Origin of the sequence: Brevibacillus nitrificans, assembly GCF_003710965.1 — a bacterium.
Classification (GTDB): domain Bacteria; phylum Bacillota; class Bacilli; order Brevibacillales; family Brevibacillaceae; genus Brevibacillus; species Brevibacillus centrosporus.
Window position 1 is genome coordinate 1 of record NZ_RHHU01000026.1, and the last position, 50034, is coordinate 50034.

Below are 50034 nucleotides of genomic sequence, written 5' to 3' on the forward strand. Positions count from 1 at the left end.
GTGTCTCAGTCCCAGTGTGGCCGGTCACCCTCTCAGGTCGGCTACGCATCGTCGCCTTGGTAGGCCATTACCCCACCAACTAGCTAATGCGCCGCAGGCCCATCTCCCAGTGACAGCTTAAAGCCGCCTTTTCTTTTCGGATCATGCGACCCAAAAACCTATCCGGTATTAGCATAAGTTTCCCTATGTTATCCCAGTCTGAGAGGCAGGTTGCCTACGTGTTACTCACCCGTCCGCCGCTAGCCTCCGAAGAGACTCGCTCGACTTGCATGTATTAGGCACGCCGCCAGCGTTCGTCCTGAGCCAGGATCAAACTCTCCAATAAAGTTTGAAAGCAATCTGACTTCAAGTAAAACACAAGCTTTTTTACACAGATTCATTCTATCCGGTTTTCAAGGAACATCATTTATTTATCAATCGCATCGTGTGCTTCAAGCAGAGGCGACGTTTTTTAATATAGCATAGGCTAAAATGGATTGCAACAGGAAATTATAATTAAGTTAGGAGTTTTTTTGGCTAATCACTCTCCCCCTGCAAATGCCGGGTATTAAAATATAACAAAAACAACTAGCTATAATCAACTGGAAAAATCGTCCATACTATAGATAAAAACCTACGTCACAACTCGAGGAACGAACATGCTCCGTGCCGTCAGCTACAACATTCACAGTGGTCGAGATCTCTTTTGGCGCAAACGCCTAGAACAAATGGTACAGGCGTTAAGAGAAATACAGCCCGATGCCATAGCTTTGCAGGAGGTTCACCAAAACCCAAAATACGGGTATCAAGCGGATTACATAGCCGAGCAATTGGATTACCAGGTTGTCTTTGCTCCGTCAATCGCACTGGCTGGAGGACATTACGGGAATGCCTTTCTGACTCGCCTCCCCATTCACGATACGAAAGTCATTTCGCTCCCTGCAAAACGTGAGAAACGCACATTATTAGACGTGTCCGTCTCATGGGAGGGGCGGGATATCTCCATTTGGAATACCCACTGCAGCTTGAACAAAGCAAGCCGCTTTTATCAGCTGCAGCTACTAATGAATCTGACAAGTCAACAGCTTGATCTGCCACGCCTCGTACTTGGGGATTTCAATGCGTCCTCGATCTCTTTTTCACCTTATTACATTGACTGCGCCATGGCACATGGAAAAGAAAAATTGCACACACTCCCCGCATTTCGCAGACGACTAGACTACATCTTCGTCTCGCAGCATTGGGATGTATGCCGCTACGACTTGTACCCGATAGCCTGGTCAGATCATTTGCCCGTGATCGTAGACCTACGCTTGCACGACGCCTAATTCCTGCAAGATAAACCCTTTGACATCCACTAATCGGGCAGGTGTCCGAAACTTGCGCGAAGAACCTGCAATGAGCAGCGGAATGATGGAATCCTGCTTGTGCAACGATCCATGGCTTCCCCCGCCCAAATGAGTCGGGGCACACTCCGACAAAAACTCATAGCTCTCCGCAGCACTCATTACGACTACGGGACCAGTCTGTGAAAAAATAGAGCCATACAAGCGCGAAAAGGCATCCGGGAACTTGTCAAACAGTAGTACCTCCCCTTCTATGCGCGCATCAATAACGCCGAGATCACCCTCGACACCCCAGGTTCCCCCGTATATATCGCGATTTGGCCCATTCTTCCAGAAGCGCATAGTTTGATCCGTACCGCCACGTCGTACCACGATTTTTTCGTTTTCCCGCCACGCGATCAGGTCAATGCGCTCATCTACAGAAACCGCATCGACGATCGGCAGCAGCTTGGATTCCTCAGTCGGATACAGGAACGTCATTCTTTCGTTATTGCAGATGACCACATCCATTTGCGGAGTGACCTTCGCCCCTAACGGATGGATGGTAAAACGAGAGAGGAGCCGATCCAAAGAAATGTTATGATCTTCGCTCTCCCCAATGATCGTCTGTCCATGATCACTGATCAGAATGCAAACGTTGCGCTCCAGCATCTGCTCCCAGGAGTCAAAGCTGTCCAGAAAGCGAACCAGATGCTTATCCACGTCCGCCAGATGTTGAATCGCATCCAACGGAGATTTGTGCAGCTTATGATCATTTTCAGGCAAATACACAAGTGTAAAGTGCGGCTGTTTCCCGCTACGGATCACTTCGATCAAAACATCGATGGCATAGGTATCGTTGATGCCATAGCCTTCTGTAAGGGTCTGCGCCAAATTCCACGTGATCGGACGGAAAATCTCTGGTCGCACCAGCGTGCCCATACTCATGATCGTCGGCCCACTCACCTTTTCACGCAGTTGAAAGGAAGTAAGGGCATCCAGGAGGGGAGGAACATGCACCTGATGCTTTTTGTGCCCGCGGTGGGCGATTACGTTGATAGAGCCGGATACGAGTTGATTTTCCTCGAGCTCCTCATGTATGGTCTTTACTTCTTTGCTCAGATGTCGTTCGTTCAGGTCAAACAGCACATTGGTCGCACAGTGCGTTAACCCAATTTTTTTGACGGGAATCGCCCCGTTGATATAGTTGTGCATTTTTCCTTTTTCAGGTTCGTACCAGACCAATCCAGGAACCTTGTGCTGATCAGGATACACGCCTGTGATTAGTGAGCAGTCAATAGAAGCCGTCATCGTAGGAAAGACAGTGACGCAATCCGGAATATACTGCCCTCGCTCCATCAAAAACTGCATGCCCGGCGCTTTTTTTGCAGCAATGCATCTCTCCAGGATATCTGGCATCATGGAGTCGATCAGGAATAAAATAACCTTTTTCATCCGTCTGCCATCCTTCGTCTGTCATGTCGTCGTACATGGTAGTTTTTGATTCCCACACTCCCCCTATTCGCCCGAATTGAAAAAGCCTACCTGCGCGATAGCTCGGCAGATAGGCTTGGGTACGATCCTTTTTAATGCGTCTGATAGCGGAGTGTGTGCACGCCATTTTGACTTTGCAGCTGTAAGGAGGGATGACTTTTCAAATAGGGAGCAAGAGAGACGTAATCCTTCTCCCCCATTGATTTGTCGCCCAGCAGGTGGGAAAGAACGGCCGCTTTGATCTGCAAACCATCAGAGGCCTGCTTGAAAAGAGGATCTACCGTCGGAAAAGGAACCCCATTTACTACGGTATCTCCATTTTCGTCGCTCAGCTCCCAGTTTGTCACGTTCAGGGAATGCAGCGCTTCTACAACTTGCGCCCCGTAATCCTCAACCTGCATGTCCGGCTCCAGACCGACGTGGTTGACCACCGTATGCTTGGGGGTAAAGTACTCGTTCAGGGTCAGCTTCAGGGCATCTCCTTCCGAGAGCGGAATCACTTGCTGTGCACTGCCTTTTCCATATGTTTTGGTTCCAACAAGCTTGGCAATTCCATGGTCGCGCAGGGCACCGGATAAAAGCTCCGACGCCGAGGCTGTCCCCCCGTTCACCAAGATGCGAACCGGAATACCGATATCCCGGCCGTTGCGGACCCATGTCTCCACTTCCACGCCATTGCGGTTCGTTGTGTACATCAGCAAGCCTTCCTCCATAAAGAGACTGGCGATGTCACGGGCAGTCGAAAGATACCCCCCACCGTTGTCGCGCAGGTCCAAAACAAGCCCTTTCATCGGCTGCCCGGAACGAGCAAACTCCGCAAGCTTGTCTCTCATCTGAATGGCCCCATCCGATCCGAACGTTTCCAGACTGATATATCCGATGCCGCCTTTGGTGAACAGCTGCCCTTCTGCCTCCGGCAACGAAAGCGAAGCACGCTGGAGCTTCACTTGAAACTCGCGGTTCTCTGACGCTCGATAAATAGTCAGAACGGCTTCAGTTCCCGCTTCTCCTTTTAAATAGGCATATGCCTCTTCAAAGCTCTTGCCCACCAGCGAAATATCGCCTACCTTTTTCACCTGGTCGCCCCGCTTCAATACCTTAGAGGCTGCCGCCGGTGAACCCGGAACGATTTCGCGCAAAATCAGCTCGTTGTTTTGCATCCGCATGCGGAAACCAAAGCCGACGAATTGATTTTCCACATCGGATTGGAACAAACGCAGCTCATCCGAAGTGAAAAAGACACTGTGCGGATCATTTAAGGTAGAGAGCATCCCGTCAATCGCCCACGTATTGATGGTGGAGGAATCCCATTTTCCTTTGGCTTGCCATTCCGCCATACGCTGCTCCATCTCCCCCAGCGTATCGTCCTCCGCGGAGACTGGCAGCTTCAGTTGCTGCTTCTCATCGGCATGATCGCTAATGGATTGCAGCGCGCCCTTTACCAATTGTTTGACTTCCGGCTTGCTCAAGTGACTTTCCATGACGTGATAAAAAACTTCTTCTGTCTCCATATAGGGTCTTTCTGCTGCATGTGCTGGTATCGCAGTGGTCAAAAGCAAAACAGCTAAAGCCCATTGACTCAACCGTTTCATGGTGTCACCTCTTTCCGAACCTCATCGGGGATGGAAACCTTCACGTTAGACGACAAATCGTACTGATCCGTCCCCGAATAGGCCACATACTCCCTGTTCTCATAAATTTCTTCATACCGCCATACATGCTTGACCAGCTCGTCACTTTCGCGGTCAATATAGTATTTATTCATATAGAGGGAAACGTTCTTAATCTTCCCTCTGCTAAACGAAAGGCTTTTTGCTTTTTCCGTAAGAGCGGCACCCGGAATCCACTCTGTGATGATGTCATATCGACCAAATGATTGCTTGTAGTAGCGGGCATGCAAATTGTTCATCCGATCTTGGATGCTTTGTGTCCCTACCCATTCATGCACGAAATCCAGCTTGTCTGTTGGATGCTGCTCCCAGCTCTGTTTCTTCGTGTCATACGAATACTGGACCTTTTTCTGACCGTCTGTATACGTCTCGAGCTTGTCCGAAACCAACTGCTGGGGAGACTGGTAAAAGCCCAGCGTATGACTGGAATTGCGCGTAGCGTCTACATCTTGCGTGTATTTGAAGGAAAAACCGCTCAAAAACGCTTCCCCTTTTACCTGATAAGACGAGACTCGATCCAGATGGTTCAACGTATAGGTCAGATCAGTTGCAATTGAGGGCTGCTGCTTGAGAGAGGCAAGCTCCTGTCCCAAGAGCTTAACCAGCTGCGTCATCCGCTCATCCGAGGGCTTTGGCTTCTGCTTTGCGAGCAAAGACTCCGCTTCTTGGATCCGCCCTTCCTGAACGAGGTAATAAGCGGAATTCAAAAGCGCTTCTGCATGCCTGGAAGCAAACGTTTCATACCGAGCCAGGGCTTTGTCTGTCAGCCCAGCTTTGATCTCCAAGGCTCCCAGATAAATCGCCAAGGATTCCCATTCCTCTGTATCCTGCTTGAGCTTCGACTCATACGCTGCCAAACGCTTCAATACTTTTTCATACTCCGCCGAATCATTCGCTCCCATCTGCAAAGCGATATCATACACGTTGGCACTCAGCAGGCGCAAAGTATCTGGCAAAATGATCTTATCCTGAAAATACGCATCAATAGAACGGAATGCTTCTTCCAAATTGTCCGTCAAGGGTGTCGAAGGGTTCCAGCTCAAATAGAAATGGACGCCGATCTGATTGGAAAACGAGTTGCTCGCCAGCTTCTCCAGATCTAGGTAGGTATCATCTGTATCCTCATGATTGCGAATGGCTTCCACTGCGTTCACATACATCTTCTCGTCTGACGTTTTGGAATCCGTATACGTTACAAACAAAGGGAAAAGCTCCTGAATCTCGGGAACCATCGGAAATTTCGAGCCATCGTAATCGAGCAAGGGCAGAATCGTATCCTGCAGCAGGTAGGTCATCAATCGATCCGCTGCAGCGGCTGCCTCTCCTCTTTTCAAAAGGTCTGTGCTCTCACCCTCGAGCCATCCCCAGCTCTTCACTTCCTCCCATGCCTTTTGGCTGTCACCAGTCATGGTAAACATTTGCATGAGCTTAGCTGCTTCTTCGTGGGTGATCGCTTGATTCGGCTTCATTTGCTCCCCAGGAAACACTTGAGCAATCGCATTTGGACCATACAAACGATCCAAGATATACGAGACACGCAGCGTAGGCGTGTACATCCAAGTCAGGCGGTCGACGTCCTTGTAGGGCAAATACGGCTCTTCAAAGCCCTCGCCCCTATTCCATTCCGCGTGCTCCGACAAAAATGTCAGGGGGTACAGCTGATACTGCCCTCCGTTGTACAAGCGATCGATTAAAGCCACAAACTCTGCTCGGGTCATATCGCGATTTGGGTAAAAAAGCGGTGCGCTGCTGCCTGCTGCAAAAAGCCCCGCCTGAACTCCGCGGATAATGGAGGACTTTGCCCAATGGTTGCTAATGTCCCCGTAAGGCATAAAGCCCCCAGCCGCAGAGGCAAAGCCGGGGGTAAGCAGAGTAGCTGCGAGAAGAACACAGGAAAACGTTCGTATGAATTTTTGCACGTGAATCCCTCCTACACTTCAACTGGCAGGCCATGAACCGACTGGCCAATACGCCTGGTCTCCTATACAAATTGGAACGGATCCGTGTGCATAGTCGATGCAATCACTTCTGTCTGATAGCCGTTTGCTTTAAGTAGTTCATTTAGGTAATCAGCCAGCTTTTGCTTCATGATTTTTTCGATATTGTGGCCAGCATCAATAATCGAAAGACCCTCTGCCTGTGCGTCGTGTGCGGTGTGGTAGCCAATATCGCCCGTCAAGTAGGCATCCGCTCCTTTAAATATCGCTTTGGAAACAAAGGAGCTTCCGTCGCCTCCCACCACAGCCACTTTTTTCACTTGGCCGTCCAAATCACCAACAACGCGCAAGCCTTGCAATGAGAAGCGCTCTTTTACCAGCTCAGCCAGCTGTCGCAGTGTTATTGGCTGTGACAATACGCCAATTCGGCCGATGCCATAGCCTGTTCCAGCCTGCTCGAGTGGGATGATGTCATAGGCGACTTCTTCATAGGGGTGAGCAGCGAGCATGGCTTTTACAACCGCAGACTGTCGAGAAGCCGGCACAACCATCTCCAGCTTGACTTCTTCGACCTTTTCCAGCTTGCCTGTGGTCCCGATAAACGGATTCGTGCCTTCCCCTGGCTTGAAGGTCCCTGTCCCTTCTGTCTGGAATGAGCAGTGGCTGTAGTTTCCGACAAAGCCTGCTCCAGCTTCTGAGATCGCTTGAAAAACAGCATCTCGATGCGAGGCGGGTACGAAGACCGCGAGCTTTTTCCAGCTGTCGCGGTGGATGACATCCAGTACCTCCACCTTGTTCAAGCCGATCACTTCCGCCAGCCAATCGTTCATGCCACCGACCGCGACATCGAGATTTGTATGAGCCGTATAGACGGCAATATCATGCTTAATCAGCTTTTCGAAGACACGGCCTGCTGCCAGATCCGTGCGAATGTTTTTAAGCGGGCGATAGATGACCGCATGGTGCGCAACAATCAAATCCACGCCTTCTGCAATCGCCTCATCTACGACGGATTCCAGAACGTCCAGGGCGACCATCACCTTTTTCACCTGTTTTTGCAAGGTGCCTACGTGAAGTCCAATCTTGTCTCCTTCATACGCCAACGATTTGGGAGCCAAACGCTCCACGTATTGAATCACAGTCTGTCCGTGCGCAAACATGCAATCACCTCATCGATCCATTCAACTTCTGCCGTAATTTCCTGTACCCGAGCTGCTGCTTCCGGTTTTTCCGAGCGGCTTAGCTGCCCAAGTACCTTCGCCCATTTTTCTCGTTCATGGAGCCATTTTTGTACGAGAGCAGGCTGTTTTTGCTCCCAGAGGAACGGACCGATTCGCAGCAATTCTTCCTTGGTTCGGTCCTTGTTTTCATAAGGAAGCTCCACATTTCCACGCTCTGCCACTAAAATTTCATATACGATCCCGTCTTCTTCCAGAATCGTTTCAGCGATCAACTCCCAGCCACGCTCCAAGAACCAGCGGCGGACGATTTCCTCCCCCACATTTGGCTGTAGAATCAATCGTTTCACACCATCCAGCTTGTCCACGCCGGCTTCGAGGATGGAAGCGATAAGCTGTCCGCCCATCCCCGCGATACAGACCACATCTACTTCGCCGGGAGTGAGTACGGCCAAACCGTCTCCTTTTCGTACAGATGCGCGGTCCCGTAGCTGCAGCGTATGTATTTGTTTAAGCGCTGCCTGATAAGGTCCTTCGTTTACTTCGCCTGCGATTACATGCGATGCGATTCCCGAAAGAAGCAAATAAGAAGCCAACAACGCATGATCCGACCCGATGTCGGCGACGCGGGCTCCTTGGGGGCAATAGCGAGCAATCGTTTCCAGACGCTTGGAAATTGTTACAAATGTCATGTGTCTCTTCACCTTCCGTTCCCTCTATTCTACCCTATTTGGGAGCGATTGCCCAATGCTAAATACCTGACAAAGAGCGCGCAAAGAACGACAAAAACCCCGCTGACGATCGCAGCGAGGCTCTCTTCAAAGCATGATTTAGCAGCCAATTTCACGAGCAATGACATTGCGCAGAATCTCGGATGTCCCTTCCCCGATCTCCAGTAGTCTGGCATCACGGAAAAAGCGCTCTACCTGATATTCGCGCATGTAACCGTACCCTCCATGGATTTGAATCGCCTGATGAGTGGCGGACATGGCAACCTCGGAAGCATACAGCTTTGCCATGGCGGCTTCTTTTGTGAAGCGACGACCGTTGTCCTTCAGCCATGCAGCTTTGTACACCATGTTTCGCGCCAGCTCGATTTGCATCGCCATGTCTGCCAGCTTGTGCTGGATCGCCTGGAATTGGCTGAGCGAATTTCCAAAAGCGGTTCTTTGCTTGGCGTACTGCAGAGCTTTATCATAGGCAGCCTGCGCAATTCCTACAGCCATCGCTCCAATTCCGATCCGTCCTCCGTCTAGCGTAATCAGGAACTGCTTGAAGCCCTCTCCCTGTTTGCCCAGCACATTCTCTTCCGGAACGCGCACGTTCTCCAAAACCAGCTCTGTCGTATTGGAGCTATGCAAGCCGAGCTTCTCGTAATTGGCCAACACGGTAAAGCCAGGCGAATCCGTGGGCACGATAAAAGCAGTGATTCCGCGCGCCCCTTTCTCTTTATCCGTAACAGCTGTCAAGGCGAGGAAGGATGCATAGGAAGCATTGGTAATAAAGCATTTCGATCCATTGATTAGCCAACCGTGTTCATCGAGCACGGCAGACGTTTTCGTGCCTCCTGCATCCGATCCCGCATTCGGCTCCGTCAAGCCAAATGCCCCAAAGCTTTCTCCTGAGCAAATTTTGGACAGATACGTACGTTTTTGTTCCTCTGTTCCAAATAAGGAAAGGGGAGCACCTCCCAGGGATATATGCGCCGAGTACGTAATTCCCGTCGAACCACAAGCTCGGCTGAGCTCTTCCGTTACGATCGCAAAGCTCGTGGTATCGGCTCCTGCACCGCCATAATCTTCTGAAAAAGGCAGTCCCATCAAGTTCAATTCCGCCATTTGCTTAAATACCTCAACAGGAAACTGCTTCGTCTTGTCACGCTCATCTGCACCAGGCGCGACAACCTCATCCGCAAACTCCCGAATCATTTTTTTCAACATAAGCTGTTCCTGGGTCAAATCATAGTTCATTTTTGAAGCCCCCTTGAAAGCGCTTTAGTATAGTGGTAAAAAGGATTTCGGTATTTTGACTGAGCGTTTGTTCAGAATTCTCTTACCATTATACACCATAGCTCCTCTCCTGTGGAGTTACATTTATAATCTCATTTCACACAAAAAAGCACGCCTTATTTTTGGCGTGCTCCCACTACAATAGCCCCGATAAAAGACAGTGCTCCCAATATGTACCCTATACTATAGGTCTTGTAGCCTATAAGCTGAGCAGCCGTTTCCCCTCCAAGAAAAATGACGGCGAGCAAAATTCCGATCAAAACTTTCCACTTGTTGTCCACTCTATCACTTCAACTCCTCATCCCCACCCATTGTAGCAAAAAGCAAACCGCCGTGGCGGGCAAATCCAAAGACATCCTCTCTACAGACGCAGCCAGGAAAACCAATAACCACGCGTAAAGAAAAACAAGGCAGAAGCCAGAAAAACCTTTAGAAATAGCAGCAGCTGGATCACGTCACGTTTCGCTTCCGGTATATAGAGCGCCTGCACCTCGGCTCCGAAAAAGGCAGCCAGTCCGCAGAAGGCAAAGACTCCGGCCCATTTGGGATTGCCGCTGTTCATAAGAAAGCCCAGTCCTGTCCATACACAAGCCAACGGGACCCAGTACAGCTCCGAACGCCACCATGAATACTCTTGACTGATTCGGCCCATGGTGGCAAATCCATATAAAACGGCCAAGCCCAGCATGCCGCCATAAAGCAGGTAGGTAAACCCAAACAGAAACGCACTCACGCACAGCAGAACACATATCAGACCCAAGTAAAACAGGATCATCGGGGTCGAGCCACCCATTTGGATAATGCTGTATATCCCACCTGCGATCAAGACGATGAAGGAGAGAATTAAAAAAAGATGGGTGAGCGGCGGTGCCGTGCGGCGAAACACTAGTCCCATAATATAGAAAACAAGTGCGAAACAGGCAAAGATGGTAATTTGCATTGGGGTTTGAAAACGGTTAAAATGAAAAGCAAGTAAGATCAAACCTGCAATAACAAAGGCACCTAGGAGCCATGCCATTACCATTTTACCGGTTATAGGAGACGAGTAGGAAGCAGGTGTCTTGTAAATGACCTCCGATTTCTTCCTTTCGCTTTTGGCTACGGCTGGTGAAGAAGCCTGAGGCCGGTCTCCTTCCGTATACAGATTTAACAGGAAAATGCAGTAATGTTCAGGCAGCAAATGATTTCTCCGCCAGTTTTCAATCTCTGCAATAATGATACGTTTGCGCTGGTCGTCCAACGCGGCCCCTCCTTACTATCGACGGCAAAGGTCTGATTGGTGGAAAAAGAAAAGCCTACGTAGGCTGTACGTAGGCCACATATTACTATATCGGTTATTCCAAGAAATCTTTTAAGCGCTTGCTTCTGCTTGGATGACGAAGTTTGCGCAGGGCCTTTGCCTCGATTTGACGAATCCGCTCACGCGTCACGCCAAATACTTTCCCCACTTCCTCCAGTGTACGAGTGCGTCCATCGTCGAGACCAAATCGCAGGCGCAATACGTTTTCTTCTCTATCCGTCAACGTGTCCAGCACGTCTTCCAACTGTTCCTTTAACAGCTCATAAGCCGCGGCATCAGATGGCTCTAGTGCATCCTGATCCTCGATAAAATCACCCAGATGGGAATCGTCCTCTTCCCCGATCGGCGTCTCCAGAGATACCGGCTCTTGGGCAATTTTCATGATTTCCCTCACCTTTTCCGGTGTGAGATCCATTTTTTCCGCGATTTCTTCTGGCATTGGCTCGCGGCCCAGCTCTTGCAGCAGCTGACGAGATACACGTATCAGCTTGTTAATGGTTTCCACCATATGCACAGGAATCCGAATCGTACGCGCCTGGTCAGCAATCGCGCGGGTGATAGCCTGACGGATCCACCATGTTGCATACGTACTGAACTTGTAGCCTTTGCGGTAATCAAATTTTTCCACCGCTTTGATCAAACCCATGTTTCCTTCTTGAATCAAATCGAGGAACAGCATGCCGCGACCTACATAACGCTTCGCAATGGAAACCACCAGACGAAGGTTGGCTTCAGCCAATCGGCGCTTCGCTTCCTCATCCCCTTGTTCGATACGCTGAGCCAATTTAATCTCCTCTTCAGCGGAAAGCAGAGGCACACGACCGATTTCTTTCAGGTACATTCTTACAGGGTCATTGATCTTGATTCCAGGTGGAACAGAGAGATCGTCAAAATCGAATTCTTCGTTGTCCTCGTCCTTCATGATCATTCGATCGACTTCTTCATCGTCGTCTTCGTTCTCATTGTTGTTTATTTCAATGCCTTGATCACCCAGGTACTCAAAAAACTCATCGATTTGATCAGAATCCTGCTCAAAACCAGAGAGGCGATCTGTAATTTCCTTGTAAGACAACGCACCACGCTTTTTACCCAATTCGACCAATTGTTCCTTCACTTGTTCGATGGACATAGCTTCCATGTCAGAAGTGATGTTTTGTTTGTTCATCTACTATCCCTCCTTCCCCGGGAATGATCTGATGCTACCCTTCTTTTAAAGCATTTTCCAATTCAAGAATCTTCATCCCTATGATGGCTGCTTGAATTTCCAGTTGTTTGCGCGCATCCTCGCTGTCCGCTGCGGCCGCTTGGAGGTGTAAGCTCCGCTGCTCTTCGCGCAATCGTTCCAACTCGGCACGCTTCGGGTAGTTATTCACTTGTTTGATGTAGTCGCCGATCTCTAAATCAGATACGTCTTCCTTATACTCCATCATGGCCAATCCCGAGGCTAATTGCTTTAACGATTCGTCTTGCACGTAATGTATAAACTTTCCAGGGTCTTCCGTGTTTCCCTCTGCGTAGTAAGCATACAGGTAGGCTGAAAGCGCATCATGTTCGTCCACTTGAAAGTGCGCGTTGCATTCCTGCTGAACGCGAAAGGCAAGTTCTGCATTTCGCATCATGTAAAACAGCAGTTTGCGCTCAGCCGTGTGATAAGCGGGTGGCAGTGTTTTCGCGAGCGTAACTTTGCCATTATTTATACTATTATTCCATGCTGGCGACACTTTATCCCTTTGGCGCTCACTTTTTTGCTGTTTATACGCGCGTTTTGACTCCCATTTTAAATCGCCGAGAGTCAGGGAGTATTCTTCTGCCAATTGCCGCTGATACAAGTCCCGTTCTACCGGGCTGTCCAGTTCGTTGATGATTTCTACCGCCTTTGCAATCAGGCGCGTTTTATCTGTCTCATCATTTATTACGTACTGGCTCCGCAAATGTTTCAGTCGGAACGCTGTCACTGGCATTGCCTGCAACAAAACTTGCTGAGAAAACGCTTCGGCCCCATGCTGGCGAATGTAATCATCCGGGTCTACCCCCTGTGGGAGCGGAGCCACCCTTACGATCAAACCCGCCTGCTGCAAAACATGAATCGCCTTGCTTGTTGCTTCCTGACCTGCTGCATCTCCGTCATAGCAGAGTACCACCGATTCCACATTCCGCCGTAGGATTCGGGCCTGCTGCTCGGTCAGTGCTGTTCCTAACGTGGCGACACCTTGCATAAAGCCCGCCTGCCACGCTGACACCACATCCACATACCCTTCAAAAAGCAATGCCTGCTTTCGCTTGCGCATAGTCGAGCGAGCCCGATGAAGATTGAAGAGGGTGGCGCTTTTGTTAAACAGGAGGCTTTCCGGACTATTCAAATACTTGGGTTGCGACGACTTGGGGTGTGTGTTGTCCAATAGTCTTCCACCAAATCCGATGACATGTCCCTGTGAATCATGAATGGGAAACATGACCCGCCCACGGAAGCGGTCGAACACTTTTCCGGCCTCACTTTTCGCCAACAAGCCTGCTTCTACCATCAAATCCTGGGAGAAGCTACGTTTCTTTAAAAACTGTGTCACGAAATCCCACGAATCCGGGGCAAACCCAATTTGATACTCGGTTAACGTCTGCCTGGACATCCCTCGTTTGGTGAGGTATTTCATCGCTTCCACACCGTAGGGAGTCTCCGTCAGTACGTAGTGGTAAAGCTTTGAAACAAGCTCATGAGCTTCTAGCATCGCTTGCTTCGCCCGTTTTTCTGGAGATGCCTCTTCCTGTGGCGGCTTGGGCACATCGATTCCGGCACGTTCTGCCAGTTTGTGAAGTGCCTCCGGGAACGTCAGCTGCTCCAATTTCATCAGAAAGGAGAAGACATCCCCACCTGCTCCACAGCCAAAGCAATGAAAAAACTGTCGCTCCGCATTCACGTTAAAGGAAGGACTCTTCTCAGAGTGAAATGGACATAGACCGAGAAAGGCACGACCGCTTTTTCTCAGCTGTACATACTCTCCTACAACGTCTACGATGTCGACAGCGGCACGCACTTGGTTAACAAACTCATCAGAAGTGTGACCAGCCATCACTATCCACCTTTTCAGGAGAATCGAACGACGAGATTATTTAGTTCGTCAAAATTCGTCATTTTCCTTCTTGTGATCGCACTTCTTTTCTTCTTTTCTACTTTTCCACATTTCCGCATGCAATAAACGCTCGTCACAAGGCAAGTTCGTGATTCCTGCCCTACTCGTTTTCTACAAAAACCGTCATTTTCCTTCTTTTGGCCTATTTCTTTTCGTTCCGGAGGTTGTTTTTGCGAATCATCTCCAAAATGATGTTGGCCGTTTCTTCCACTGCCTTTTTCGAAACATCGATGACCGGGCAGCCTAAGCGTTCAATAATTTTATTCGAATAGGCAAGTTCTTCCGCGATTCTATCCAGATTGGCGTAATTCGCCTGTGACGTCAAACCCAGCGCTTTCAGCCGCTCGGTGCGGATGCCGTTCAGCTGCTCCGGATTGATCGTCAGCCCAATACAGCGCTCAGGAGGCAATTGGAACAGCTCCTCTGGCGGCTCCACTTCGGGAACCAGCGGTACATTTGCTACTTTCAGCCGCTTGTTGGCCAAGTACATGGAAAGCGGTGTCTTCGAAGTACGGGAGACCCCGATCAAAACAACGTCAGCACGAAGCAATCCGCGCGGGTCACGTCCGTCATCGTATTTCACGGCGAATTCAATCGCATCCACTTTGCGGAAATACTCCTCGTCCAAACGTCGAACCAGTCCAGGTTTGCCTGTTGGCGGCTCTTTCAGCATGCTTTGCAGCGTATGCATGAGTGGCCCCATGACATCGATGGCCGGGATTCCGTGCAGAGCCGCTTGCTTCGTAATGTAGGCATTCAGCTCGGGAATGACTAGCGTAAAAACGATCATTGCTTTGGACTCTTTTGCGGAAGCAATGATCTCGTCGATGGATTCTTTATCTTCTATGTAGGGATACTTCTGTACATCAATCAAAAAACGGTCAAACTGACTAGCACCAGCGCGAACAACAAGCTCGGCGGTTTCACCGATCGAGTCTGAAACTACGTAGATGAGCTGTCCTTGTTGATTTCCTTGCATTGCTTCTCCTCCTACACTTTCGGTTCGCTGCCCAATTCTACAAACGCTTTGGCGATCGTTGTCTTCGTGACTCTGCCTGTCAGCTCCATGAATTTGGGATCATCCTCGCTGGGACGAACCACTGGCAGGGAATCAATCTGGAAGTCGATCAGCTTTTTGGCTGCTGCATACAGCGTTTCCTCAGGAGCACAGGTGATGATATTGGGCATTCGTGACATGATGATGCTGACCGGTACATCCTCCAGCGTCTTGTTGCCAAGAGAGGCACGCAGCAAGTCTTTTCTGGAGATGACACCTGCCAGGTAGCCCTTCTGATTCACGACAAACAACGTCCCTACGTCCTCGAGAAAAAGCGTCACGATCGCGTCGTATGCAGAGGCTGATTCGGACACAACGATGGGAACCGCCTTGTAATCATTGACGAGAAGCTTGTGAAGCCGTTCACTTATGACCGAGCTGGCTGGTCTCCCCGCATAAAAATACCCGACCCGAGGCCTGGCTTCTAAATAACCTGACATCGTGAGGATGGAAAGATCGGGCCGCAGCGTCGCACGGGTCAGATTCAACCGATCTGCGATATGCTCGCCTGTAATCGGACCTTCATCCTTCACTATCTGTAAGATTTGCTCTTGTCGTTTGGTGAGCTCGATGACCAATCACCCCGGTTTACGTCTGTTTACCTCTTCCTAGTATTACTCTATTCGACCGGATATTCCTTCTTTCGCATGGAAAAAAGGTACCTCCGCCAGTATATGGACGAAGGCACCCGGTGATTCTCACTCTATTTCTAGTAAGAAATCTCTTTTTTTAAGCAAATACAAGCTTGGAAAAATCAGCATAAGCGAAAATGAGTCGGGAGAGACGCAGCAGCAAGCCCAGTCTGTTTGCCCGCACCGCTTGATCCTCCGCCATAACCATGACTTTATCGAAGAACGCCTTGATCGGCTCGCGCAGGGTTGCCAGCGTTGCAAGTGCCTTCTCCTGATCTTTCAGGTTCGCTACTTCCTGTTGTACGGACAAGTACGCCTGATACAGGCTACGCTCCACGTCCTCTACAAACAGCGCTTCGTCTACTTGATCCGCTTCGGCTTTTTGCGCCAGGTTGTTTACGCGGTTGAACTGCTCCACGATGAGCTTGAACTCATCGTCACTCACAGCTGTCATCAGCGCTTTTGCTTTTGCCAAAATTTCTGGAACGTAGGACAGGTCCGCAGACAGGACAGCATCGACTACATCGTAGCGCACGCCGTTTTCTTGCAGAACGTTTTTCAAACGAAGGCCGAAGAAGTCGACCAGATCCTTCTTCACTTCTTCAACCGTGCGCTTGTTCACACCTTGAGCTGCATACGTCTCGAGAGTTGCATCCCACAGCTGATCCAATGAAAGCTGCCAGCCTCGCTCCAGCAAAATGGTAACGATACCTGCTGCCATTCGGCGCAATCCGTATGGGTCTTGAGAACCAGTCGGCACGATGCCGATGGAGAAGATCCCGATGATCGTGTCCAGCTTATCCGCCAGGCTCACAATCGCTCCTTGCGCGGATTTCGGCGTCAGGTCACCTGCGAAGCGCGGCAGGTAGTGCTCGAATACACCGCCAGCAACGATCTCGTTTTCCCCTGCTTTGCGCGCGTAGTCTTCACCCATAATGCCTTGCAGCTCAGGGAACTCGCCAACCATGTTGGTCACAAGGTCGAATTTGGCAATTTCTGCGATTCGATCGACTTGCTTTGCCTCTTCCTGACTCACGCCCAGCTTTTCTGCGATTTGAGCAGCCGTTTTACGAACGCGGCGTACTTTGTCTCCGATTGTTCCCAGCTCTTCGTGGAAAACGATGGTTTCCAGACGTTTGAGGCAGTTTTCAATCGGGAGCTTTTGGTCTTCTACATAGAAGAAGCGAGCATCAGAGAGACGAGCACGGAGCACCTTTTCATTTCCTTTTGCTACGTTTTCCAGTGCACGGCTATCGCCGTTGCGTACGGTTACGAAGTGGTTCAACAGCTGGCCTTGCGCGTTTTCCACAGGGAAGTAGCGCTGGTGCTCACGCATGGAGGTAACCAGAACCTCGCGCGGGATCGTCAGGAACTCCTCTTCAAATGTTCCGTACAGGGCGGTTGGGTACTCAACCAGATGCACAACCTCGTCCAGCAGACCTTCGTCCATCGGGATTTTCCAGCCGTTTTCCTGCTCCATGCGGCGAATCTGCTCCACGATTGTGGCACGGCGCTCTTCCGGATTGACCATTACATGCTGTTCAGCGAGCTTGCTTACATATTCAGCAGGCGAGTTGATTTCTACATCTGTGCCCAGGAAACGGTGACCACGGGAGATTCGGCCGCTTTTTACACCAGCAATCTCCAATTCAATGACCTCTTCCCCAAACAAGGCTACCATCCAGCGAATCGGACGAACGTATTTCAGATCGTTCGCTCCCCAACGCATATTTTTCGGAAAGTTCATCCCTGCGATGACGTCCGCGAGCTGCGGCAGAAGCGTCTTGGTTTCTTTTCCTGCTTCTGATTTGCGCGCATGCACGTATTCCACGCCATTTATGTCTTTGAAGTACAATTGATCTGGTTCTACCCCGTTGCTGCGGGCAAAGCCCAGTGCCGCTTTCGACCAGTTCCCGGCTTCATCCTGGGCGATCTTGCGTGCAGGACCTTTCGCTTCGTCATTGCGATCTGGCTGCTTTTCTGCAAGGCCTTTGATCCATACAGCAAAACGACGAGGCGATTCCATCGAGATGATCTGATCAAAAGGAATGCGCTCTGCCGCCAACCATTTTTCCACTTTTTCTTTCAATTGCGCTGCTGCCAAAGCAACGAAGCGAGCAGGCATTTCTTCGAGACCGACTTCCAAAAGCAAATCGCGCTTACTCATTCGAATTCTCTCCCTTCTCCACAACCGCACCATTGTTTCCTTTTTGCAAAAGCGGGAAGCCCAGTCTTTCACGCTCGGCGTAGTAGGTCTGTGCCACTTCACGAGACAGGTTGCGTACACGAGCGATGTAGCCTGCACGCTCGGTCACGGAGATAACGCCTCGCGCATCCAGAAGGTTAAAGGTATGGGAGCATTTCAGGACGTAATCGTAAGCCGGATAAACCAGACGTTCTTTCATGAGACGCTTGGCTTCAGCTTCATAGGTGTTGTACAGATTGAACAGCATGTCCACGTCAGACAGCTCAAAGGTATATTTGGAATGCTCGTATTCCGGCTGAAGGAACACGTCACCATAGGTGTAGCCGTTCACCCATTCCAGGTCGAACACGTTTTCTTTTTCCTGAATGTAGGAAGCGAGGCGCTCCAGTCCGTAGGTCAACTCGACAGCTACCGGCTTGCACTCCAGACCGCCCACCTGCTGGAAGTACGTAAACTGGGTGATCTCCATCCCATCGAGCCATACTTCCCAACCGAGGCCCCATGCACCAAGGCCAGGATGCTCCCAGTTGTCTTCTACGAAGCGAATGTCGTGCTCCAATGGCTCAATGCCCAGCTGGCGCAAGCTGTCCAGGTACAGCTCCTGGATGTTGTCAGGCGACGGCTTCATGATCACTTGGAATTGATGATGCTGGTACAGACGGTTTGGGTTTTCTCCGTAACGTCCGTCTGCCGGGCGACGGGAAGGCTCTACGTAAGCTACGTTCCACGGCTCAGGACCGATGGAGCGCAGGAATGTCATTGGATTGAGCGTACCTGCCCCTTTTTCTACGTCATACGGCTGCACGATCAGGCAATTTTGTTTTGCCCAAAAGTTTTGCAGCGTCAAAATGATGTCTTGAAACGTCATCTTCATGCTCTTTCCTCCTCAAATAATAAAAACCTCTCGCCGCCTACACCGTCTACTTGCGACAGTGTAGGGACGAGAGGATTCTCGCGGTTCCACCCTACTTGGCGAAAAGAAGCTTTCCGCCCACCTTGGAATTTTGCATTGCTCCAGAACGCCCTTCATCAGCTTGGTGACCGGGCTTCCACTATCCCCGGTTCGCTTGCACAGCCAGCGGCCGACTACTCTTTTCCTTCATGGCAACATTCGGTATCAAGTTTGGTAATTATCATAACGAAAAGAGAAACGGATGTCAATTACTCGCTGTCTTTCGTCGGCAGCCGTTCCATCCGCTCCAGTTGTTCCAGAAACGAACGACTTTTCAGGCGAAGATCGAGATGCTCATCCATAAAGCTGCGCAGTACATGCTTGAGCTGATTGCGCGTCGCAGGCTTCACTTCGATATCCCCCAGCCGCTCCAAATCAAAAACCTGAAACAGCCGCAGCAGCTTCCAGGTCGAGGGTGTCACTGCTATCGCATAGGGATCTGCAGGCAGGCAAACAGGGCACAAAAGGCCTCCTTGCGAGACACTGATCGCATAAGGCTCCCTCTGCGCACCACAGTTTGCACACGCGGAAAGTTGAGGCGAGATCCCTGCTACGATCAGCATCTTCGTTTCAAAGATGCGACAGAGGATCTCCGCATCCCGCCCTTCGTCCAAATATCGAAATGTATGGAGAAGCAGCTGAAACAGATACGGATTGGGCTCTCGCTCATGTGTCAGTCGATCCAACAGCTCTGCTATGTAGGCGGCATAAGCCGTCGCACTCAGGCTTTGCCGCAGATCCCGGAACGATTCCATGATGTCTCCCTGCGAGAGATCAGGCATACCTGTGCCGGGTCCAGCTTTGCATAGATAGTACCCATGTGAAAACAGTTGGGAGACGGCTGCCAGTCGGCTCTTGGTCTTTTTGGCTCCGCGCGCCATCAAACCCAACTTGCCGTTCTCCCGGGTAAACAACGTCACCACTTTGCTGGACTCACCATAGTCCACACTACGGATGACAATTCCTTCCCACTTTACAAGCATGCCTGCGAGTCACCCAATTCTTCCTGGGCGAGATCAAAGGAGGCCTCCTCGACAGCACCATCCGTTTGATGGTGATCCCGGTAGAGAAGGTACGCATGGATGTCACCGGTTGAAGCGAAAACTCTCCAAGAAAAGTCACGAAGCATGGAGCATCATCCTTTCCTATATCGGGTCTATCCACTTCCTTCTTAGAATCACCTTTGCCCGTTTTTCTATGCCTTGGAAAAATTAACACGTATGAAGCTCGTCCTATTCTTCGTTGTAAAAACCGAAATTGCGCAGCATCCGCTCCTGGTTGCGCCAGTCCTTCTTCACCTTGATCCACAGCTCCAGGAAGACCTGGTCCCCCATTAACCGCTCAATGTCCTTGCGCGCACGGCGCCCGATCTCTTTGAGCATTTGACCTTTTTCGCCGATCAGAATCCCTCGCTGGGAATCACGTTCTACGTAGATAGCTGCGTAGATGTACAAAGTCTTGCCGTTTTCCCCACGCTTCATTTCCTCAATCACGACAGCAATCGAGTGCGGTACCTCTTCCCTCGTCAAGTGCAGAACTTTTTCACGAATCAGCTCAGCTGCTACGAAGCGCTCGGGATGATCCGTCACCTGATCAGCTGGGTAAAACATCGGACCTTCTTCCATCTCGCCCATGATGGCTTGCATCAAAGAATTGGTATTGTTGCCTTCGAGAGCGGAAATCGGCACGATCTGCTTGAAATCATAAAGCTTGCGATAGTCGTCGATGATCGGCAGAAGCGCTTCCGGATGTACCTTGTCGATCTTGTTGATGACGAGGAAGACAGGTGTTTTTACCTGCTTCAGACGCTCGATGATATACTCATCTCCCGCCCCGCGTTTCTCCGTCGCATCCACAACAAACAAAACGAGATCAACTTCGTTCAGCGTATTTTCCGCTACGGTCACCATGTAGTTGCCCAATTTCGACTGCGGTTTGTGAATCCCTGGTGTATCGAGGAAGATGATCTGTCCATCCTCTGTCGTATGGACAGCCGTAATTTTGTTGCGTGTCGTCTGCGGCTTATTGGACATGATAGCGATTTTATGACCTACCACATGGTTCAGCAGTGTCGATTTCCCAACATTCGGCCGTCCCACGATAGAGACGAAGCCGGATTTAAAGCTTTTCTTGGTCTTGCGGTTATCCACGTAAATCCTCCTTGGTGAACGCCCCTGGCAGCAGGGCAGATACAGTCGTTTCCCAAACATCTCCGTTCAGGTTTGTTAAATAAACAGGCATTTCAGGCGGGCACAGCTCTGCCATCACTTGACGGCAAGCACCGCACGGAGACACTGCTTTTGGAGTATCTGCCGCTACTGCGAGCGCTCTGTACTGTTTATCCCCCTCGGAATATGCCTTAAACAATGCCGTGCGCTCTGCACAGTTGCACAGAGAATACGCCGCATTTTCAATATTGCCGCCCAGATAGACTTTGCCTTCCTCTGTCAGGAGTGCAGCCCCCACTTGAAATTGGGAATACGGCACATAGGCGCGCTTTCGAGCTTCTATGGCTTGCTTCATCAATGCTTGTTTATCCATTCTCATCATTCCTCATATCGGTATTCTCTAACACCTTGGAGACACCAAGAGACCAGACTTCTTTCTCTTGGTAGAGGAAAGCATCTGGTCCATAGTAGTCTGATCATGCCATATTTTCAAGAAAGAAACCACTCTAACATTTTTTCATACAGTGGAGGTCCGAAAATAAAGCACCCAATCACCACTGACGCGATAGCTGCCACGAGAACGGCACCCGCTCCGGCATCCTTGGCAATCTTGGCTTTGGCGTGCCAATCCGGGGAGGCCAGATCCACCGCTGCTTCGATCGCTGTGTTGACCAGCTCCAAGCTTGTGACCAGCCCGATAGAAAAAAAGACCAGCAAAACATCGCTGCGTGGAATTTGCAGCCACCAAGCCGCCGCCAGCACGAGGAGAGCGGCAGCTACGTGGATTTGCATGTTTCGCTGTGTCTTCACGGTATAGACAATCCCTTGCCAGGCGCAGGAAAAACTACGCATCAAGCGACTCCACTCTTTCAATGCCATCGCCTACCTCGTCAAGCCAATTTGCTCCAATACCGCATCTTGACGGGAAAACATTTCTTTCTCTTCTTCTTCGCTGCCGTGATCATACCCTAACAGGTGCAGAAAGCCATGCACAGCGAGAAAGCCTAGCTCTCTTTCCAAAGAATGCCCGTAGTCTTCTGCCTGCTCCTTTGCTTTTGGGAGCGAGATAATGATGTCTCCGAGCATGTTCGGGAAGTCTTCGAGATCACTCTCATCCAGAAAGATTTCCATCTCGCCTTCGCCCGGCTCATTCATGGCAAAGGACAAAACATCTGTTGGCCGATCAACATCCCGATAGTCGCGATTCAGCTCGTGAATCCGCTCGTTGCTTACAATCGTCACAACGACTTCTCCACTCACGTCCTCATGCACGGCAGCCGCCTCGAGGCTTTTTACAATCAAGCTTTGCAAATGTTCATCGATCGGTTCGATATCTTCATGAAGAATTTCTACAGATAGCACTGATGCCTAATCTCCTTTATCCAAAACAATTTATCCATAATTGTGCTCGACTTCTTCTTTCGCATACGCTTGGATAATCTTCTGTACCAGGCTATGCCGCACGACATCCCCTTCTTGAAAATGGATGAAGGCCACATCCGCGATCGGGCTCAAAATGCGCTGGGCTTCCCTCAGGCCAGACTTTTTGCCTTTTGGCAAGTCAACCTGGGTAACGTCACCCGTGATTACCATTTTCGAGCCAAAGCCGAGACGAGTTAAAAACATTTTCATTTGCTCGGGAGTGGTGTTTTGCGCTTCGTCCAAAATGACAAAAGAGTCTTCCAACGTACGGCCACGCATATACGCCAGTGGAGCTACCTCGATCAGCCCTCTCTCCATCATCTTGGCCACCTGCTCATTGCCTAGCATGTCATACAAGGCATCGTAGAGAGGCCGCAAGTACGGATCGACCTTTTCCTGCAAATCCCCAGGTAAAAATCCGAGACTTTCTCCTGCTTCCACAGCCGGTCTGGTCAAAACGATCCGTTTTACCCGAGCATTCTTCAATGCATTCACCGCTGTGACAACAGCTAGGTACGTCTTCCCTGTTCCAGCTGGTCCGATTCCAAAAACGATGTCTTTCTTTTTGATCGCCGACAAATAGTGACGCTGCCCGAGCGTTTTGGCACGAATAAGCTTCCCGCGTTGGGTTCGGGCTACTTCTTCGTCATAGACGTCCAGCAGTTGGGCTGCATCCCCCTGGTTCGTGAGCATCATCGCATACGAGATGTCACGCTCGGACAAGGCAATCCCTCTGCGGATCAGCTGCAGCAGTATGCCAACCAGTTCAGCCAGCTTATCCACCTCAGGCTTGTCGCCAGAAATCACGAGCTCGCCTTCGCGCGTCATGATTTTGGCAGAGCTTTTCTCTTCGATCAATGTTAAGTACGCGTCGTGTGGTCCGAACAACAGCAAGGCCTCAGATGCGTCTGCAAATGGGATTCTTACCTCATCTTGTAGGTGCAACAGGCTTCCATCTCCTTGCAATGATTATCAGCAATCCATCACGGCTTGCCAGCTTCAGCAGGCGGCTGCGGTGCTCCCACAATCGGCTGTTCAACGGCAATATCCTCAATGACGGAAAAATGAATGCTCAAGTAAACTTTACCATTCTCTGTAGTGACGTGCAAAACTTTTTCGTCTGAAATCTCCGCATCCTTACCCGCTTTCCGCAAGATGTCCTCTCTGGCAAAGCGTTTCGCGATCTCGGTCGCTTCCTCCACGCTAAGCTTGCGCTGGATAGGCTCGGTCTCCGCAGTATGAACGGTCTTCCACCCAATCGGAGAGGTGTACCCTGCGTAGGAAGGGATAAAGCGCGATTCCGTACTCTCCGCATGGACAAAAGTCTCTTTGTTGAATGGCCATACCTGGACAGCGTAAGGCCCAACAAGCAAGTATTGCTGCTCCTGATTTTCACCGGTTAGGCGGTACATGTTCTGCGTCAAGGGAACAGACGTTTCACTGACATACCATACTTCTCCACGCACAGTCCCTCGCGCGGAGACGACCTGCTGGCGCGTTTCATTTCCGATTATCCCTGAAATGAGGACCTGTCCTTTTTCAACCAGCTGGTTGATCGTCACCTGACTCTTCCCAACCTCTGGCAATATCTTGGTTATAACGGCACGTTTTTTTGCAACCAAATGGCGTGGACTTGTCGGCAATGGCTTGACAGGGGCATCCTTTTCAACCACCTGCAGCTGCACCTTGGTTCCTTGGAAATCGATTCCGACCCACGTCACTTCCGGGAGCAGGCTCATCAGCTCTTTTTGCAAAACCAGTGGTTCCTTTAGTTTGACCTTCCAAGCCCCTTCTTTAATCCCAACTTGTTCGGCAGCAAGCAGAACCTTTTGCGGATCCATGTGGCGTGTGCCCGTGACCTCAACCGACCAAACAAACGAGGAGAGCATGTACAATCCGAGAAAAAAAAGAGAAGCGCCTATAGCCAGTCCTGCCCGCCTGCGAAGACGAATGAACCAGAACGGCAGTCCCCCTCGCCCCTCTACATGGCTGCGACAGCCTGTCTCCCTGAGCAACGGCCGCAGCCGGAAATAATCCCGAATCAGAATATCGCAGCGGGTCAAATCCTCACCGACCCGGCGGATGTTCCAGATGCGAATTCCATCTCGGATCGCCATATTCAGCAAGCGCTCAAACCGCTTCCCTCGCACTGTGATGGTGACGTGTCCGTCTATCCACTCTTTCAGCCCGTTTCGCATGTGACTTCCCGCCCTTTCAAGTGTTACGAGCCCTGCGGCCCGGTTTCCAGAAATTTCACGCCCCCGATCCTGCCTTCCAGGAGCACTTCCTCGGGCAAGATGGCTCGAATCACGAGCTGCTCGCCAGATACGATCATTTGTCCATTCGTCAACAACAAGCGGAGTTCTTTTTCACTGAAGTGGAGAACTCCACGGTGATTCTCTATGTACATTTGCAAATGGCCGATCATCGTGATGCGCGGGACTTCCAGGACAACATCCTGCGGCAGCTCCAAAACCCCTCCCGCCAGTTGGCGCAGACGGCGGCTCCAACGCTTCATGGATAAGCCCCCTCTCTTACTAGCGCTACTGCGCCGAATATACTTTCCAATGGCCGTGCAAAACCGTTCTTACCTATGCGTATGCGGACGACGAAGGTGGCATTCATGAAAAGAAAAAAGACCCTTTCCGTCACGATTTTTCGTGCGACAAGGGCCTTTGTCAGCTATTGTTCATCTTTAAGAGGTAGGGTTGCCATTTCGTTGCGAGAGAGTGCTTTCCATTTTTTCATGACGCGTTTCACTTTTTCCGCTGTGCAGCCGCAAGCTATCGCTGTCTCATAGACCGATTTCTTTTCTACATACACACAACGGATGACCTTTTGACGAAAACTCCCCATTTTTTCAAAAGCTTGTTGATTCATCGCTTGTCCACTACCCCTCATCCCCGTTTGGAAGATATTTCTATATAATCAGAATAGTCAACCGCAGGATGTGACACAAGACAAGATATTCGCGTTCTTTCGACACTTTTCTGTATCAGCCCTCTGCTTTCCTCGCAACTTTCGCCTACGAAAAAGAGACAGGCAGACCCGCAGGCCCACCCGTCTCTCTATACTTTCCTTATACGTGCCTATTTCTTGCAGCAGGCGTCCCGTGCGGAGCTTTTGCACGGGGCTCGCCAAAAATAATTGCCCATTTCATCCCTTCACGAGGATCCATGTGAGGTGCTGTAGGTTCTGCTTCGCTCTGCACCTCAGCCTGCACAGGCTTTTTGCGCTCTGCTGCGGTCTTTCTTCCATCGTCCCTCTCAGCAAAAGCCCACTCCTGCTCGACGCCTACGCCTTCCATCGACTCGGAAGCGATTGGCTCGTATTTGGAAGAGGCACGAACGATTTGGCGCTCTTCCGGTGGTGCAATGTTTGGATATCCTCCGCTTTCCACAGGGGTCAATTGACGGCGAGGCTTTCCTTGTGCCATCTTTTTGGCACCTTTTCCAAAAAACTTGTAGCCGATCAGTGCCACGATAAGAACCCAAAACTTGCCGATCAGTGGAATAACCCAGCCCAGGAGATCAAAAAGCAGATCAAGGAGTGCGTCCATAGCGGTCGCCCTTATTCCTGTCCGTTAGGCGGTGTATTCTTTTGCTTGTCGCCCGGCTGTCCAAAGGATTGGCGCATTTGCGTATCAGCAGCAATGTTTTGCATGTTGTAGTAATCCATGACTCCCATTTTGCCGCTGGTCAATGCTTCTGCGAGTGCGAGAGGTACTTGCGCCTCCGCTTCCACAACCTTCGCCTTCATTTCCTGTACGCGGGCTTTCATTTCCTGCTCCTGGGCTACTGCCATTGCACGACGCTCTTCCGCTTTTGCTTGAGCAATTCGTTTGTCAGCTTCTGCTTGGTCTGTTTGCAGCTGTGCACCAATGTTTTTGCCGACATCGACGTCTGCAATATCAATGGACAGAATTTCAAAAGCTGTTCCTGCATCCAATCCTTTGTTTAGTACGGTTTTGGAAATCAGATCCGGGTTCTCCAGAACATCTTTGTGACTGTTGGAGGAACCGATGGTAGAGACGATCCCTTCCCCTACACGGGCGATGATTGTTTCTTCCCCGGCACCACCGACCAGGCGGTCAATATTCGCACGTACTGTCACTTTTGCTTTCGTGCGCAGTTCAATCCCGTCTTTGGCCATCGCGGCCACAATCGGCGTCTCGATGACTTTCGGGTTTACGCTCATCTGTACCGCTTCCAGCACATCGCGTCCTGCCAGGTCAATGGCAGCCGCACGTTCGAAGCCCAGAGGAATATCTGCGCGCTGTGCCGCAACGAGAGCATCTACGACCCGGTCTACGTTACCACCTGCGAGATAGTGACTCTCCAGCTGGTTCGTATCCAGCTCGAGACCAGCCTTGCGGGCCTTAATGAGCGGATTTACGATCCGGGATGGAATAACGCGACGCAGTCTCATCGCAACAAGTGTAATGATTCCGATCCGCACCCCCGAAGCCAATGCTGAAATCCACAGCATGACGGGAACGAACGAGAAAAATATAGATAGGACAACAATGGCGACTGCCACCATGAAAATAAGTGGTATCAATCCGCTTTCTAGCATAATCCGATCACTCCTTTTGTTCTAGTTCTTGCACCACGACGCGTGTGCCCTCGACCTGGACAACAATGACAGGCGTACCTGCCGCCACATAACCGCCAACCGTTACAGCATCGACTCGTTTACCTTCTACCTTTACCATCCCAGCTGGACGCAGCGGCGTCAGCGCAATCCCTTCCTTGTTGAGCAATTCACGCTGATCTTTTGGTGCAACGTAGCCTTCTTCGTTGCGCTGTACATCTCCCAGAATGAATTTGTTGAACAATCCCTTCACCCCAAATCGTTTCACGAGCAGGAGCGTGACGATCACCGTGATTACCGCGGCGATGCCAAGTGATGCGAGTCCCTGCTGCGTATCATAGGCTGCCATCACCAAGCCAGTGACGATACTGATGAATCCGAGAGCTCCGACGATACCACCTGGAAGAAAGATTTCCATGATCATCAGCAGGATCCCGATGACGAACAGTCCAATATGGAGCCAGTTGGCAAATCCAGCAACGAAGTGACCAAAGAAATACAATCCAAAAGACACCAACGATATCGTTCCGGCAACGCCAAATCCGGGCGCAAAAAGCTCTACAACGATCCCGACAAGCCCAATGACCAAAAGCAGGCTCATGACGACTGGACTAGTCACCCATCTGGCAACACGTTCACCTGCTGTCGGATCGATGCTTTGTACAGCCGAAGCGTTCACACCTAATTGACGAAACAGCTCTTCCTTGTTGGCGACGACCCGGTCCGCATATCCTACGTTCTGAGCCGTCTGGGCGTCCAGCGAGAGCACCGTCCCCTTTGGCTTTAATCCAGGGAACTCGGTGTCAATCTCCACCATCGCCCGAGCCACTTCCGGATTGCGCTTATTTAGCTTGGCAGCACCCTGCATTTGCTCGGACCATGCGGAGATGACTTTAATATCTGCTGCATTCCCCGCCAAATCGATCGGCGTAGCGGCTCCCATACTGCTGCCTGGCGTCATCACGATTTCATTCGCGTTCAAGGCAATGTAGGTCCCCGCTGAAAACGCCTGATTGTCTATATAAGCGACCACATGCATCGGTGCCTCACGGATGAGCTGCCCGATCTCTCCTGCTGCTCTGACTTCACCACCCGGTGTATTGATATCCAGGATGACTAGATCAGCCTGCTGCTGCTCTGCCTCCAAAAACGCTCGCTTCAGAAAGCTTTCCAGTCCGCGTTCAATCGTGTTGTCCACCGGAATCCAGAAGGCTTTCTGATAAGAGGCAGCCTTTGCTGTTTGCATGGAAGCGAACATCATGAGTCCAGTAAGCAAGCTGAGCAGTGATAACCAGAACCGAATGCGGCGAATGGATGGTCGTGCGGCTGCTGTATTCATCTCTTCTCCCCCCTCTCTACCTATCAGCTTCCACGAATGGCTACTATGGTATACGAAAGGCGGCAGGAAACGTTTCATTTTTATGCGTCCCGATCCCAAAAGAAAAAACCCAACCGCAATCGGCTGGGTTTTTCCTATTCGTATCTATATGAGGTGTTACTCGTCTACGTTGGTAGTTCCTCAGATACAATCTTCTGCACGAGGTTTCCGTCTGCTCTGCCTTTCACTTTCGGCATGATCGCACCCATTACTTTGCCCATCTCTTTTTTCGAGGAGGCATTCGTGGCTGCAATCGCTTCCCGAACGATATCACGAACTTCTTGTTCGCTTAGCTGAGCGGGTAAGTAAGCGGCGAGCACGTCAATCTCTTCGCGCGCTTTCGAGGCAAGGTCATCCCGGCCTGCCTTTTCAAATTCGTGGAGGGATTCACGGCGTTGTTTTAACTCACGAGTCAAGATGGTCAGCACTTCGTCGTCAGACAAAAGTCTGCCTTTGTTAATCTCTTCGTTCTTTAACGCGGCTTTCACCATGCGAATAACAGAGAGTTTTAGAGCAGCTCTGTCCTTCATTGCTTGCTTCATATCTTGATCGAGTCGCTCCATTACACTCATGATGGGCCCTCCGTCAATTAAAACTTGCGCTTGCGAGCTGCTTCGGATTTCTTCTTGCGCTTGATGCTTGGCTTCTCAAAGTGGCGACGTTTACGCAGTTCCGCCATCACCCCGGATTTTGCGCTCTCACGCTTGAAGCGGCGAAGTGCGCTATCCAAAGACTCGTTTTTCTTGACTCGAATTTCTGCCATTTGTCTTCCCTCCCTCCGCTAAAACCGTGGGACGCCTGAATCGAACGTACGAACAGACTGTCACACTTCATTATAGGATAATTAACTAAAGAAGGTCAACCTTTAGTTCATTTTTCTTCCTGAAATCCGGCAAGAAAATGATAGTGAATGTGGAAAACTTCCTGTCCACCTTCTTTACCGCAGTTGTTGATCAGCCGAAATCCTTTGAGTCCAAGCTTGTTTGCCAGCTTCTGAGCGACGACATGAATATGGCCGATCAGCGGCAAATCCTCTTCCTGGACGTCCATGAGCGTAGCAATGGGCTTGCGTGGAATGATCAACAGATGCACCGGAGCTTTCGGAGCAATATCGTGAATCACGATGACCTGTTCGTCCTCATATTCTACACGAGCCGGGATTTCCTTTTCCATAATTCTCGTAAAAATACTTTTTTCCATCTCAAATCACCTTTCGTTTCCGTAGATGCGGGAAAACTTTCGTTCGATTATGTACGCTAAGATAGTATCATGATAGCGGACAATCCAGAGGAAAAGCAATCTTTTCGACAGCACGTTCCCCTTGCGGCTGCTTTGCCAGCGTGTTAGCATGACTTCGAGGTTTGGACTTATTTCATCATAAAGGAGCTCTTGGACATGAAACCAATCGCATTGGAACATGCGGCTATCAAAGCAGAAGGGATGGTACGAGCAGGCGATCCCGGATTGCTATTGCAAGCAGTTCACTTCGACACCCGCCAATTGATAGACGGATCCCTTTTTGTAGCCTTGACCGGCGGTGCCAGGGACGGCCATGATTTTCTCCTCCAAGCGGCGCAGCAAGGTGCCGTTGCAGCGGTTATTTCAGACGAAAGCAAAGTTCCACAGGGCTTGCCTCAAGGATTTGGGCTGATCCTGGTCAACGATACGCTGCGTGCCTTTCAAAAGCTGGCCGCCGCCTATCGCAAAGAACTGACGATCCCACACATCGCAGTAACGGGAAGCATCGGGAAGACGACCGTAAAGGACATCATTGCCCATGTGCTGGGAAGCCACTACTCGGTCTATAAAACCTACAAAAATTTGAACAATCACCTGGGTGTTCCCTATTCTCTTTTGCAAATTGAGGCGAGTCATCAGGCGGCTGTCCTGGAGCTGGGTATGAATCATGCAGGGGAAATCGATCTGATCGCCTCCTTGACCAAGCCGGAAATCAGCGTGATTACGTACATAGGGGATTCTCATATGGAGTTTTTCGGCTCCCGTGAAAAAATTGCTCTCGCCAAAGCGGAGCTGCTGCCCCATACTTCGCCAGACGGTCTCGTCCTCTTAAACGGCGACTCCGAATACCTGCGCATGATCGCTCATCTATATCCGGGGAAAATCGCCTATTATTCCGTCGAAGGCCCTGCGGATATTTGGGCAGAGGATATTCTCTCAACCGATGATGGCATGCAGTTTACCGTGTGCTTTCCTACCGGAGAACGCTTTGCAGCCGCTTTGCCATTGTACGGAACGCACAGCGTGCTGAATGCCCTCCCGGCTATTGCCATTGCTATGCGCCTGGGAATGTCTGTCGAGCAGATTACGGACGCTCTCTCGACTGTCAAGCTGTCCGCCATGCGTTTTGAACAAGTGACTTCCGCTCATGGCGCTCTCTATATCAGCGACGCCTACAATGCCAGTCCGGCATCCATGGAGGCAGCGATCGGTACCTTTGCCGAGCTGTTCCCCAATCGCAAAAAAGTACTGGTACTCGGAGATATGTATGAATTAGGTGCTGAAAGTGATGCGATGCATATACAAGTCGGAGCCTATGCAAATGCCCTGCGCGACCGCTTCTCCTTGCTCGTAACAGTCGGGGAACACTCTCGCCACATCAGCGAGGCGTACGAGGGACAAAAGCTCCATTTCGCCACGAAGGCGGAAGCTGTAGCTGCCCTGCTCTCTTTGCGCAACGAGCAGCATGCATTCTTGCTGAAAGCTTCTCGCGGCATGGAGCTCTGGACTGTCATTTCCGATCTGGAGAACCTGTCATAAATAAGACGCCACTCCTGTGAAGCACTCACGGGCAGTGGCGTCATTTTTTATTCCTCCCACAATCGGACGACTTCTCTCAAGTCATTTTCGGCGAATGTCAATCGATACAAATCCGGCTTCGTGGTCTTCCTCCAGAATTGGAAGTCGTATGCGGAGTCAAAGTGATTCATGATGATAGTCATGATGTTTCCATGCGTCCCTACCGCCACCTTTTTCCCCCGATACGTTGCGAGCAGCTCTTCTAGAGCGCTCACGCCTCGCACGCCTGCGACTGCGTTGGACTCACCGCCTGGGTAGGAAAAAGCAGGATCTGAAAAAGCTCGTTCTACCGCTTGCTCCATGTCTTCGAAAAAATGATCGTGACGAGCAAGGTCGCGTTCACGGAATCGGGAGTCGATGACAATGGATTTTCCCAATCGTTTTGCCGCGATCTCGATCGTTTGAATGGCTCTCTTGTACGAGCTGGAAACAAACGCGTCCACGTCCTCTCTTTGCAGGATCTCTGCGATACGCTCTGCGTCCTTCCAGCCTTTCCTCGATAGCTCCCTCGTCTCTTCCGCGTTTAAGGAAAATGGGGATTCTGCATGTCGAACCATATAAATGTGAGTAAGCATAGCGTTCCTCCTCCGTTTCTATGGCCCAGTCTTTTCAACAATTCGCTCCAGCTCGTCCAGCTTGTCGGTTGCAAAATCAGTAAAATGCACAGCGGATGGCGAGATAGCGCCTCGGTGCATGTAAGGCATCTGCGCACTGATCTTCTTGGACTTGCATCGGCAGCTACCTGATAGATGATCGATGGCTCCTGGAATGAGACGCTCCTTTTTGAAGAAAATGGATTGCTTGTTATACGTTTCTGCACCCACTTTGTTGCAGGTAACAGCAAAAAAGGGATGCCTTCGCCGGCACCCCTCGTTTCCTACACTCCCATATTCGTTCCTGCGCACCTATTCCAGTTCTTCTGCATCCACGATGTTGCGCTGCTTATCGGCATGGCGCTCAATCCCCAGTTGTACAAGTCTGTCAATCAGCTCGCTATAGCTGATCCCTGCTGCTTGGAACAGCATCGGGTACATACTGAACGGCGTGAATCCTGGCATCGTGTTGACTTCGTTAATATACAGCTTATCGTTTTTCTCGTCCCAAAAGAAATCTACCCGAGATAAGCCGGAGCCATCGAGCGCATGGAAAGCTTTTTTGGCGATCTCAGCAATTTGCGCGGAAACATGCTCGGGTACATTCGCTGGAATCGACAGCTCTGTCCCCGCTCCTTTGTATTTCGCTTCGTAATCGTAGAATTCTTTTGCAGCGATAATTTCACCGACTACGGACGTGATCAGCTCTTCGTTTCCGAGCACACCGATTTCCAATTCGCGCGCATTCACAAATTCTTCGACAATCAATCGGCGGTCGAACTTGGCTGCAACATCGAGAGCGGCTGCGAGTTCATCCCTGTTCTTCGCTTTATTGACCCCTACGCTTGAGCCCATATTCGCCGGCTTTACAAAACAAGGAAAACCGAGCTCTTCCTCGATACGGTCCATTGCGGCTTCCTGATCTTTTTCCCATTGGGAACGCAGCAGTCCAATATATTTCACCTGTGGCAGACCCACCTGGCCAAATACGGTTTTCATCATCCATTTGTCCATACCGACAGCGGATGCCATGACACCAGCTCCTACATACGGCAGGTTCGCTAATTCCAGCATCCCCTGCATGGTGCCATCTTCACCATTGGGTCCATGAACGACCGGAAAAATAACATCAATCTGTTGGCCGATCGAAAACAGAGAAGCAGGCTTAGAGGAAGGGACCAATTGCTGTCCCGAAACTTCTTGGTTGTTGATTCCGTCTGGACGTCCTGGTGTCAATCGAAGAGCATCAATTCCCTCAGGCAATTGTCCGGCCATGACCTCTCCTTTTACCCATGAACCGTCGAGCTGAACGTAAATCGGGGTCACTTCGTATTTATTGGCATCGACTGCCTGCATAATAGACATCGCCGTCCGTAGGGAAACCTCATGCTCCGAGGATTTACCACCGTAAATAATTCCCAGACGAATTTTCTCGCTTCCCATCTTCCTTACTCCTTTCCCCTCTGCTGCGGCAGAGAGCCTACCCAGTATCTTTCTCTCCTATGCTATGCGAAAGCCCAGCATCTGTTCTTTATCACTGGGCCGAGCCCATCAATCAGCATACACAAACTGTTCTCCGATTTCAAGGGATTCACCCATGGACTTCATCCGTCATATCATAGCCAATAAACTTCCTGACATGGAGCTATTATGTTGGAGGGATGTCCATGAGAGACTATCTCGTCTACTGTACGTACTGCTCTTCTTATACGCTGTTGCACAGCTTTGACAAAGACAGTGGCTCGTTTTTAGGGGAATATTCCCTCCTGCACAACGATTACACGCGAAACAGTGTCGTGCTGAACAAATTCCTGCTCTCTCACCTCGGTCATACCATCCGCACGATTCCTTCCAAAACGGAAGACTATCGAAACATCATCTGTACGGCTTCCCATTTTCTAGAGGATGACATCGACAAGTACGTCGAAGAGAGCCAGGACCGAATGAAGTTCAGTGAGCGGAATCGGAAAAGCGAGCGGGAAATTGGTCAGGTACAGCTTTATCTCGTCGAGCATTTGCTCACCCACGAGCTGCAAATGATGACGCAAGCCCGAGCATCGACACCGGCAGAAGGACAAGTCATGCTGGGCAAGGAATTAGGTCTCAAGCAATCTCTGGAGGTACTGCGCAAAGTCCGCAGCGACAAGCAGTTCGCGTGAATACAGGAGGATATGGCAAAACCCCCGTTCGCGATGACGGGGGTTATTTTTCTTGCTCTATTTTCGATCGCGCACTTCAAAGATGGCAAACTTCAAGTAGTGCGCTTCATCGGCTCCGCTAATTTGCGGATGGTCTTTCCCTGCTCCACGCCACTCGATCAGGCGCAGAATTTTCTTCGCATCGATTGCGGCTTCCTGAATCGTATCAAGAAACAGCTCCGGCGACATATGATACGAGCAAGAAGCAGTCACCAGGAAGCCTCCCGGACGGACAAGCTTCAAGCCGTTCAGGTTGATGTCCTTGTATCCGCGGATGGCCCCTTTTACGGCACCCCGAGATTTGGCAAAGGCTGGCGGGTCAAGGATGACGACATCCCAGCTGCGTCCCGCTTCCACATTTTCACGCAGGTAATCAAACGCATTGGCTACCACAAAATCTACGCGATGCAAAAAGCCGTTCAAGGTGATGTTTCGCTTTGCTGTTTCAATCGCATGCTCGGAGATATCGAGTGCGGTTACCTTTTTAGCTCCATGCTTGCAAGCATTTAGTGTAAACGAGCCTGTGTGAGTGAAGCATTCCAGAACCTCTGCTCCGTCCCAAAACGGGTTTTTGATGGCTTTTCCCCGCTTGTCTACAGGCACGGTCTTCAGCTCTCCATCCACCTCAACCGACTGCAAGGAGATGCCATGCGACTCCCCCCACCCCTTCATCAAAGGCGCGATCGATGCGCGGTTTTCACGCTGATCGTAGAAAAACCCTGTCTTCTGGCCCTCGACGATATCTACGTAGTACTTGAGCCCATTTTCTTCGATCAGTACTTCCCGCGGGCATTCTCCGTACAGAACCCCTTTTCCTTGCTCCAGACCTTCCAGCTTGCGCACGGGCACGTCATTGCGCAAATAAATACCTTCCGGGGCAAAGACTTCTACCAGCGCATCACGGATCCATTCGATTCGCTGCTCCATCCCAAGAGACAGTACTTGCACGACCAGCACATCGTTATAACGATCGACAATCAAGCCCGGCAAAAAGTCGGCTTCGCCATAGATAACCCTGCAGGCACGCGGGTTGTCCACAAAGCGCGTGCGAAACTCTGCCGCTTGTCTAATTTTACGCAGGAAAAAATCGTAGTCGATCGCTTCATTTGGATCAAAGCTCAAGATGCGGACGATCATTTGAGATGCTGGATTGATGTAGCCTTTTGCAAGGAAATGACCTTTGTGATTGGTCACTTCCACAATTTCTCCTGGCACGACATCGCCCTGGATCTCCAAAACCTCCGATTGATAAATCCATGGGTGACCGGTTTCCAGCCGTTTTTTTCGATGCTGATTTAAAAGTACTTTTGCCACTGTTCTAGGGCCTCCTTGTCATGCTCGTCTCCGTACAGGCATAGCGTAGTAATATCTTGCAGAAATCTCCTTAAGGAACAAAAGGATCTGCGCATGTATGTCTAGGGAAGGAGGATTTTGCTTTGTGATCGTGTCCATCCTCGCCCCGTTCACTTTTGGGCTCAGTTTTTTTCTGTTCGGTATGTATGCCATGAGGACCGGGTTTCAAAATCTTGCAGGCAAAAAAATGGAGCAATGGATGGGACGCTTTACACGTACGCCTATCCACAGCTTTTGGATGGGGCTTTTATCCACGTTTGTCTTGCAAAGCTCCAGTGCAGTCACCGTGCTGACCATCGGCTTGACCAATGCAGGGATTATCCGCTTTAGACAAACCGTCGGCATCATCCTCGGCACCAATCTGGGTACGACTGTTACCACAGAGCTGATCGCACTCAAGCTGGAGTCGTTCGCCATACCCATGCTGCTCATTGGAGTCGCCCTCTGGCTCATGCCTCGGCGCAACATCCGCTGCACGGGACTTGTCGTCGCAGGGTTTGGGCTGATTTTTCTCGGGATCGATACCTTGAAGCTCATGGCTGCCCCTCTGGAGCAATCGGAAACCTTTCGCTCCCTGTTTCTGGAGAGCAGCCATTCAATTGGGGTAGGTCTATTGACCGGGATCATTTTTACCGGGTTGATCCACAGCGGCTCGGCTACAACGGTCATCACGATGGGGCTGCTCAGCCACAACATCTTGTCGATGGAGACAGCCATCGCGATCGTGCTTGGCGCCAACATTGGCACCTGCTTTACCGCCATTATCGCCAGCATTGGAACCAATACAGCCTCGAAGCAAGTAGCGTGGTGCCATACCTTGTTCAACGTCGCCGGTGCTCTTGCCTTTCTGCCTATTCTTCCTCAGCTTTCCCTGGTCAGCGCCTTTTTAACGTCCAACCCTTCTATGCAAATCGCCCATTCTCAAACCATTTTCAATCTGGTTTGCTCGCTCGTCGCGCTGCCTTTTACCAGCCAGATCGCCAGCTTTATTCAGTGGCTGATTCCGGACAAGCGAATCCCGATCAAACGCTCCTGATCCAGCAGCGTTTCAAAAGGAGAATGGGATCAAATAGATCGAGGTGATGACTCCCGCTACAATCATCGCCACACTGGACGCCGCGGTTTGAACGGGAGAGATCCGATTCAGACTGGCCGTTCCAATGGCGTGGGCACTCGTTCCTACTGCGATTCCAATCGCCCAGTCATCCCGGATGCCTCCCCATTTGAGGACAGGTCGGGCAACGAGAACGCCAATCATCCCGGTCAGTGCCGTGAAGAAGGCAGCCAATGCAGGTACGCCGCCAACTGAGCGTGCCAGCTCCAAAGCGATCGGCGTAGTCACTGACTTGCTCAGCATACTTTTCAAAAGGACATCATCGGAGCCTAGGCACCAGTGTATAACGTACACGGTGAGTATCGCAACTGCACAGCCGATGGCCACACCCAACAAGACACCTTTCCAGATATGGGCGAACTCTCTGATTTGTTTGGCTAACGGTACAGCGAGTGCCACCGTAGCCGGGCCGAGCCAAAAGGAGATCCATTGACCTCCTGCCGAGAATGCCTCCCAGTCGCCGCTCACAAGCCACCACAAAAGCCAAACGAGCACGACCGCTACAATAAGGGGCTGTAAGCGCGGGAAGCGAGCACTGATCGAGGCAGCTCCTCTGTAGCCGACGAGCGTCACCACAATGGCAGATAGCTGACTAAGCATCCAGAGCCCTCCCTTCGTGCTGAACGGAAGGCTCTTCTTTGTGCTTGTGTCTGCTCAAGTACCATTGGACGACGCGACCAGTGACCAGCATAACGATCACTGGTCCTAGTACCAAAGACAGTAGGATCGTCCACGGATCTTTTGCGATTCCGCTCATATAAGACGCAACTCCCACAATAATAGGCACAAAGAACAACATCATGTGCCGTACTAAAAAGACACTCGCTCGCTCCACCCAGTCCATTCGAATCCAGCCCATGCATAAACACAAGGTCAACAGAAGCATGCCAATCAGATTTCCTGGCATCGGTATGTGCAGCCATTTGCTCGCCAAGGTCCCTACTCCGTAAAAGGCAAGCAAGATCAAAATTCCAGAAACGAGCTTCATCCCTGCTAACCCCTCTCCCCCAATTTTCACCTATAGGTGCTTCTCTTTTTCTAAGTTTGACGATGAAGAAAAAGCCCGGCCTTTCCTTGGCCAGGCTTTACTCTGCTCCTAGTATCCGTTTCCTGTCGTTTTTGCGCCTGTCACGATCGCTACGCCAGAGCTGGTGCCGATCCGGCTCGCTCCTGCTGCGATCATCGCTTGTGCCGCTTCTCCGTCGCGGACGCCGCCAGAAGCCTTTACCCCAATGTCAGGTCCTACTGTCTTACGCATCAAGGCGATGTCTTCCACCGTTGCCCCACCTGGTCCAAAGCCAGTGGAAGTTTTGACGTAGTCTGCTCCTGCTTCCACAGAAAGCTTGCAAGCCGTTTCCTTTTCGGCATCCGTCAATTGGCCCGTTTCCAGAATAACCTTGAGCAGAACGGAACCCGCTGCTTGTTTCACAGCCGCAATATCTTGCTTCACTGCATCCAGATCTCCGGATTTCAGCGCGCCTACATTCAGAACCATATCTACCTCAGTTGCGCCATTGGCGATTGCATCGCGCGTTTCCGCCGCTTTGATCTCTGTTGTATTTACACCCAGAGGGAAACCGATTACCGTGCAGACTTTTACGTCTGTACCTGCCAGCAGTTCTGCACAACGCTTTACCCAGTAAGGATTGACGCAAACGGAAGCAAAGTCGTGTTCCTTTGCTTCTGCACACAGTTTGTCGATCATCGCTGCGGTGGCTTCCGGTTTTAACAAGGTATGGTCGATATATTTATTGATATTCATAGGCTACACCTCTATCCCTAATTGTTCAAAAGCCAGGAGGAACACTTTGTCGTTGTTTCGATAGCCGCGAGCCTGCTGGAGCGCCCACGCCTCTGCAGCCGGATGCCAATGAACGTCATTGATCTCTTCCAGCTGCACCGTGATCTCTGTATTGTAAGCTTCAACCAAATAGTAGTGGACTTCTTTGTCGACGGCTTCTCCCGTCACCGGATGGTGGTATACATACGTAATCATATCCAGCCTTCCACCAAGACGCCCTGCTACACCGGTCTCTTCCAGCACTTCACGCAAAGCGGTTTCTTCGATGGTCTCCCCGATTTCCTGCTTCCCTTTTGCCAGCGTTACCTTCCCATAGCGATCCTCAATCAAGAGAAGCATGTATTCTCCGTCTTGCTCGCGGTAAACAACGCCTCCTGCCGAGATCTCTTTCATATGGCTCGCTCCTTCAAGAGGGGCAGATGTTCGTTTTCCAAGACGCGCACGAGTGTCCCTTTGCAATATTCAGAGCCTGGTTCGTCCAGACGGACTTTGCAAATTTTGCCGATCATGCTCTCGTCACCGGGGAACACGACGTTCAGATAGTTGTCGGAGTACCCCATCAAAAGCCCGCTCTCTGGAGCTTCTTTGTAAGGGCGCTCTGGAATGACTTCCAGAACATCGCCAACGAATTTCGAAGAGTATTCCATAGTCAGCTGTTGATTCAGCTCGAGCAGCTTCGTCACGCGCTCGTGCTTCACTTCTTCCGGAATCTGATCCGTCATGCGGGCAGCAGGTGTACCTGTGCGCATCGAGTACGGGAACACGTGCAGCTCGGCGAACCCGATTTTTTTGATGAATTCATAGCCGTTCATGAACTGCTCTTCCGTTTCGCCCGGGAAGCCTACGATGACGTCTGTCGTGATCGCTGCGCCTGGCAGAGCTTCACGCACTTTCACCATTCTTTCGTAAAACTCAGCTGTCGTGTACTTGCGGCGCATGCGCTTCAGTACCTCATCATCCCCTGCTTGCAGCGGTACATGCAGATGGCGGACGACACGGTCTGAATTGTTGATGACTTCGATCACTTCATCCGTGATTTGGCTAGCTTCGATCGAGCTGATCCGAATGCGCTTCAGCCCTTCGACTTGGTGCAGGTCAACCAGCAGCTTCGCCAGGTTGTAATCTTCCAAATCCTCGCCGTAACCGCCGGTATGAATACCCGTCAGCACGATTTCCAGATACCCTGCATCCACCAGCTTTTGAGCTTGTTCAACCACGCTCTCCGGTTTGCGGGAGCGCATCAAGCCACGCGCCCATGGAATAATGCAGAAGGTGCAGAAGTTGTTGCAGCCCTCCTGAATTTTCAAGGATGCGCGCGTGCGGTCTGTGAAGTTCGGTACATCCAGCTCCTCAAATTCACGAGCCTTCATGATGTTTCCAACTGCATTAATCGGCTGGCGCTCCACTTTGATCTGGTTCACATACTCAATCAGCTTCTCGCGTCCTTGCGTCCCTACGACGATATCCACCCCAGGAATTTGCGCAATTTCGCTCGGAGAGGTTTGTGCATAGCAACCCGTAACGGCGACGATTGCTTCCGGATTGCGGCGAATCGCCCGGCGAATGACCTGACGGCTCTTTTTATCACCTGTATTGGTAACCGTACATGTATTGATGACATACACATCCGCGTCGTCCTGTTCGAAGTCGACGCGTTCATAGCCCTCTGTTTTGAATAGCTGCCAGATAGCCTCTGTTTCATAGCTGTTCACTTTGCAGCCCAATGTATGAAAAGCAACGGTAGACATTGCGATTCCTCCTTTCTTCCTTGTCAAACTTAGCGTGATGATGGAGTCATCCGTTCAAACTGATAAGAAGCACAGGCCAGCACATACTGACTCGCTGTTTCCGTTCGCAAAATGCGTGGACCGAGTGAGACAGAAAGAAAGCCCTTAGCTTCGGCTTGAGCGACTTCATCGGGGGTGAAGCCCCCTTCAGGTCCAATCAAGACGAGCAAAGACTCATCTGCAGTCATCTCGGTCAGCACCTGATGCATCGTCGTACCGCCTTCTTTTTCATAGGCAATCGCACAACGAGTATACTGCTCGCCAGCTTTGAGCGCCTCCCGAAACGATACGGGTGCCAAAAGCTCGGGAAGCACATCGCGATGAGACTGCTCCGCCGCTTCCTTCACAATCTTTCGCCAGCGCTCCAGCTTCTTCGCCTCTTTTTTGGCATCGAGCTTGACGATGGTGCGCTCTGAGGAAAACGGGAAAAAGGAGTACGCCCCCAGTTCCGTCCCTTTTTGCAGGATCCACTCCATCTTTTCGCCTTTGGGCAGCCCTTGGCCAATCGTTACGCGAATCGGCAATTCACGCTGCTCGTTCAATAACTCCACTATAGTTGCTCTGACCTCTTTTGCAGACAGCGAGACAAGCTTGGCCACCGCAGATCTGCCCGCTCCGTCAGAGACGAATATTTTTTCGCCTTCTTTTGACCGCATCACGTTTACGATATGGTGGACGTCGTCTCCGACAATCGTTACCTCATCTTCGTGAAAGTGATCGGGCAGGGCAAAATATCGTTGCATCTCGCCAACCTCACTATTCTATCTTTTTTTTGACACAATTGCTACCCAGTCGTCGATCATAATGGTTTCCACAACCACCAGTCCGGAATCAGCCAAAGCCTTCTTCACGTCTGCTTCGCGAGCCTGGATAATCCCTGATGCAATGAAAACGCCCTCTGGCTTCAGAACGCGATATACGTCGTCGGTGAAGCGTACGATGACCTCCGCCAAAATATTGGCAACGACCACATCCACTGGCTCTTCTATGCCGTCTAGCAAATTGTTTTGGCGGACAGTAATTTTTTCATGTACGCCGTTCAGCTCTGTATTCGCCTGTGCCGAGCGAACCGCTACCTCATCCAGGTCCATCGCCAGTACATGCTCGGCACCAAGCTTGATGGCAGCAATGCTCAAAATCGCAGTGCCTGTCCCAACATCATAGAGACGGTCTCCTTCATCTACGTACTTCTCTACCGCACGCAAACACAGAATGGTCGTCGGATGTGTGCCTGTTCCAAAGGCCATCCCCGGATCCATCTCAATGATAATCTCTTTGTCATGTCTAGGCTCGTACTCTTCCCATACAGGCTTGATCGTCATCCGATCGGTTACATGCACAGGCTTGTAATACTTTTTCCAGGCGTGGGCCCACTCGTCTTCGTGCACATCGTTTACAGCGATGTTCGCCTTACCGATGTCCAAACCGTACTCGGTCAACTGTGCGAGCTGCTCCTTCAATTCTTCCACAACATCAAACAGCTCACTACTATCAACCGGCAAGTATGCTTTGACGAATACGCCCTCGGCCGGAAAATCATCCGGGGAAAGCTGGTAGATTTCACCAAACGGCGTATCCCACTCACGATATAGTACTTCAGGGTCTTCAATTACGACACCATTTGCACCCATCTCGTACAGAATACTCGAAACCGCCTCTGTAGCTTCTGCTGTTGTATGGATACTGATTTCTGACCATTTCACGAATCTACCACTCCCCACGTATGCTCCCTAATAATGCTGTGTAAAAGCGGACAACCGCGGCAGTTACTCGCCGCGGAATGCCCGTTTCATTTTTTCAAAAAAGCCTTCGTCTTCGCCGCCATGCTGTCCTGGCTTTTCACCCGACAGCTCAGCCAGCTCCCGCAAGAGCTCTTTTTGCTTGTCGCTCAGCTTGGTTGGAGTAATCACGCGCACTTTGACGTGCTGATCTCCACGACCGTTGCCTCGCAAATGCGGAACACCTTTCCCCCGCAGGCGGAAAAATGTCTCGGTTTGTGTACCTGATGGAATCTTCAGCTTCACGCGGCCATCTACAGTCGGCACCTCAATCTCGTCACCCAAAGCAGCTTGGGCGTAAGTGAGTGGAACCTCACAGTAGATATCATTTCCTTCCCGCTCGAAAAACTCATGGCTCTTCACGCGCAAGACAACGTACAGATCTCCTGGAGGGCCGCCGTTCATACCCGGTTCGCCTTCGCCCGTCACGCGCAGCTGCGCACCGTCATCCACACCCGCTGGGATGTTGAGATGAATTTTGCGACGTACCTTCACGCGGCCGCTTCCACGGCAGGACGAGCATTTTTCTTTGAAGACTTTCCCTTTTCCTTCGCAAGTTGCACAAGTGCGGCGGTTGGCAATCCGGCCAAATGGTGTGTTCGTGACCACTTCCTGCTGCCCCGTACCGCTACATGTTTTACACGTCTCGACTCCGGTACCTGGCTTGGCACCTGAACCATGGCATGTATCACACTCTGCTTCCTTGGGAATTTCCACGTCTGTTTCTTTCCCAAAGATCGCATCCAAAAAATCGATGCTCAGACCAAATTGAAGGTCGGAGCCTTTGCGAGGTGCATTCGGATTTGCCCGTCTGCCTCCACCGCCGAAAAACATATCAAAGATGTCACCAAAGCCGCCCATGCCGGAACCGTCAAATCCACCGCCGCCAAAGCCCTGATTTGGATCCTGATGCCCAAAGCGGTCGTACTGCGCACGCTTTTGCGGCTCAGACAAGACATCATACGCTTCTTTTACTTCTTTAAACTTCTCTTCCGCATCCGCGGCTTTATTTACATCCGGGTGATACTGGCGCGCCAGTTTGCGGTACGCTTTTTTGATTTCATCTGCGTCCGCGCCCTTGCCGACTCCCAGCACCTCATAGTAATCGCGTTTCATCTCCTAAAATCACTCCCATGACAGTCAACTGTTATCATAGCATGTGACAGACTTGAAAAAAAGTCAAAGTCAGCATTCCGTGACTTTGACTTTCATGGGTCACATCGCGGGGAGGCAAGGGGGGAAAATCCCCCCTGCCAAGCTCCAACGTGATTACTTTTTATCGTCTACCACTTCGTAGTCTGCATCAACCACGTTATCTTTCTTTGGCTCTGCGCTACCTTCTGCTCCGCCTTGTGCAGCTTGTGCAGCCTGAGCCGCTTGCTCATACAGCTTCACAGAGATTTGTTGAACGATCTCGGACAGTTCGTCTTTCGCTGCCTTGATCTCGTCGATGTTGGTACCTTCGAGCGCTTTTTTCACTTTGTCTTTCGCAGCATTTGCACGGTCGATTTCCGCTTGGTCCACTTTACCTTCAACCTCTTTTAGGGTCTTCTCGGTTGTAAACACGAGCTGGTCAGCTTCGTTGCGGACTTCTACTTGCTCTTTGCGCTGTTTGTCAGCTTCTGCGTTCAGTTCCGCTTCTTTTACCATGCGGTCGATCTCTTCATCGGACAGACCGGAGCTCGCCGTAATCGTGATGCGCTGCTCTTTACCGGTACCCAGATCTTTCGCACGAACGTTTACGATACCGTTCGCATCGATGTCGAAGGATACTTCGATTTGTGGCACGCCGCGTGGTGCTGGCGGGATGTCGTTCAGGTTGAAGCGACCCAGAGTTTTGTTGTCTGCAGCCATTTGACGCTCCCCTTGCAGTACGTGAATTTCCACGCCTGGCTGGTTGTCAGCTGCAGTAGAGAACACTTGGGATTTGCTTGTTGGGATGGTTGTATTGCGATCGATCAGCTTGGTAAATACGCCACCCAAGGTTTCGATACCCAGAGACAATGGCGTTACGTCGAGCAGTACAACGTCTTTCACATCGCCAGTGAGTACGCCCGCTTGAACAGCAGCACCCAGTGCTACTACTTCATCAGGGTTTACACCTTTGTGTGGCTCTTTGCCTGTGAATTTTTTGATCGCTTCTTGTACAGCCGGGATCCGTGTAGAACCACCGACGAGGATTACTTTGTCGATTTCGTTCGGAGTCAGTCCTGCATCGTTCAGCGCTTGACGAGTTGGACCCATCGTACGCTCTACGAGGCTTGCGGACAGCTCTTCGAATTTTGCACGTGTCAGGTTCATCTCCAAGTGTTTTGGACCAGTCGCATCTGCTGTGATAAATGGCAGCGAGATGGTAGTAGTCAATACGCCAGAGAGGTCTTTTTTCGCTTTCTCAGCAGCATCTTTCAAACGCTGTTGAGCCATGCGGTCTTTGGACAGGTCGATGCCGTGTTCTTTTTTGAACTCGCTCACCAGGTGATCGATTACGACTTGGTCGAAGTCATCCCCACCCAGTTTGTTGTCACCGGAGGTCGCTTTTACTTCAAAGAAGCCTTCGGACAGCTCAAGGATCGATACGTCAAATGTACCGCCGCCCAAGTCAAATACGAGCACCGTTTGATCTTCGGACTTTTCCATACCGTATGCAAGTGCTGCAGCCGTTGGTTCGTTTACGATACGCAGAACTTCCAGACCTGCGATTTTACCAGCGTCTTTTGTTGCTTGACGTTGGCTGTCATTGAAGTAAGCAGGAACCGTAATAACTGCCTGCGTCACAGATTCACCCAGATACGCTTCTGCGTCAGATTTCAGCTTTTGCAGGATCATCGCAGAGATCTGTTGAGGGGTGTACTCATTGCCTTCGAGGGTTTCTTTATGAGCAGTACCCATGTGGCGCTTGATGGAAATTACGGTGTTGTCAGGGTTGGTAATCGCTTGACGTTTCGCTGCTTCCCCTACGATTTTCTCGCCATTTTTGAACGCAACAACAGATGGAGTGGTGCGGTTGCCTTCTGGGTTTGGGATAACGACTGGCTCTCCGCCTTCCATTACTGCTACACAAGAGTTGGTGGTTCCAAGGTCAATACCAATTACGCGACTCATACTATATGTCCTCCTAACGCTTCACTGTCTATTTAATAAGAAATGGATCTTACTCGTTTACTTTGACCATCGCCGGACGAACGACGCGATCTTTGAACATGTATCCTTTTTGCAGCTCTTCTACAACCACACCGGAATCAAACTCTGGATCCTGGGTTTGCATGACAGCCTGATGCACATGCGGATCAAAAGGCTGACCTTTTGCGGCAATCGCAGCCAGGCCTTCTTTTTCAAAGACTTGCACCATTTGGCGATGTACCATGTCGACACCCGTCAGCAAGGATTCCAGTGTCATCGAGTCCTTGTCAGCTGCCAGGGCACGCTCGAAGTTATCCAGAATAGGCAGCAGCTCTTCCACGATTTTTTGGGAAGCATACTTAGCCAAGTCTTCCTGCTCCTTGCGAACACGTCTTCTGAGGTTATCCATGTCAGCCATAGCACGAAGCATCCGGTTTTGATGCTCTTCTGCTTGAGCCTTCCAATGGGCAGCTTCCTGTTCCCAGTTCACTTCTGCCGATTCCTGTTGATCTGCAGCTTCTGCTTGTTCTTCAGCAATCGGGTCTTGCGTCATTTTTTCTTCGCTCAACGTCGATACCTCCTGCGGCCAAGCTCCGGCTAGTAGAGCAGGAGCCTTTCCATCCATTTATTTCTCAAACTGCGAAGTCAGCATGCGCGATAAGCCTTCTGCCAAATAGTTCAGGACAGTAATGACTCTGCCGTATTCCATTCGCGTCGGGCCAAGTATCCCTACCATCCCTACAGGCTTGCCGCCCAAAGAATAGGAGGTAGTAATGATACTGCATTGCTTGATCGCGTCTAGCTGGTTTTCCTGGCCGATGCGTACCGTGAGTCCATCTGCCGGCATTCCGAACAGGTGAAGGAGCTGATCATTGCGCTCTAAGAGCTCCAAAATGTCCTTGACCTTGTCTACATCACGGAATTCCGGCTGGTTCATGATCTTGGTCGCACCGCGTAAGTATACTCGATCCTCTTCAGGCTGAATCAGCGATTGGTCGAGGAGATTCAGCATTTCTTCATACTGCTCCGCATGGCGGCGCATCTCTCCCGAAATCTCTTGATACAAGCGTTGACGCAGCTGCCATAGCGGAACATCGGAAAGCTTGCTGTTCAGCAGATTGACGAGGCGCTCGATCTCGGTCGCCCCAATTCCCTCTGGCAATTCAATCAGCTTGTTTTCCACACGACCGGTATGGGTGACCACGATGGCCACAGCCTCTTTGTCATTGAGAGAAACGATTTGTATATGTTTTAACCGATGCTCAAAAATCTCGGGTCCGAGAACGACGGCTGTATAGTTCGTCAACTGGGAGAGAATTTGAGCGGTGTACTCTACTACTTGTTCAGCATGTAGAATACGCTCGGCAAACAACTGTTTCAGTTTACCCAATTCACCCTCATCCAAAAGATGGGGCTGGATCAGGTTATCGACGTAAAAACGGTAGCCCTTTGTAGAAGGTACGCGTCCTGCCGATGTATGTGGCTGTTCGAGATACCCCAGCTCCTCCAAATCGGACATCTCATTGCGGATCGTAGCCGAAGAAAATCCGATGTCCTCCCGTTTGGAAATCGTGCGGGAGCCAACAGGTTCGGCTGAATGAATGTAATTATCGACGATCGCATTCAGAATCAATTGTTGACGGTCAGATAACATAAATGTCTCTCGCCTCCCTGTTGTTAGCACTCATCTCGATCGAGTGCTAATTCTACTTACTAAGGTATCAATAGTAGAAGGATTTGTCAACGGACTTCGTGTGTTCCCGTGCGAAAATCGCATATCCATTCGCCTGCAGGTATGGGCTTATCGCAAAAAACGAGCAAAGACTTCGTTGCCGAGCGGCAGTCCTTTTTTTGTCAGACGCAGATGCCCATGTTCCTCTTCCAGCATGCCTTTGGCAATCTCTTCTTCTATTATGTTCCCAAAGACTTCCCGAACAGATACGCCAAACCGCTCTGAGAATCGCTCAAGACCGACGCCTTCTCGCAAACGAAGACCTAGGATCATCTGCTCCTCCATCGCGTCCTCGCGAGGAACCGGGAATTGCTCGACACGCGGCAAGCCACTCTTGCTCATTTGCATGTAGACCGCGAGCGGTCCGGCATTTACATGTCTTTCCCCGTTCACATAGCCGTGGGCACCCGCTCCCAAACCATAGTATTCGTCATTGAGCCAATAGGTTTTATTATGTTTGCTTTCAAAGCCTTTTTTGGCAAAATTGCTGATTTCGTACTGCTCGTAGCCGTGCTTCTCCATTTCCTCGATCAAAAGCATGTACATGGCAAGCTCCGTATCTTCCGAAGGCAGCGGCAGCTGATCCTTTTGGTACAAGGTATGGAAGAGGGTATTCTCCTCTACCTTTAAGCTGTAGGCCGAAAAATGCGTAGTTCCGAGCGCAAATGCCTGGCGCAGCGTATCCCGAAAAATGTCCATCGTCTGATCAGGCAAGCCGAACATCAAGTCAATCGTGACGTTATCGAAGCCGACCTTTCGTGCATTTTCAATACTGCGATACACATCATTCGTGTCATGGATCCGGCCGAGCCGCTTGAGCAGGGCATTGTCAAACGATTGCACACCAAAGCTCAGGCGATTCACTCCGAGCTCTCGCATAATCGCCAGCTTTTCTACATCTGTCGTCCCTGGATTGGCTTCCATCGTAAACTCGATATCATCCGCCCAATACTTACCGAGGTTATCGCGAACGCTCTCCAAAAACTGACGCATCTGGGCGTGATCGAGGAAAGTCGGTGTCCCTCCGCCTACGAAGATCGTTTTGACCCGCTCAGGCGGTTTGCTGGCAAAGGTCAGCTCCATCTCCTTTTTCAAGGCATCGAGATAGTCCCAGACCAGCTGGGGATTGTTCGTCACAAACGAGTTGAAATCACAATAAAAGCATTTATTGGTACAAAAGGGAATGTGGATGTAAACCGATTGCGGCAGCATGTCCCTTCCCCTCCTTTTTTCCTGAATACAAGAATGGAAAAGACCTGACACCAAGGTCAGGCCTACTTCTTATCATCCATGCGCAGAACGGCCATGAAAGCCTCTTGTGGCACCTCGACGGAACCGACCGATTTCATGCGCTTCTTTCCTTCTTTTTGTTTCTCGAGGAGCTTGCGTTTCCGCGAGATGTCCCCGCCGTAGCACTTCGCCAATACGTTTTTACGCAGGGCGCTGATCGTTTCGCGTGCTACTACTTTTTGACCGATTGTCGCCTGGATCGGCACCTCGAATTGCTGGCGAGGAATCAGTTCCTTCAGCTTTTCGCAGATGACTTTTCCACGCGCGTACGCCGTATCCTTGTGCACGATAAACGACAGGGCATCCACCATTTCGCTGTTCAACAGAATGTCCATTTTCACCAGCTTGGATGGTTTGTAGCCTGCCAGCTCGTAGTCGAACGAAGCGTAACCGCGAGTACTAGACTTCAGCAGATCGAAAAAGTCGTATACGATCTCAGACAGAGGCATATCGTATTTGAGCTGCACACGATTTTCCCCCATGTACTGCATGTCGAGAAAATCGCCGCGCTTGCCTTGGCACAGCTGCATCACGTCACCTACATATTCTTTCGGCACCATGACGGTGGAGAGAACATACGGCTCTTCGATGGTCTCGATCTTTTGCGCTTCCGGCATTTTCGACGGGTTGTCAATCTCGAATACTTCCCCGTTCGTTTTGGTAATGCGGTAAATCACGCTCGGTGCGGTTGTGATCAGATTGATATTGAATTCGCGCTCAATGCGCTCCTGAATGATTTCCATGTGCAGAAGTCCGAGGAATCCACAGCGGAAACCAAAACCAAGCGCTTGAGACGTCTCTGGCTCGAATTGCAGGGACGCATCGTTCAGCTGCAATTTTTCCAAGGCTTCCCGAAGGTCGTTGTACTCATTCGTCTCAATCGGGTACAGACCACAGAATACCATCGGGTTGATCTTGCGGTAACCAGGCAAAGGCTCAGCAGCAGGACGGCTCGCATCTGTGATGGTATCCCCCACGCGCGTATCTCCCACGGTTTTAATGGAAGCAGCCACGTAGCCTACATCCCCAACGGTCAGCTCTTCTACCTGCGTCTGGCGAGGTGTCGACGTACCGATCTCGGTTACCTCGAACGACTTGCCAGTTGCCATCATCTTGATCTTCATGCCTTTTTTCAGTGTACCGTTAAGCACACGGATCGAGGCAATAACACCACGATAAGCATCGAAGTAAGAGTCAAAAATCAGGGCTTGCAACGGAGCGTCTGGATCTCCCTCTGGCGCCGGCACTTTTTGCACCACAGCTTCGAGCACTTCCTTGATCCCGATGCCCGCTTTCGCCGAAGTCAGAACGGCATCACTCGCATCCAAACCAATGACGTCCTCGACCTCTTGCTTCACGCGTTCAGGCTCTGCGCTTGGCAAATCGATCTTGTTAATAACCGGGATGATCTCCAGATTGCTGTCCAACGCCAAATAGACGTTTGCGAGAGTCTGTGCTTCGATCCCTTGCGCGGCATCGACGACCAGAATCGCCCCTTCACAAGCAGCCAGGCTGCGAGAAACCTCGTACGTAAAGTCTACGTGTCCAGGGGTGTCGATCAGGTGGAGAATATATTCCTCTCCGTCTTCCGCTTTATAGTTCAAACGCACGGCATTCAGCTTGATTGTAATCCCGCGCTCTTTTTCCAGCTCCATTGTGTCCAGAAACTGGGCTTCCATCTCACGCGCTGACAAAGCACCGGTCAATTCCAAGATCCGGTCAGCCAGCGTAGACTTTCCATGGTCAATGTGGGCGATGATGGAAAAATTTCGAATCCTCTTTTGTCTTTCACGGCGATCCATGTGTTGTTCGTTCCCTCCCACGCGAATCCATTCACTCGCTGACGGATTGCGGTCGCAAAAAATACACTAACGTTTATTATATCAAACGCATGACTTCCCGTGCAACCAAAGAGAAACAGGCACTCGCCGCTTTTTCGCGCAACGGATCACCTCGCTTAGGTTTTCTTTAGAAAACTCGGCCGCGCCAAGCCTTTTGGCGCAGTCTTAGTTGCACTGATATGAAC

At 50.7% G+C, this 50034-nt stretch carries 50 protein-coding genes and 1 rRNA gene; 4 read left to right on the forward strand and 47 right to left on the reverse strand.

Annotated elements, in window-relative coordinates; genetic code table 11:
• A 16S ribosomal RNA gene (locus EDM59_RS29460) occupies nucleotides 1-325 on the reverse strand; the annotation flags it as partial.
• A gap of 313 nt (nucleotides 326-638) precedes the next feature.
• Here EDM59_RS29460 and EDM59_RS29465 point away from each other — a divergent pair.
• Nucleotides 639-1307 (forward strand): endonuclease/exonuclease/phosphatase family protein, encoded by a 669-nt coding sequence (locus EDM59_RS29465; RefSeq protein ID WP_122926865.1) that lies wholly within the window; start codon nucleotides 639-641, stop codon nucleotides 1305-1307.
• On the opposite strand, the gene EDM59_RS29470 is transcribed toward EDM59_RS29465, so the two are convergent.
• The 29 genes from EDM59_RS29470 to EDM59_RS29610 all read right to left on the reverse strand — a co-directional run bounded on the left by EDM59_RS29470 (nucleotide 1287) and on the right by EDM59_RS29610 (nucleotide 29625).
• Nucleotides 1287-2759: an alkaline phosphatase family protein gene (locus EDM59_RS29470; RefSeq protein WP_122926866.1), complete on the reverse strand. Its 1473-nt coding sequence runs from the start codon at nucleotides 2757-2759 to the stop codon at nucleotides 1287-1289. The two genes, EDM59_RS29465 and EDM59_RS29470, sit on opposite strands and share 21 nt — an antisense overlap.
• A 131-nt stretch (nucleotides 2760-2890) precedes the next feature.
• Nucleotides 2891-4390, reverse strand: coding sequence for a S41 family peptidase (locus EDM59_RS29475; protein WP_122926867.1), 1500 nt, complete (start codon nucleotides 4388-4390; stop codon nucleotides 2891-2893).
• On the reverse strand, nucleotides 4387-6387 hold the full coding sequence (locus EDM59_RS29480) for an S-layer homology domain-containing protein (protein WP_122926868.1): 2001 nt from the start codon (nucleotides 6385-6387) through the stop codon (nucleotides 4387-4389). Before EDM59_RS29480 ends, EDM59_RS29475 begins: the two co-directional genes overlap by 4 nt.
• 62 nt (nucleotides 6388-6449) lie before the next feature.
• Nucleotides 6450-7565, reverse strand: a complete 1116-nt coding sequence (locus tag EDM59_RS29485; protein ID WP_122926869.1) for a Nif3-like dinuclear metal center hexameric protein — start codon at nucleotides 7563-7565, stop codon at nucleotides 6450-6452.
• Nucleotides 7541-8275 carry a tRNA (adenine(22)-N(1))-methyltransferase gene (locus EDM59_RS29490; RefSeq protein ID WP_122926870.1) on the reverse strand — a complete coding sequence of 245 codons (735 nt, stop codon included), beginning with the start codon at nucleotides 8273-8275 and terminating at the stop codon, nucleotides 7541-7543. Before EDM59_RS29490 ends, EDM59_RS29485 begins: the two co-directional genes overlap by 25 nt.
• A gap of 138 nt (nucleotides 8276-8413) precedes the next feature.
• Complete coding sequence (locus EDM59_RS29495) at nucleotides 8414-9553, reverse strand: acyl-CoA dehydrogenase (protein WP_122926871.1); 1140 nt, start codon at nucleotides 9551-9553, stop codon at nucleotides 8414-8416.
• A 400-nt stretch (nucleotides 9554-9953) separates the two neighbouring features.
• The gene (locus EDM59_RS29500) at nucleotides 9954-10832 is read right to left on the reverse strand and encodes a hypothetical protein (protein WP_122926872.1); all 879 of its coding nucleotides are present in this window, start codon (nucleotides 10830-10832) and stop codon (nucleotides 9954-9956) included.
• A gap of 94 nt (nucleotides 10833-10926) precedes the next feature.
• The gene (gene rpoD / locus EDM59_RS29505; protein WP_092268974.1) at nucleotides 10927-12057 is read right to left on the reverse strand and encodes an RNA polymerase sigma factor RpoD; all 1131 of its coding nucleotides are present in this window, start codon (nucleotides 12055-12057) and stop codon (nucleotides 10927-10929) included.
• 34 nt (nucleotides 12058-12091) lie between these two features.
• Nucleotides 12092-13957: a DNA primase gene (gene dnaG / locus EDM59_RS29510; protein WP_122926873.1), complete on the reverse strand. Its 1866-nt coding sequence runs from the start codon at nucleotides 13955-13957 to the stop codon at nucleotides 12092-12094.
• Between the two features lie 202 nt (nucleotides 13958-14159).
• Nucleotides 14160-14996, reverse strand: a complete 837-nt coding sequence (locus EDM59_RS29515; RefSeq protein WP_092268978.1) for a pyruvate, water dikinase regulatory protein — start codon at nucleotides 14994-14996, stop codon at nucleotides 14160-14162.
• An 11-nt stretch (nucleotides 14997-15007) separates the two neighbouring features.
• Nucleotides 15008-15652, reverse strand: a complete 645-nt coding sequence (ccpN, locus tag EDM59_RS29520) for a transcriptional regulator CcpN (RefSeq protein WP_092268980.1) — start codon at nucleotides 15650-15652, stop codon at nucleotides 15008-15010.
• A gap of 151 nt (nucleotides 15653-15803) precedes the next feature.
• Nucleotides 15804-17873 carry a glycine--tRNA ligase subunit beta gene (gene glyS, locus EDM59_RS29525; RefSeq protein ID WP_122926874.1) on the reverse strand — a complete coding sequence of 690 codons (2070 nt, stop codon included), beginning with the start codon at nucleotides 17871-17873 and terminating at the stop codon, nucleotides 15804-15806.
• A complete protein-coding gene (glyQ, locus tag EDM59_RS29530) occupies nucleotides 17866-18786 on the reverse strand; it encodes a glycine--tRNA ligase subunit alpha (protein ID WP_092268984.1) in 921 nt (306 codons plus the stop codon). The genes glyS and glyQ overlap by 8 nt, the downstream gene beginning before the upstream one ends.
• Before the next feature lie 287 nt (nucleotides 18787-19073).
• On the reverse strand, nucleotides 19074-19847 hold the full coding sequence (recO, locus tag EDM59_RS29535) for a DNA repair protein RecO (protein WP_122926875.1): 774 nt from the start codon (nucleotides 19845-19847) through the stop codon (nucleotides 19074-19076).
• Nucleotides 19838-19993, reverse strand: a complete 156-nt coding sequence (locus tag EDM59_RS29540; protein WP_092268988.1) for a YqzL family protein — start codon at nucleotides 19991-19993, stop codon at nucleotides 19838-19840. Before EDM59_RS29540 ends, recO begins: the two co-directional genes overlap by 10 nt.
• Nucleotides 19994-20096: 103 nt before the next feature.
• A complete protein-coding gene (era, locus tag EDM59_RS29545) occupies nucleotides 20097-21014 on the reverse strand; it encodes a GTPase Era (protein WP_092268991.1) in 918 nt (305 codons plus the stop codon).
• Entirely contained in the window at nucleotides 21007-21405 is a 399-nt protein-coding gene (locus EDM59_RS29550; protein ID WP_122926876.1) for a cytidine deaminase, read from the reverse strand. The genes era and EDM59_RS29550 overlap by 8 nt, the downstream gene beginning before the upstream one ends.
• Before the next feature lie 116 nt (nucleotides 21406-21521).
• On the reverse strand, nucleotides 21522-21905 hold the full coding sequence (locus EDM59_RS29555; protein ID WP_122926900.1) for a diacylglycerol kinase family protein: 384 nt from the start codon (nucleotides 21903-21905) through the stop codon (nucleotides 21522-21524).
• 9 nt (nucleotides 21906-21914) lie between these two features.
• Nucleotides 21915-22394: an rRNA maturation RNase YbeY gene (gene ybeY, locus EDM59_RS29560; RefSeq protein ID WP_092268996.1), complete on the reverse strand. Its 480-nt coding sequence runs from the start codon at nucleotides 22392-22394 to the stop codon at nucleotides 21915-21917.
• Between the two features lie 30 nt (nucleotides 22395-22424).
• Nucleotides 22425-23399, reverse strand: coding sequence for a PhoH family protein (locus tag EDM59_RS29565; RefSeq protein WP_092268998.1), 975 nt, complete (start codon nucleotides 23397-23399; stop codon nucleotides 22425-22427).
• Between the two features lie 38 nt (nucleotides 23400-23437).
• Nucleotides 23438-24652, reverse strand: a complete 1215-nt coding sequence (gene yqfD / locus EDM59_RS29570; RefSeq protein WP_122926877.1) for a sporulation protein YqfD — start codon at nucleotides 24650-24652, stop codon at nucleotides 23438-23440.
• 23 nt (nucleotides 24653-24675) lie between these two features.
• Nucleotides 24676-24972, reverse strand: a complete 297-nt coding sequence (yqfC, locus tag EDM59_RS29575; RefSeq protein ID WP_055743267.1) for a sporulation protein YqfC — start codon at nucleotides 24970-24972, stop codon at nucleotides 24676-24678.
• A gap of 164 nt (nucleotides 24973-25136) precedes the next feature.
• Nucleotides 25137-25334 (reverse strand): sigma-70 RNA polymerase sigma factor region 4 domain-containing protein, encoded by a 198-nt coding sequence (locus EDM59_RS29580; RefSeq protein WP_122926878.1) that lies wholly within the window; start codon nucleotides 25332-25334, stop codon nucleotides 25137-25139.
• 199 nt (nucleotides 25335-25533) lie between these two features.
• The gene (locus EDM59_RS29585) at nucleotides 25534-26013 is read right to left on the reverse strand and encodes a hypothetical protein (protein ID WP_122926879.1); all 480 of its coding nucleotides are present in this window, start codon (nucleotides 26011-26013) and stop codon (nucleotides 25534-25536) included.
• Nucleotides 26014-26024: 11 nt separating this feature from the next.
• A complete protein-coding gene (floA, locus tag EDM59_RS29590; protein WP_092269006.1) occupies nucleotides 26025-27029 on the reverse strand; it encodes a flotillin-like protein FloA in 1005 nt (334 codons plus the stop codon).
• A 7-nt stretch (nucleotides 27030-27036) separates the two neighbouring features.
• Nucleotides 27037-28386 (reverse strand): NfeD family protein, encoded by a 1350-nt coding sequence (locus EDM59_RS29595; protein WP_122926880.1) that lies wholly within the window; start codon nucleotides 28384-28386, stop codon nucleotides 27037-27039.
• A 164-nt stretch (nucleotides 28387-28550) separates the two neighbouring features.
• Nucleotides 28551-28997, reverse strand: coding sequence for a GatB/YqeY domain-containing protein (locus EDM59_RS29600; RefSeq protein ID WP_092269010.1), 447 nt, complete (start codon nucleotides 28995-28997; stop codon nucleotides 28551-28553).
• A 17-nt stretch (nucleotides 28998-29014) separates the two neighbouring features.
• Nucleotides 29015-29188 carry a 30S ribosomal protein S21 gene (gene rpsU / locus EDM59_RS29605; protein ID WP_007727630.1) on the reverse strand — a complete coding sequence of 58 codons (174 nt, stop codon included), beginning with the start codon at nucleotides 29186-29188 and terminating at the stop codon, nucleotides 29015-29017.
• Between the two features lie 107 nt (nucleotides 29189-29295).
• On the reverse strand, nucleotides 29296-29625 hold the full coding sequence (locus EDM59_RS29610) for a histidine triad nucleotide-binding protein (RefSeq protein WP_092269012.1): 330 nt from the start codon (nucleotides 29623-29625) through the stop codon (nucleotides 29296-29298).
• Nucleotides 29626-29820: 195 nt separating this feature from the next.
• Between EDM59_RS29610 and EDM59_RS29615 the strand changes: the two genes are divergently transcribed.
• Entirely contained in the window at nucleotides 29821-31203 is a 1383-nt protein-coding gene (locus EDM59_RS29615; protein ID WP_122926881.1) for a UDP-N-acetylmuramoyl-tripeptide--D-alanyl-D-alanine ligase, read from the forward strand.
• 47 nt (nucleotides 31204-31250) lie between these two features.
• On the opposite strand, the gene EDM59_RS29620 is transcribed toward EDM59_RS29615, so the two are convergent.
• Genes EDM59_RS29620 through EDM59_RS29630 form a run of 3 tightly spaced genes read right to left on the reverse strand, consistent with a single transcriptional unit; the run spans nucleotide 31251 to nucleotide 33278 of the window.
• Nucleotides 31251-31817 carry a histidine phosphatase family protein gene (locus tag EDM59_RS29620; protein WP_122926882.1) on the reverse strand — a complete coding sequence of 189 codons (567 nt, stop codon included), beginning with the start codon at nucleotides 31815-31817 and terminating at the stop codon, nucleotides 31251-31253.
• 18 nt (nucleotides 31818-31835) lie between these two features.
• Complete coding sequence (locus EDM59_RS29625; RefSeq protein ID WP_122926883.1) at nucleotides 31836-32147, reverse strand: hypothetical protein; 312 nt, start codon at nucleotides 32145-32147, stop codon at nucleotides 31836-31838.
• The gene (locus EDM59_RS29630; RefSeq protein WP_122926884.1) at nucleotides 32148-33278 is read right to left on the reverse strand and encodes a D-alanine--D-alanine ligase; all 1131 of its coding nucleotides are present in this window, start codon (nucleotides 33276-33278) and stop codon (nucleotides 32148-32150) included.
• Nucleotides 33279-33502: 224 nt separating this feature from the next.
• Between EDM59_RS29630 and EDM59_RS29635 the strand changes: the two genes are divergently transcribed.
• Nucleotides 33503-33994 carry a hypothetical protein gene (locus EDM59_RS29635; RefSeq protein ID WP_122926885.1) on the forward strand — a complete coding sequence of 164 codons (492 nt, stop codon included), beginning with the start codon at nucleotides 33503-33505 and terminating at the stop codon, nucleotides 33992-33994.
• A 57-nt stretch (nucleotides 33995-34051) separates the two neighbouring features.
• Here the strand turns inward: EDM59_RS29635 and EDM59_RS29640 are convergent, their stop codons facing one another.
• Entirely contained in the window at nucleotides 34052-35347 is a 1296-nt protein-coding gene (locus EDM59_RS29640; protein WP_122926886.1) for a class I SAM-dependent rRNA methyltransferase, read from the reverse strand.
• A gap of 124 nt (nucleotides 35348-35471) precedes the next feature.
• Here EDM59_RS29640 and EDM59_RS29645 point away from each other — a divergent pair, with 124 nt between their 5' ends.
• Nucleotides 35472-36422, forward strand: coding sequence for a Na/Pi cotransporter family protein (locus tag EDM59_RS29645; RefSeq protein ID WP_122926887.1), 951 nt, complete (start codon nucleotides 35472-35474; stop codon nucleotides 36420-36422).
• 12 nt (nucleotides 36423-36434) lie between these two features.
• Here the strand turns inward: EDM59_RS29645 and EDM59_RS29650 are convergent, their stop codons facing one another.
• The 13 genes from EDM59_RS29650 to lepA form a co-directional block, all read right to left on the reverse strand.
• Nucleotides 36435-37100, reverse strand: a complete 666-nt coding sequence (locus tag EDM59_RS29650) for an LrgB family protein (protein ID WP_122926888.1) — start codon at nucleotides 37098-37100, stop codon at nucleotides 36435-36437.
• Nucleotides 37093-37488, reverse strand: a complete 396-nt coding sequence (locus EDM59_RS29655) for a CidA/LrgA family protein (protein WP_122926889.1) — start codon at nucleotides 37486-37488, stop codon at nucleotides 37093-37095. Before EDM59_RS29655 ends, EDM59_RS29650 begins: the two co-directional genes overlap by 8 nt.
• A 108-nt stretch (nucleotides 37489-37596) precedes the next feature.
• Nucleotides 37597-38262 (reverse strand): deoxyribose-phosphate aldolase, encoded by a 666-nt coding sequence (gene deoC / locus EDM59_RS29660; protein ID WP_122926890.1) that lies wholly within the window; start codon nucleotides 38260-38262, stop codon nucleotides 37597-37599.
• 3 nt (nucleotides 38263-38265) lie between these two features.
• Nucleotides 38266-38694 (reverse strand): NUDIX hydrolase, encoded by a 429-nt coding sequence (locus EDM59_RS29665; protein ID WP_122926891.1) that lies wholly within the window; start codon nucleotides 38692-38694, stop codon nucleotides 38266-38268.
• Complete coding sequence (gene mtaB / locus EDM59_RS29670; protein ID WP_092269034.1) at nucleotides 38691-40049, reverse strand: tRNA (N(6)-L-threonylcarbamoyladenosine(37)-C(2))-methylthiotransferase MtaB; 1359 nt, start codon at nucleotides 40047-40049, stop codon at nucleotides 38691-38693. Before mtaB ends, EDM59_RS29665 begins: the two co-directional genes overlap by 4 nt.
• A 29-nt stretch (nucleotides 40050-40078) precedes the next feature.
• Nucleotides 40079-40831, reverse strand: coding sequence for a 16S rRNA (uracil(1498)-N(3))-methyltransferase (locus tag EDM59_RS29675; protein WP_122926892.1), 753 nt, complete (start codon nucleotides 40829-40831; stop codon nucleotides 40079-40081).
• Between the two features lie 18 nt (nucleotides 40832-40849).
• Nucleotides 40850-41791: a 50S ribosomal protein L11 methyltransferase gene (prmA, locus tag EDM59_RS29680; RefSeq protein ID WP_122926893.1), complete on the reverse strand. Its 942-nt coding sequence runs from the start codon at nucleotides 41789-41791 to the stop codon at nucleotides 40850-40852.
• A 63-nt stretch (nucleotides 41792-41854) separates the two neighbouring features.
• Nucleotides 41855-42982, reverse strand: coding sequence for a molecular chaperone DnaJ (dnaJ, locus tag EDM59_RS29685; protein ID WP_122926894.1), 1128 nt, complete (start codon nucleotides 42980-42982; stop codon nucleotides 41855-41857).
• A gap of 153 nt (nucleotides 42983-43135) precedes the next feature.
• A complete protein-coding gene (gene dnaK, locus EDM59_RS29690; RefSeq protein WP_122926895.1) occupies nucleotides 43136-44968 on the reverse strand; it encodes a molecular chaperone DnaK in 1833 nt (610 codons plus the stop codon).
• A 49-nt stretch (nucleotides 44969-45017) separates the two neighbouring features.
• Entirely contained in the window at nucleotides 45018-45611 is a 594-nt protein-coding gene (gene grpE, locus EDM59_RS29695) for a nucleotide exchange factor GrpE (protein ID WP_122926896.1), read from the reverse strand.
• On the reverse strand, nucleotides 45612-46640 hold the full coding sequence (gene hrcA, locus EDM59_RS29700) for a heat-inducible transcriptional repressor HrcA (protein WP_122926897.1): 1029 nt from the start codon (nucleotides 46638-46640) through the stop codon (nucleotides 45612-45614).
• Between the two features lie 147 nt (nucleotides 46641-46787).
• Complete coding sequence (gene hemW, locus EDM59_RS29705; protein ID WP_122926898.1) at nucleotides 46788-47930, reverse strand: radical SAM family heme chaperone HemW; 1143 nt, start codon at nucleotides 47928-47930, stop codon at nucleotides 46788-46790.
• 62 nt (nucleotides 47931-47992) lie between these two features.
• Complete coding sequence (gene lepA, locus EDM59_RS29710) at nucleotides 47993-49810, reverse strand: translation elongation factor 4 (protein ID WP_122926899.1); 1818 nt, start codon at nucleotides 49808-49810, stop codon at nucleotides 47993-47995.
• Nucleotides 49811-50034: the final 224 nt, after the last annotated feature.

What these genes read in the sequence shown, in the direction of transcription:
- EDM59_RS29465 (WP_122926865.1), top strand. Translation starts at nt 639, where the DNA reads ATGCTCCGTGCCGTCAGCTACAACATTCACAGTGGTCGAGATCTCTTT.
- EDM59_RS29470 (WP_122926866.1), bottom strand. Translation starts at nt 2,759, where the DNA reads ATGAAAAAGGTTATTTTATTCCTGATCGACTCCATGATGCCAGATATC.
- EDM59_RS29475 (WP_122926867.1), bottom strand. Translation starts at nt 4,390, where the DNA reads ATGAAACGGTTGAGTCAATGGGCTTTAGCTGTTTTGCTTTTGACCACT.
- EDM59_RS29485 (WP_122926869.1), bottom strand. Translation starts at nt 7,565, where the DNA reads ATGTTTGCGCACGGACAGACTGTGATTCAATACGTGGAGCGTTTGGCT.
- EDM59_RS29490 (WP_122926870.1), bottom strand. Translation starts at nt 8,275, where the DNA reads ATGACATTTGTAACAATTTCCAAGCGTCTGGAAACGATTGCTCGCTAT.
- EDM59_RS29495 (WP_122926871.1), bottom strand. Translation starts at nt 9,553, where the DNA reads ATGAACTATGATTTGACCCAGGAACAGCTTATGTTGAAAAAAATGATT.
- rpoD (WP_092268974.1), bottom strand. Translation starts at nt 12,057, where the DNA reads ATGAACAAACAAAACATCACTTCTGACATGGAAGCTATGTCCATCGAA.
- dnaG (WP_122926873.1), bottom strand. Translation starts at nt 13,957, where the DNA reads ATGGCTGGTCACACTTCTGATGAGTTTGTTAACCAAGTGCGTGCCGCT.
- EDM59_RS29515 (WP_092268978.1), bottom strand. Translation starts at nt 14,996, where the DNA reads ATGCAAGGAAATCAACAAGGACAGCTCATCTACGTAGTTTCAGACTCG.
- glyS (WP_122926874.1), bottom strand. Translation starts at nt 17,873, where the DNA reads ATGAGTAAGCGCGATTTGCTTTTGGAAGTCGGTCTCGAAGAAATGCCT.
- glyQ (WP_092268984.1), bottom strand. Translation starts at nt 18,786, where the DNA reads ATGAAGATGACGTTTCAAGACATCATTTTGACGCTGCAAAACTTTTGG.
- recO (WP_122926875.1), bottom strand. Translation starts at nt 19,847, where the DNA reads ATGCTTGTAAAGTGGGAAGGAATTGTCATCCGTAGTGTGGACTATGGT.
- EDM59_RS29540 (WP_092268988.1), bottom strand. Translation starts at nt 19,993, where the DNA reads ATGCTTCGTGACTTTTCTTGGAGAGTTTTCGCTTCAACCGGTGACATC.
- EDM59_RS29550 (WP_122926876.1), bottom strand. Translation starts at nt 21,405, where the DNA reads ATGGATAAACAAGCATTGATGAAGCAAGCCATAGAAGCTCGAAAGCGC.
- yqfD (WP_122926877.1), bottom strand. Translation starts at nt 24,652, where the DNA reads ATGCGAAACGGGCTGAAAGAGTGGATAGACGGACACGTCACCATCACA.
- yqfC (WP_055743267.1), bottom strand. Translation starts at nt 24,972, where the DNA reads ATGAAGCGTTGGAGCCGCCGTCTGCGCCAACTGGCGGGAGGGGTTTTG.
- EDM59_RS29580 (WP_122926878.1), bottom strand. Translation starts at nt 25,334, where the DNA reads ATGAATCAACAAGCTTTTGAAAAAATGGGGAGTTTTCGTCAAAAGGTC.
- EDM59_RS29585 (WP_122926879.1), bottom strand. Translation starts at nt 26,013, where the DNA reads ATGGACGCACTCCTTGATCTGCTTTTTGATCTCCTGGGCTGGGTTATT.
- floA (WP_092269006.1), bottom strand. Translation starts at nt 27,029, where the DNA reads ATGCTAGAAAGCGGATTGATACCACTTATTTTCATGGTGGCAGTCGCC.
- EDM59_RS29595 (WP_122926880.1), bottom strand. Translation starts at nt 28,386, where the DNA reads ATGAATACAGCAGCCGCACGACCATCCATTCGCCGCATTCGGTTCTGG.
- EDM59_RS29600 (WP_092269010.1), bottom strand. Translation starts at nt 28,997, where the DNA reads ATGAGTGTAATGGAGCGACTCGATCAAGATATGAAGCAAGCAATGAAG.
- rpsU (WP_007727630.1), bottom strand. Translation starts at nt 29,188, where the DNA reads ATGGCAGAAATTCGAGTCAAGAAAAACGAGTCTTTGGATAGCGCACTT.
- EDM59_RS29610 (WP_092269012.1), bottom strand. Translation starts at nt 29,625, where the DNA reads ATGGAAAAAAGTATTTTTACGAGAATTATGGAAAAGGAAATCCCGGCT.
- EDM59_RS29615 (WP_122926881.1), top strand. Translation starts at nt 29,821, where the DNA reads ATGAAACCAATCGCATTGGAACATGCGGCTATCAAAGCAGAAGGGATG.
- EDM59_RS29620 (WP_122926882.1), bottom strand. Translation starts at nt 31,817, where the DNA reads ATGCTTACTCACATTTATATGGTTCGACATGCAGAATCCCCATTTTCC.
- EDM59_RS29630 (WP_122926884.1), bottom strand. Translation starts at nt 33,278, where the DNA reads ATGGGAAGCGAGAAAATTCGTCTGGGAATTATTTACGGTGGTAAATCC.
- EDM59_RS29635 (WP_122926885.1), top strand. Translation starts at nt 33,503, where the DNA reads ATGAGAGACTATCTCGTCTACTGTACGTACTGCTCTTCTTATACGCTG.
- EDM59_RS29650 (WP_122926888.1), bottom strand. Translation starts at nt 37,100, where the DNA reads ATGCTTAGTCAGCTATCTGCCATTGTGGTGACGCTCGTCGGCTACAGA.
- EDM59_RS29655 (WP_122926889.1), bottom strand. Translation starts at nt 37,488, where the DNA reads ATGAAGCTCGTTTCTGGAATTTTGATCTTGCTTGCCTTTTACGGAGTA.
- deoC (WP_122926890.1), bottom strand. Translation starts at nt 38,262, where the DNA reads ATGAATATCAATAAATATATCGACCATACCTTGTTAAAACCGGAAGCC.
- EDM59_RS29665 (WP_122926891.1), bottom strand. Translation starts at nt 38,694, where the DNA reads ATGAAAGAGATCTCGGCAGGAGGCGTTGTTTACCGCGAGCAAGACGGA.
- mtaB (WP_092269034.1), bottom strand. Translation starts at nt 40,049, where the DNA reads ATGTCTACCGTTGCTTTTCATACATTGGGCTGCAAAGTGAACAGCTAT.
- EDM59_RS29675 (WP_122926892.1), bottom strand. Translation starts at nt 40,831, where the DNA reads ATGCAACGATATTTTGCCCTGCCCGATCACTTTCACGAAGATGAGGTA.
- dnaJ (WP_122926894.1), bottom strand. Translation starts at nt 42,982, where the DNA reads ATGAAACGCGATTACTATGAGGTGCTGGGAGTCGGCAAGGGCGCGGAC.
- dnaK (WP_122926895.1), bottom strand. Translation starts at nt 44,968, where the DNA reads ATGAGTCGCGTAATTGGTATTGACCTTGGAACCACCAACTCTTGTGTA.
- grpE (WP_122926896.1), bottom strand. Translation starts at nt 45,611, where the DNA reads ATGGATGGAAAGGCTCCTGCTCTACTAGCCGGAGCTTGGCCGCAGGAG.
- hrcA (WP_122926897.1), bottom strand. Translation starts at nt 46,640, where the DNA reads ATGTTATCTGACCGTCAACAATTGATTCTGAATGCGATCGTCGATAAT.
- hemW (WP_122926898.1), bottom strand. Translation starts at nt 47,930, where the DNA reads ATGCTGCCGCAATCGGTTTACATCCACATTCCCTTTTGTACCAATAAA.
- lepA (WP_122926899.1), bottom strand. Translation starts at nt 49,810, where the DNA reads ATGGATCGCCGTGAAAGACAAAAGAGGATTCGAAATTTTTCCATCATC.